This is a genomic window from Novosphingobium sp. PhB57, assembly GCF_004342985.1.
Classification (GTDB): Bacteria; Pseudomonadota; Alphaproteobacteria; order Sphingomonadales; family Sphingomonadaceae; genus Novosphingobium.
Genome location: NZ_SMBO01000001.1, coordinates 287289 through 342506 on the forward strand (window position 1 = coordinate 287289; position 55218 = coordinate 342506).

The 55218-nt window shown below is 65.3% G+C and carries 55 protein-coding genes, 3 tRNA genes and 1 pseudogene (2 of these 59 running past the window's edge); 31 read left to right on the forward strand and 28 right to left on the reverse strand.

Annotated elements, in window-relative coordinates; all coding sequences use genetic code 11:
- On the reverse strand, positions 1-904 hold the 5' portion of the coding sequence (locus EDF58_RS01210) for a fatty acyl-AMP ligase (protein ID WP_132261984.1). It extends 857 nt beyond the left edge of the window; only the first 904 of its 1761 coding nucleotides appear in the window; it begins with the start codon at positions 902-904; the stop codon falls past the left edge of the window.
- Positions 905-1055: 151 nt separating this feature from the next.
- Here EDF58_RS01210 and EDF58_RS01215 point away from each other — a divergent pair, with 151 nt between their 5' ends.
- The 4 genes and pseudogenes from EDF58_RS01215 to EDF58_RS26275 all read left to right on the forward strand — a co-directional run.
- Entirely contained in the window at positions 1056-1601 is a 546-nt protein-coding gene (locus tag EDF58_RS01215) for a RecX family transcriptional regulator (protein WP_132261986.1), read from the forward strand.
- A 39-nt stretch (positions 1602-1640) separates the two neighbouring features.
- Positions 1641-2120: a DUF192 domain-containing protein gene (locus EDF58_RS01220; protein WP_132264019.1), complete on the forward strand. Its 480-nt coding sequence runs from the start codon at positions 1641-1643 to the stop codon at positions 2118-2120.
- A 52-nt stretch (positions 2121-2172) separates the two neighbouring features.
- Positions 2173-2580 (forward strand): NADH:ubiquinone oxidoreductase subunit NDUFA12, encoded by a 408-nt coding sequence (locus EDF58_RS01225; RefSeq protein WP_132261988.1) that lies wholly within the window; start codon positions 2173-2175, stop codon positions 2578-2580.
- Positions 2581-2840: 260 nt separating this feature from the next.
- Positions 2841-3023, forward strand: a pseudogene (locus EDF58_RS26275) (DUF2155 domain-containing protein); the annotation flags it as partial.
- A 35-nt stretch (positions 3024-3058) separates the two neighbouring features.
- Here EDF58_RS26275 and aat read toward each other — a convergent pair.
- Positions 3059-3895 (reverse strand): leucyl/phenylalanyl-tRNA--protein transferase, encoded by an 837-nt coding sequence (gene aat / locus EDF58_RS01235; protein WP_207912786.1) that lies wholly within the window; start codon positions 3893-3895, stop codon positions 3059-3061.
- Between the two features lie 223 nt (positions 3896-4118).
- On the opposite strand from aat, the gene EDF58_RS01240 reads away from it, so the two are divergent.
- The 4 genes from EDF58_RS01240 to nusG all read left to right on the forward strand — a co-directional run bounded on the left by EDF58_RS01240 (position 4119) and on the right by nusG (position 6923).
- A tRNA-Trp gene (locus EDF58_RS01240) sits at positions 4119-4194 on the forward strand.
- A 253-nt stretch (positions 4195-4447) separates the two neighbouring features.
- On the forward strand, positions 4448-5977 hold the full coding sequence (locus EDF58_RS01245) for a hypothetical protein (protein WP_243654023.1): 1530 nt from the start codon (positions 4448-4450) through the stop codon (positions 5975-5977).
- Positions 5978-6161: 184 nt separating this feature from the next.
- Positions 6162-6356, forward strand: coding sequence for a preprotein translocase subunit SecE (gene secE, locus EDF58_RS01250; protein WP_086493495.1), 195 nt, complete (start codon positions 6162-6164; stop codon positions 6354-6356).
- Positions 6357-6386: 30 nt separating this feature from the next.
- Positions 6387-6923 (forward strand): transcription termination/antitermination protein NusG, encoded by a 537-nt coding sequence (gene nusG / locus EDF58_RS01255; protein ID WP_132261990.1) that lies wholly within the window; start codon positions 6387-6389, stop codon positions 6921-6923.
- A 90-nt stretch (positions 6924-7013) separates the two neighbouring features.
- On the opposite strand, the gene EDF58_RS01260 is transcribed toward nusG, so the two are convergent.
- Positions 7014-7727 (reverse strand): GNAT family N-acetyltransferase, encoded by a 714-nt coding sequence (locus EDF58_RS01260; protein WP_132261992.1) that lies wholly within the window; start codon positions 7725-7727, stop codon positions 7014-7016.
- Positions 7728-7977: 250 nt separating this feature from the next.
- Between EDF58_RS01260 and rplK the strand changes: the two genes are divergently transcribed.
- The 3 genes from rplK (at position 7978) to EDF58_RS01275 (ending at position 10140) form a co-directional block, all read left to right on the forward strand.
- Entirely contained in the window at positions 7978-8409 is a 432-nt protein-coding gene (gene rplK / locus EDF58_RS01265) for a 50S ribosomal protein L11 (RefSeq protein WP_021232774.1), read from the forward strand.
- A gap of 4 nt (positions 8410-8413) precedes the next feature.
- Positions 8414-9115 (forward strand): 50S ribosomal protein L1, encoded by a 702-nt coding sequence (rplA, locus tag EDF58_RS01270; RefSeq protein WP_132261994.1) that lies wholly within the window; start codon positions 8414-8416, stop codon positions 9113-9115.
- Between the two features lie 176 nt (positions 9116-9291).
- Positions 9292-10140, forward strand: coding sequence for a TauD/TfdA family dioxygenase (locus EDF58_RS01275; protein ID WP_132261996.1), 849 nt, complete (start codon positions 9292-9294; stop codon positions 10138-10140).
- A 46-nt stretch (positions 10141-10186) separates the two neighbouring features.
- Here EDF58_RS01275 and EDF58_RS01280 read toward each other — a convergent pair whose 3' ends face one another.
- The 3 genes from EDF58_RS01280 to rimO all read right to left on the reverse strand — a co-directional run bounded on the left by EDF58_RS01280 (position 10187) and on the right by rimO (position 13533).
- Positions 10187-10744, reverse strand: coding sequence for a hypothetical protein (locus EDF58_RS01280; RefSeq protein ID WP_132261998.1), 558 nt, complete (start codon positions 10742-10744; stop codon positions 10187-10189).
- 3 nt (positions 10745-10747) lie between these two features.
- Positions 10748-11509, reverse strand: coding sequence for a molybdopterin-binding protein (locus EDF58_RS01285; protein ID WP_132262000.1), 762 nt, complete (start codon positions 11507-11509; stop codon positions 10748-10750).
- Positions 11510-12150: 641 nt separating this feature from the next.
- Positions 12151-13533 (reverse strand): 30S ribosomal protein S12 methylthiotransferase RimO, encoded by a 1383-nt coding sequence (gene rimO / locus EDF58_RS01290; RefSeq protein ID WP_132262002.1) that lies wholly within the window; start codon positions 13531-13533, stop codon positions 12151-12153.
- Positions 13534-13691: 158 nt separating this feature from the next.
- Between rimO and EDF58_RS01295 the strand changes: the two genes are divergently transcribed.
- The gene (locus tag EDF58_RS01295) at positions 13692-14084 is read left to right on the forward strand and encodes a DUF1761 domain-containing protein (RefSeq protein ID WP_132262004.1); all 393 of its coding nucleotides are present in this window, start codon (positions 13692-13694) and stop codon (positions 14082-14084) included.
- On the opposite strand, the gene EDF58_RS01300 is transcribed toward EDF58_RS01295, so the two are convergent.
- From EDF58_RS01300 to EDF58_RS01320, 5 genes are all read right to left on the reverse strand, one after another.
- Complete coding sequence (locus tag EDF58_RS01300) at positions 14076-15143, reverse strand: potassium channel family protein (protein ID WP_132262006.1); 1068 nt, start codon at positions 15141-15143, stop codon at positions 14076-14078. The two genes, EDF58_RS01295 and EDF58_RS01300, sit on opposite strands and share 9 nt — an antisense overlap.
- Before the next feature lie 11 nt (positions 15144-15154).
- Positions 15155-16309 (reverse strand): LysM peptidoglycan-binding domain-containing M23 family metallopeptidase, encoded by a 1155-nt coding sequence (locus tag EDF58_RS01305; protein ID WP_132262007.1) that lies wholly within the window; start codon positions 16307-16309, stop codon positions 15155-15157.
- Complete coding sequence (surE, locus tag EDF58_RS01310) at positions 16306-17070, reverse strand: 5'/3'-nucleotidase SurE (protein WP_132262009.1); 765 nt, start codon at positions 17068-17070, stop codon at positions 16306-16308. The genes EDF58_RS01305 and surE overlap by 4 nt, the downstream gene beginning before the upstream one ends.
- A 56-nt stretch (positions 17071-17126) precedes the next feature.
- Positions 17127-18434 carry a serine--tRNA ligase gene (gene serS / locus EDF58_RS01315; protein ID WP_132262011.1) on the reverse strand — a complete coding sequence of 436 codons (1308 nt, stop codon included), beginning with the start codon at positions 18432-18434 and terminating at the stop codon, positions 17127-17129.
- 120 nt (positions 18435-18554) lie between these two features.
- Positions 18555-18629 (reverse strand) — tRNA-Val (locus EDF58_RS01320).
- Positions 18630-18717: 88 nt separating this feature from the next.
- On the opposite strand from EDF58_RS01320, the gene EDF58_RS01325 reads away from it, so the two are divergent.
- The gene (locus tag EDF58_RS01325; protein ID WP_132262013.1) at positions 18718-19005 is read left to right on the forward strand and encodes a DUF3297 family protein; all 288 of its coding nucleotides are present in this window, start codon (positions 18718-18720) and stop codon (positions 19003-19005) included.
- Between the two features lie 118 nt (positions 19006-19123).
- Here EDF58_RS01325 and EDF58_RS01330 read toward each other — a convergent pair whose 3' ends face one another.
- Entirely contained in the window at positions 19124-19780 is a 657-nt protein-coding gene (locus EDF58_RS01330; RefSeq protein WP_132262014.1) for a CHAP domain-containing protein, read from the reverse strand.
- Between the two features lie 178 nt (positions 19781-19958).
- Between EDF58_RS01330 and der the strand changes: the two genes are divergently transcribed.
- The gene (gene der / locus EDF58_RS01335) at positions 19959-21335 is read left to right on the forward strand and encodes a ribosome biogenesis GTPase Der (protein WP_132262016.1); all 1377 of its coding nucleotides are present in this window, start codon (positions 19959-19961) and stop codon (positions 21333-21335) included.
- Between the two features lie 56 nt (positions 21336-21391).
- On the opposite strand, the gene EDF58_RS01340 is transcribed toward der, so the two are convergent.
- Entirely contained in the window at positions 21392-22546 is a 1155-nt protein-coding gene (locus EDF58_RS01340) for an AI-2E family transporter (protein ID WP_132262018.1), read from the reverse strand.
- A gap of 117 nt (positions 22547-22663) precedes the next feature.
- Between EDF58_RS01340 and EDF58_RS01345 the strand changes: the two genes are divergently transcribed.
- Positions 22664-24814 (forward strand): S9 family peptidase, encoded by a 2151-nt coding sequence (locus EDF58_RS01345; protein ID WP_243654024.1) that lies wholly within the window; start codon positions 22664-22666, stop codon positions 24812-24814.
- On the opposite strand, the gene EDF58_RS01350 is transcribed toward EDF58_RS01345, so the two are convergent.
- The 5 genes from EDF58_RS01350 to EDF58_RS01370 form a co-directional block, all read right to left on the reverse strand.
- Positions 24801-25859 (reverse strand): nitronate monooxygenase, encoded by a 1059-nt coding sequence (locus tag EDF58_RS01350; RefSeq protein ID WP_132262019.1) that lies wholly within the window; start codon positions 25857-25859, stop codon positions 24801-24803. The two genes, EDF58_RS01345 and EDF58_RS01350, sit on opposite strands and share 14 nt — an antisense overlap.
- 23 nt (positions 25860-25882) lie before the next feature.
- The gene (gene bfr, locus EDF58_RS01355; RefSeq protein WP_132262021.1) at positions 25883-26368 is read right to left on the reverse strand and encodes a bacterioferritin; all 486 of its coding nucleotides are present in this window, start codon (positions 26366-26368) and stop codon (positions 25883-25885) included.
- 114 nt (positions 26369-26482) lie between these two features.
- Complete coding sequence (locus tag EDF58_RS01360; RefSeq protein WP_132264026.1) at positions 26483-26677, reverse strand: ferredoxin; 195 nt, start codon at positions 26675-26677, stop codon at positions 26483-26485.
- Positions 26678-26747: 70 nt separating this feature from the next.
- Positions 26748-27965, reverse strand: coding sequence for a DUF418 domain-containing protein (locus EDF58_RS01365; RefSeq protein ID WP_243654025.1), 1218 nt, complete (start codon positions 27963-27965; stop codon positions 26748-26750).
- Between the two features lie 159 nt (positions 27966-28124).
- Positions 28125-29270, reverse strand: a complete 1146-nt coding sequence (locus EDF58_RS01370; RefSeq protein WP_243654026.1) for an SPOR domain-containing protein — start codon at positions 29268-29270, stop codon at positions 28125-28127.
- A 287-nt stretch (positions 29271-29557) separates the two neighbouring features.
- Here EDF58_RS01370 and EDF58_RS01375 point away from each other — a divergent pair, with 287 nt between their 5' ends.
- Genes EDF58_RS01375 through EDF58_RS01385 form a run of 3 tightly spaced genes read left to right on the forward strand, consistent with a single transcriptional unit; the run spans position 29558 to position 32061 of the window.
- A complete protein-coding gene (locus EDF58_RS01375) occupies positions 29558-30283 on the forward strand; it encodes a ParA family protein (RefSeq protein WP_132262023.1) in 726 nt (241 codons plus the stop codon).
- Between the two features lie 2 nt (positions 30284-30285).
- Positions 30286-30792: a hypothetical protein gene (locus tag EDF58_RS01380; protein WP_243654027.1), complete on the forward strand. Its 507-nt coding sequence runs from the start codon at positions 30286-30288 to the stop codon at positions 30790-30792.
- A 15-nt stretch (positions 30793-30807) separates the two neighbouring features.
- On the forward strand, positions 30808-32061 hold the full coding sequence (locus EDF58_RS01385; RefSeq protein ID WP_243654028.1) for an SPOR domain-containing protein: 1254 nt from the start codon (positions 30808-30810) through the stop codon (positions 32059-32061).
- A gap of 254 nt (positions 32062-32315) precedes the next feature.
- On the opposite strand, the gene EDF58_RS01390 is transcribed toward EDF58_RS01385, so the two are convergent.
- Together EDF58_RS01390 and EDF58_RS01395 are read right to left on the reverse strand one after the other, a co-directional pair.
- Complete coding sequence (locus EDF58_RS01390) at positions 32316-33557, reverse strand: dihydroorotase (RefSeq protein WP_132262025.1); 1242 nt, start codon at positions 33555-33557, stop codon at positions 32316-32318.
- Entirely contained in the window at positions 33554-34549 is a 996-nt protein-coding gene (locus EDF58_RS01395) for an aspartate carbamoyltransferase catalytic subunit (RefSeq protein WP_132262027.1), read from the reverse strand. Before EDF58_RS01395 ends, EDF58_RS01390 begins: the two co-directional genes overlap by 4 nt.
- A gap of 180 nt (positions 34550-34729) precedes the next feature.
- Here EDF58_RS01395 and sppA point away from each other — a divergent pair, with 180 nt between their 5' ends.
- The 6 genes from sppA (at position 34730) to EDF58_RS01425 (ending at position 41431) form a co-directional block, all read left to right on the forward strand.
- Positions 34730-36613, forward strand: coding sequence for a signal peptide peptidase SppA (sppA, locus tag EDF58_RS01400; RefSeq protein WP_132262028.1), 1884 nt, complete (start codon positions 34730-34732; stop codon positions 36611-36613).
- Between the two features lie 457 nt (positions 36614-37070).
- A tRNA-Leu gene (locus EDF58_RS01405) sits at positions 37071-37154 on the forward strand.
- Between the two features lie 77 nt (positions 37155-37231).
- Positions 37232-38809, forward strand: coding sequence for a trigger factor (gene tig / locus EDF58_RS01410; RefSeq protein WP_132262030.1), 1578 nt, complete (start codon positions 37232-37234; stop codon positions 38807-38809).
- A 173-nt stretch (positions 38810-38982) separates the two neighbouring features.
- Positions 38983-39651 carry an ATP-dependent Clp endopeptidase proteolytic subunit ClpP gene (clpP, locus tag EDF58_RS01415; RefSeq protein ID WP_132262031.1) on the forward strand — a complete coding sequence of 223 codons (669 nt, stop codon included), beginning with the start codon at positions 38983-38985 and terminating at the stop codon, positions 39649-39651.
- A gap of 151 nt (positions 39652-39802) precedes the next feature.
- Entirely contained in the window at positions 39803-41065 is a 1263-nt protein-coding gene (gene clpX / locus EDF58_RS01420) for an ATP-dependent Clp protease ATP-binding subunit ClpX (RefSeq protein ID WP_132262033.1), read from the forward strand.
- Between the two features lie 72 nt (positions 41066-41137).
- Positions 41138-41431: a hypothetical protein gene (locus EDF58_RS01425; protein ID WP_243654029.1), complete on the forward strand. Its 294-nt coding sequence runs from the start codon at positions 41138-41140 to the stop codon at positions 41429-41431.
- 37 nt (positions 41432-41468) lie between these two features.
- Here the strand turns inward: EDF58_RS01425 and EDF58_RS01430 are convergent, their stop codons facing one another.
- Entirely contained in the window at positions 41469-42056 is a 588-nt protein-coding gene (locus EDF58_RS01430) for a nuclear transport factor 2 family protein (protein ID WP_165921312.1), read from the reverse strand.
- A 181-nt stretch (positions 42057-42237) separates the two neighbouring features.
- Between EDF58_RS01430 and EDF58_RS01435 the strand changes: the two genes are divergently transcribed.
- Positions 42238-43095, forward strand: a complete 858-nt coding sequence (locus EDF58_RS01435; protein ID WP_132262037.1) for a VOC family protein — start codon at positions 42238-42240, stop codon at positions 43093-43095.
- Here EDF58_RS01435 and EDF58_RS01440 read toward each other — a convergent pair.
- Positions 43092-43958, reverse strand: a complete 867-nt coding sequence (locus tag EDF58_RS01440) for a cation diffusion facilitator family transporter (RefSeq protein ID WP_243654030.1) — start codon at positions 43956-43958, stop codon at positions 43092-43094. The genes EDF58_RS01435 and EDF58_RS01440 overlap by 4 nt on opposite strands.
- 21 nt (positions 43959-43979) lie before the next feature.
- Between EDF58_RS01440 and EDF58_RS26605 the strand changes: the two genes are divergently transcribed.
- The 4 genes from EDF58_RS26605 (at position 43980) to EDF58_RS01455 (ending at position 47503) form a co-directional block, all read left to right on the forward strand.
- The gene (locus tag EDF58_RS26605) at positions 43980-44114 is read left to right on the forward strand and encodes a hypothetical protein (protein WP_279388296.1); all 135 of its coding nucleotides are present in this window, start codon (positions 43980-43982) and stop codon (positions 44112-44114) included.
- Positions 44115-44166: 52 nt separating this feature from the next.
- Positions 44167-44352 (forward strand): hypothetical protein, encoded by a 186-nt coding sequence (locus EDF58_RS01445; protein ID WP_132262041.1) that lies wholly within the window; start codon positions 44167-44169, stop codon positions 44350-44352.
- A 77-nt stretch (positions 44353-44429) separates the two neighbouring features.
- Complete coding sequence (locus EDF58_RS01450; RefSeq protein ID WP_132262045.1) at positions 44430-46982, forward strand: TonB-dependent receptor; 2553 nt, start codon at positions 44430-44432, stop codon at positions 46980-46982.
- Positions 46983-47092: 110 nt separating this feature from the next.
- Complete coding sequence (locus EDF58_RS01455; RefSeq protein WP_132262047.1) at positions 47093-47503, forward strand: DUF1801 domain-containing protein; 411 nt, start codon at positions 47093-47095, stop codon at positions 47501-47503.
- Positions 47504-47515: 12 nt separating this feature from the next.
- On the opposite strand, the gene mtgA is transcribed toward EDF58_RS01455, so the two are convergent.
- Both mtgA and EDF58_RS01465 read right to left on the reverse strand, forming a co-directional pair.
- The gene (gene mtgA / locus EDF58_RS01460) at positions 47516-48181 is read right to left on the reverse strand and encodes a monofunctional biosynthetic peptidoglycan transglycosylase (RefSeq protein WP_132264034.1); all 666 of its coding nucleotides are present in this window, start codon (positions 48179-48181) and stop codon (positions 47516-47518) included.
- Positions 48182-48314: 133 nt separating this feature from the next.
- Positions 48315-48695 (reverse strand): helix-turn-helix domain-containing protein, encoded by a 381-nt coding sequence (locus EDF58_RS01465; protein WP_132262049.1) that lies wholly within the window; start codon positions 48693-48695, stop codon positions 48315-48317.
- 101 nt (positions 48696-48796) lie between these two features.
- Between EDF58_RS01465 and EDF58_RS01470 the strand changes: the two genes are divergently transcribed.
- Positions 48797-49546, forward strand: coding sequence for an SDR family NAD(P)-dependent oxidoreductase (locus tag EDF58_RS01470; RefSeq protein ID WP_132262050.1), 750 nt, complete (start codon positions 48797-48799; stop codon positions 49544-49546).
- A 113-nt stretch (positions 49547-49659) separates the two neighbouring features.
- Positions 49660-50703, forward strand: a complete 1044-nt coding sequence (locus EDF58_RS01475) for a patatin-like phospholipase family protein (RefSeq protein ID WP_165921313.1) — start codon at positions 49660-49662, stop codon at positions 50701-50703.
- A gap of 25 nt (positions 50704-50728) precedes the next feature.
- On the opposite strand, the gene hutU is transcribed toward EDF58_RS01475, so the two are convergent.
- From hutU to hutI, 4 genes are all read right to left on the reverse strand, one after another.
- Positions 50729-52393, reverse strand: coding sequence for a urocanate hydratase (gene hutU / locus EDF58_RS01480; RefSeq protein WP_132262054.1), 1665 nt, complete (start codon positions 52391-52393; stop codon positions 50729-50731).
- Positions 52394-52407: 14 nt separating this feature from the next.
- The gene (gene hutG, locus EDF58_RS01485) at positions 52408-53214 is read right to left on the reverse strand and encodes an N-formylglutamate deformylase (RefSeq protein WP_132262056.1); all 807 of its coding nucleotides are present in this window, start codon (positions 53212-53214) and stop codon (positions 52408-52410) included.
- Between the two features lie 145 nt (positions 53215-53359).
- Entirely contained in the window at positions 53360-54958 is a 1599-nt protein-coding gene (gene hutH / locus EDF58_RS01490) for a histidine ammonia-lyase (RefSeq protein ID WP_132262058.1), read from the reverse strand.
- Positions 54955-55218 carry the 3' portion of an imidazolonepropionase gene (hutI, locus tag EDF58_RS01495; RefSeq protein WP_132262059.1) on the reverse strand. Its footprint extends 951 nt past the window's final position, so the window shows 264 of its 1215 coding nt (coding positions 952-1215); its start codon lies beyond the right edge, outside the window — the gene reads right to left on this strand; the stop codon is at positions 54955-54957. The genes hutH and hutI overlap by 4 nt, the downstream gene beginning before the upstream one ends.

Below are 55218 nucleotides of genomic sequence, written 5' to 3' on the forward strand. Positions count from 1 at the left end.
TCTGGCTGGAGATGCGGCGGGCGCAGATGTCGTAGCCGAAGGTGGGCGAATACGAGATCGACGTGCCCTCGTTGCGGGTGATCATGTCCAGCCATGCCAGCGGGCGGCGGGCGAAATCTTCCGTCTTGAGGTAGTCGCCCGAGACCTGGTTGGCGATCAGCGAGAGGAAGCAGCCGACCAGGCCCATGTCATGGTACCAGGGCAGCCACGAAATGCAGCGGTCGCCTTCGGCCAGTTCCATGCCGTGGCTATGCGCGGCCAGGTTCGACATGAGCGAACGGTGCGTGACCGCCACGCCGTGGGGGAAGCGGGTCGAGCCGCTGGAGTACTGCAGATAGCAGATGTCGTCCGGGCTGGCCTTGGGAAGCGCCACGACCGGCGCGTCCTTTGCCGCGAAGTCGGCCCAGGTGGCATGGTCGCAGCCCTGGCGCTCGGCGGCCTTGGCGGTCATTTCGGCGATTTCGTCCGGACCGACCAGGAGCATCGGGTCCGAGCTGGAAAGCTGGACCGAGAGCTGCTCGATATAGTTGTCCTTGCCGCCGAAGCTGGTGGGCAGCGGCAGGGGAACGGGCCAGGCGCCCGCATAGACCACGCCGCAGAAAAGCGATGCGAAATCGGCGCCGGTTTCCGCGATCAGGGCCACGCGATCGTTCGGCTTCACGCCGCGCGCGATCAGCGCATGGGCCACCTTGATCGAATCCGTGCGCAGTTCGCTGAACGGATAGACGTGTTTCAGCGTGCCGCGTGGATCGTGGAAATTGAAGCCGCGCTGACCCTGCGCCGCATAGTCCAGCGCATCGCCGAAGGTGTCGAAATCGGCAAAGCGGCGGGCAAGCGCATCCTGGTTCGGGGTGGCGACAAGTGCTTCGCTCGCTCGCGGCACCACGTTGATGGTGTCGTTCATTTCGTTCTAACCCGTTGTTGTTATACCGTTTATTCTCACCGGAACCCCGCGCTATTATCCGGTCTTACCTGAACCGGACATAGCAATTCCGCACGACGTGGTTCCGTGCGCTCTCCCCAATCCGAGCCGACTGTGGCACGAATAGGGCAAGATGTCCGAGAACCGTCGCAATCCGCAACCCCTGACCGAGGCCCGCCTGGAAGAATTGGCGCTGGCCTATGTCGCGCGTTTCGCCACGACGCAAGGGAAGCTGCGCGATTATCTGCAGCGCAAGCTCCGCGAACGGGGCTGGGATGGGGAAGGGCGGCCCGATCTGGAGGCGATGATCGGCCGCTTCGTAGAGAAGGGCTATGTCGACGACGCGGTCTGGGCGCGGATGAAGGCCGGCAGCCTGTTGCGACGCGGTTATGGCGCGCGCCGGGTGGGCGAGGCGCTGGGCCATGCCGGGCTGGACGAGGACTTGCGCGCGGAAGTGCGGCCCGATGCCGCGGCGGAGCGACGTGCGGCGCTGGTGCTGGCGCGGCGTCGGCGCTTCGGCCCATTCGCCGCGGAAGTGCCGGACCGGCCGCTGCGCGAAAAGCATCTGGCGGCGATGCTGCGGGCAGGGCACCGGCTCGACATTGCCCGGCGTATCGTCGATGCCTCCGATGCCGAGGATGCGGAGCAATGGGCCGAGTCCGACACGGGAGACTATTGAGTGCGTCCGATCCGCCAACTGCCTGCCTTGTTCGCCTGCATGCTGGTTTCCGGCGCGGTCCTGTCAGCGACGGGGTGCTCCCGGAGCGCGGGCGAGGCTGCCGGCGCCGTTCAGGCCAAGACGGCGATCCATCCGGTTTCCGGCCTGCCGGTGATTCCCCTGGTCGTTCGCGCCTCGGGCAAGGCGCATGGTTTCGAAGTCGAAGTGGCCCGCAGCGAAGCCGAGCAGGCCAAGGGGCTGATGTTCCGCACCGAAATGGGCGCGGACGAGGGCATGATCTTCCCCCGCAAGGCACCGGCTCCGGCCGCCTTCTGGATGCGTAACACGGTGATTCCGCTCGACCTGCTCTTTATCGGGCCGGATCGCCGCATCCTCAACATAGCCGCGAATGCCAGGCCTTACGACGAAACGCCGCTGCCTTCCGCGGGTCCGGTGATCGCCGTGCTCGAGCTGAACGGGGGGCGTGCGGCGCAGCTGGGGATCGCGCCGGGCGACGAGGTCTCGTGGAAAGCGCCTTAAGTTGACGGCAAGGCCCTTGGCATCGGCTGCGAACAGCGCTAACGCGCGGCTCATGGGAATCCTGTCCAAGATCTTCACCTGGTGGGACGGCGCCACCATTGGCACCTCGCTCTGGAGCTCGCGCAATGGCGAGCACGTCGGCACCGACGCGCAGGGCAACAAGTACTTCCGTTCGAAGTCCGACAAAGTGCGGACTACCGAAGGGTACGAGCGCCGCTGGGTGATCTATGCGGGCGCCAACGACGCCAGCAACGTGCCGTCCGAATGGCACGGCTGGCTGCATCACTCCTATGACGGCGTGCCGGAAAGCCACCTGGCTCCCGCGCGCATCTGGGAAGTGGACTACACCCCCAACGCCACCGGCACCGCAACCGCCTATCGCCCGCAGGGCGCGCTGGAGCGGGGCGGCAAGCGTGCCCCCGCCACCGGCGACTACGAGGCCTGGTCTCCGGAAGCCTGAGGGGCGCTGCGGTGATGCGGGCTCCTCTCGGCCGGACCGTCGCTTTTGCGCCGGCGCTTGTCCTGTCGCTCCTTGCAGGATGCGGCAAGGGGGAGCCGGCGCCTGAAGTGCAGGACACCAGCGTTCCCGATGCGATCGCCGGGATGCAGGCGGGGCCGGCGCAGGCTGCCAAGGGGCAGCAGATCGGTACACCGAACAAGGACCGCGTCGTCACGCTCGGCGTGCTCAACAAGCGCAACAACCTCACGCAGGACCTGGTGATGAAGCCGGGCGAGGCACGCCGGATCGGCAACCTCGTCGTCAAGGTCGCCACTTGCGAGAAGTCGCTTCCCTGGGAGCAGCCGCAGGAGGAGGGCGCCTTCGTCCAGGCTTTCGTCGAAGAGCGCCGCGGCGCGGCCGAGAAGCTGGGATGGCACAAGGTCTTCTCGGGCTGGCTGTTCAAGAATTCGCCGGCGCTCAACGTCGTCGAGCATCCGGTCTACGACGTCTGGGTCAAGAGCTGCGCGATGAACTTCCCCGGCGAGGAAGCGCTGCCGTCTTCGGCGCCTTCCGCCAGGAGCGCTGCAAAGGCCACGGGCAGCGCCAGCGCCCCGGCCTCTTCGTCTGCAGCGGCCCCTTCGCCCGGCGCGACATCTTCCGCCGCGCCGGCGCCCGCGACCATCCCCGAAGCCGCGCCCGAGGACTGAGCTTCCTGGAGAAGCGTCAGGTAGCGCTTCTGCGGCATTTCCACGGCACCTAACGAGGCCAGGTGCGGCGTCATGAACTGGCAGTCGAGCAGGCTGACACGGCCCCGGCGCAGCGAAGCGACCAGATAGGCCAGCGCGACTTTCGACGAATCGGTCGCGCGCGAGAACATGCTTTCTCCGCAGAACACCCGGTCGAATCCCACGCCGTAGAGTCCCCCGACCAGTTGGCGGCGATCGTCCGCATCGTGCTGCCATACCTCCACCGAGTGGGCGTGCCCCAGGAAGTGCAGGTTCTCGTAGCTGGCCTGGATACGGTGGCTGATCCAGCTGCCGCTTTCGTCTTCACCATCCTCGCCGGCCTTTTCAGCGACCTGGCGCGGTGCGGCGCAGGCTTCCATGACTTCGGAGAAGGCCGCATTGCAGGTTACGGAAAACCGCTCCCGGCGCAGCGTCCTCGCCAGCGAGTGGGACAAGTGGAATCCACCGAGCGGCAGGATCGCGCGGAGACGCGGCTCGATCCAGAAGATCTCCGGGTCGTCCCGGCTGTCCGCCATGGGGAAGATCCCGCTGCGGTAGGCGAGCATGAGGAGTTCCGGCTCGATCATCGAGGGTGAGCGGGGCGCGTGCATGGTCCTGCCGTGAATTCCTGATCTGAAAGGCCGATCCCAAATCCGGGGCCAACCGGAAAAACGCGTGTTCGGAGCGCTTTGCCCCCATCCCGAAATCCCGGGAATCCTCGTGTAACCTGGGGTCCCAGCCCCGTAAAATGCAAGGGCGGGAAATAACTTGTCATCATGCCCTGTAACCCTCTTGTAATCCTCTCCTTCTCCTTCTAGAGGCTCCTTCGCCCGCAGGAGTGTAGCTCAGTTGGTAGAGCATCGGTCTCCAAAACCGAGGGCCCACGGTTCGAGTCCGTGCACTCCTGCCAGCTTTTTTCGAAAAGCGTTGAGGCACTTGCCAAGCGCCCGCTCCGGATATTTTCGGAGGCGGGCGTTTCGCGTATTATGCTGCAATTGCGATAAACGGAAAAGCACGATAGCGTGCTGCCCCATACGCGGTCTTGTCATTCGCGTCGCTGCGACTAGACAGCCGCGTTTGGCGAATCGAGCCCATGCACGATTTCGATCGGCGGCTCCGGCCAAGTACGTTCGGGGGCTTTCTCGAGAAAGAAACAGGCGCTGATGCACGGAACTGCGCGACCGCAGGCGGAACAGATCGGACTGAACAACGGCAGGTGGCGTGCCCTTTGGCAGCGCCTTGCCGAGTTGCTGGGCCAGGACAGGGCGCTTGTCCTGGGCGTTGTCCTGTCGGCTGTTGCGGCCCTGCCGGCGCTGGTCGCCTGGGCGCCGCAGATGACGGATTATCCCTCGCACCTGGCCGGTTACAAGGTTGCGCTGGACCACGGCGCAGACCCTTATCTGACGCGCTATTTCGTGTTCAACTGGGAATGGACCGGCAATCTCGGCGTCGAGCTGCTGATGGTGCCGATGGCGCCGATCTTCGGGCTGGAACAGGCCGGGCGAATCATCGTGGCGATGATTCCCTTCCTTTCGGGCCTGTCGATCGTGGCGGCCTGCCGTTCGCTGGGCCGCAAACTCGGGGTCGGACCGATCCTGGCTTTCGCGATGATCTGGTCGCCCTCGCTGCTGATGGGCTTTCTCAACTATTCGCTGTCGCTGGCGCTGGGGCTGTTCACGTTCGCCCTCTGGGTGAAGCTTGAGGACCGCCCCTGGCGCTGGGCCGTCATGGTGCCGATCGGTTTCGTGGTCTGGCTTTGCCACGTTTCGGGCTGGGCAGTGATGGGCGTGCTCCTGTTCGGCTACGAATGGAGCCGCCGGAGCAGCTGGCTGGACTGGCGCCCGTTCCTCAAGCCCTGGCCGCTGATCTTCCCGCTGCTGCCGATGCTGATCGGCATGGGCGCGAATTCAAAGGTGTCCTACGGGCGCTACGTGCTCGATTACAAGTGGGGCATCCTCTACAAGTCGATGCGCAGCTTCGATTTCTACTTTGATATCATCAGCCTGGATCTCGTGCTGGTGGCGCTGGGCTATGCGCTGCTGCGCAAGCGCATCGATGGACGCTTCGGCTGGGCGGCGCTGATTCTGTTGATGCTGACGCTCGTGGTGCCGCGCCAGATCTTCGGCGGCGACTATGCCGACTACCGTTTGAGCACCACGGCGCTGCTGGTGGCCTGCCTTGCGATCGATCTGCCGATCCGGCGCTGGATGGTCGTGGCTGCGGCCTCGCTGTTCCTTTCCCGCACGGCCGTGACGACCGTGGTCTGGTACGAGGACGCGCAGACCGCCCGCCAGCTGATCGCTGCGCTCGACCAGGTGCCCGAAGGCGCCCGCGTGGCCACGGCCGTGGCGATTCCACGTATCCAGTGGCGGTTCGGCCCGTTCGAGCACTTCGGCTCCTATGCCGTGGTGCGTCGCAGCGCGATGGAGAATTCCAACTTCGCCCTGCCGAACGTGCACATGCTCTCCATGCGCGACTTGTCCTACCGCTTTGCCGATCCGAGCCAGCGCATCCTCTATTCGCCGCGCCAGCACATCGACTTGCGCAAGTTCGGCCCTGCGCGCCATGCCGAGTATCTCTGGTATATCGGGCGGATCAAGCCGGTGGCGCTGCCCGACGGGGCGCGCATTCTCTACTCCAGCCCGAACTCGTTCCTGGCCCGGCTGGCCGATCCCGCGGACCCTTCGTCCTAGGTTTACGGAGCGGTTCGCCAGACCTTGCAAATCGAGCGGGCCGGGGCTAAGTCGGCGTTTCCTTCCGACATGAGGATCGCATCTGCCCCTCCCGGCCACGGCCGGGGCGGCGATGGCCCCTAGCCGGAAGCCGAGACTTATTTTTCTGCTCAGGCAGCAGGCAAGAGACGCGAGAACGACAGTCATGGCCAAGACCAGTCCCGGCGAATTCATCCGCCAGGTGCGTACGGAAACCTCCAAGATCTACTGGCCTTCGCGCCAGGAGACGGTGACGACGGCAATCTTCGTCGGCATCATGACGGTCTTTCTCGCGGTGTTCTTCCTGGGGATCGACGCACTGTTCGGCTGGGTCGTCAGCTCGATCCTGTCGCTGCTGTGATCGCCTGAACTAGCTTACGAAGAGAGATCCATGGCCCGCTGGTACATCATCCACGCTTATTCCGGCTTCGAGAACAAGGTAAAGGAATCCATCCTCTCGGAAGCCGAGCGGATGGGACTTTCGCAGCTCGTCGAGGACGTTCAGGTTCCGCACGAGACCATCACTGAGGTCAAGCGCGGCAAGAAGGTTCAGACCGAACGCAAGACCATGCCGGGCTATGTGCTCGCCAAGCTCGCGCTGAACGACGACGTCTACCACCTCGTCAAGAACACCCCGAAGGTCACCGGCTTCCTGGGTTCCAGCGGCAAGCCGCAGGCAATCAGCGAGACCGAGGCTGCCCGTTACTTCGGCGCCGCCGAAGCCGCCGCTGCCGCGCCGCGCAAGACCGTCAGCATCGATTACGAGATCGGCGATTCGGTGAAGGTCCTCGATGGCCCCTTCGCCAGCTTCAACGGCATCGTCGAGGAACTCGATTTCGACAAGAACAAGGTCAAGGTGTCGGTGTCGATCTTCGGCCGCGCCACGCCGGTCGAGCTGGACTTCGAACACGTCGAACTCAGCAAGTAATCGTCGGCAAGAAAACGAAAAAGGCCGGGCATCTCGCCCGGCCTTTTTCGTTTCTCCGCCTGGTTTCGATCTGGCCTACGCGCCGCCGTTTCAGCCTGGCGGCGCATAAACGGTGAAGCGAACCCGTGCGCGTTCGGCGAAGCCCAGCCTGCCGTAGAGCGCCAGGGCCGTCTCGTTATCGGCATAGCTGTGGAGCAGGGGCCGCTGTCCCGAAGCCCGAATCGCGCCGGCCACGCGGCGTGAGAGCAAGGCGGCGTAGCCCTTGCCGCGACCGTCGGGATGGGTGCAGACCCCGCTGACTTCCACATGCTCTGCCGTGCGTACGCGCTGACCGGCCATGGCCAGCAGGCGGCCGTTCTCGCGAATGCCCCAGAAGCGACCGAGGTCGCCCGTGCGCTCGGCAAAGGGTCCGGGTTCGGTCAGCAGCGCGAGTTCCAGCATGTCCGGGTAGTCGCTCTGGCCGAGCGGAACGGTGCGCGGATCGCTCTCGGCGCGGGCGATCTCCTCCACGGCGGCGGCGTTGCTTTCGTCGAACAGCAGTTGCACGCCCTCTGCGCTGCGAAGGATCTCGGTGCCCGGAACCGGGAGGTCCTCGACCATGCCGACAAGGCCGAGTGCGGCGAGGCCGGTGGTGCGGACCAGTTCGCCAAAGGCTTCGAGGCTTTCCGGCGAAAGATCGCGAAGTGCGGCAAGCGGGCCGATCGAGGGATGGAAGCGCTTTGCCCGGTCGTTGCCGATGGAGAAACGGGCCTGTTCACCGGACAGTGCCGCCCAGATGAGATTGTCGAGTTCGTTGTCTGCCATGATGCCGCAGCCTATGGGAGCAAGATCGGCCATCATCAAGGTCAGGCGTCAGCAGGATCAGGCGCCAGCAAGATCGGGCGGCGAATTGCCGAAACCGGCGCTTTCCTTTTCGAACGATATGGTTTAGGGGCGCGCCCTTCGGATTGGCCTCGTGCCGCCCGATTCCCTGCGGGAGGATGCTCCGGCACCCGTAAAACCGCTAAACATGAGCATCTGCCCGGCAGGTGCGAAAGTGTGAAGGAGTGGCCACATGGCCAAGAAGATCGAAGGTTACATCAAGCTGCAGGTCAAGGCCGGCAGCGCCACGCCGTCCCCGCCGATCGGCCCTGCGCTGGGTCAGCGCGGCGTGAACATCATGGAATTCTGCAAGGCGTTCAATGCCGCCACGCAGGAGCTCGAAAAGGGCATGCCGATCCCCACCATCATCACGGTGTATGCGGATCGCAGCTTCACGTTCGTCACCAAGACCCCCCCGGCGACCTTCCTCATCAAGAAGGCCGTGAACCTGAAGTCGGGCTCCAAGGAGCCGGGCAAGATCAGCGCCGGTACCGTCAAGCGCTCGCAGCTTGCCGAAATCGCCCAGGTCAAGATGGCCGACCTCAATGCCAACGACATTGATGCCGCCACCAAGATCATCGAAGGTTCGGCCCGCGCGATGGGCCTCGAAGTGGTGGAGGGCTGATTCCATGGCCAAGGTGACCAAGAAGCAGAAGTCGCTGACCGAAAAGCTCGGCGACAACCTCAAGCACTACCCCGTCGCTGACGCGCTGCAGACCCTGCGCGACCTGAAGACGACCAAGTTCGACGAAACCGTCGAAGTCGCGATGAACCTGGGCGTTGACCCGCGTCACGCCGACCAGATGGTTCGCGGCATGGTTTCGCTTCCGGCCGGTACCGGCAAGACCGTTCGCGTCGCCGTGTTCGCCAAGGGCGACAAGGCTGCGGAAGCTCTCGCCGCCGGCGCCGACAAGGTCGGTGCGGAAGACCTCATGGACGACATGCAGGCCGGCAATCTCGACTACGACCGCGTCATTGCCACCCCGGACATGATGGGCGTCGTCGGCCGTCTCGGTAAGCTGCTGGGTCCGAAGGGCCTGATGCCGAACCCGAAGCTCGGCACGGTTACCCCGAACGTCACGCAGGCCGTGAAGGACGCCAAGGGCGGCCAGATCGAGTTCCGCGTCGAAAAGCAGGGCATCATCCACGCCGGCATCGGCAAGATGTCGTTCTCGGACGCCGACCTGCTGACCAACTTCAGCGCGTTCGTCGATGCGATCGTCAAGGCCAAGCCCTCGGGCTCCAAGGGCAAGTACGTTCGCAAGATCTCGCTTTCGTCGTCGATGGGCCCCGGCCTGAAGATCGACACGACCGAGATCGCCGGCGCCTGATAGGCACCTGATCCTTCGGGATCATGCGAAACGGATAGAAGGGCCGGAGGGAAACCTCCGGCCCTTTTTCGTTGTGGCGATCCCGCAGCCTCGCGCCCCCGCTTGCGCGGAGAGGCGCGCCGGTGTATTTCGTGCTGAACAACTGTTCAAAACGATAAGCTGGAGAGTGTGCCGCCATGGCCATCCGATTCGAGGACATCAAGGAACACATCGGTTCGCGTGTCGTGTGGGACGACCGGGAAGACATCTTCACGCCCGAAGCGGCCGCCGCGATCCGTGCGAAAGTGGAAGAGCGCACCGTCGTCGTCTTTCCCGAGATCAACCTTACCGATGCCGAGCAGCTTGCCATCACCGATGCGATGGGCGGGACCGTCAAGCTGACGGCGCGGAACAACGTCCAGCAGAACGACGACAACGTCTACCAGGTCACACTGGACGAGAAGATCAATCCGCAGCCTGAATACGTGCTGGGGACGTTCTTCTGGCACATGGACGGGATCACGGTGGATATGCCTCCGCCATTCGCCACGCTGCTGTCGTGCCGGATTGCCCCGGCCATCGGCGGAGAGACGGAGTTCGCCAGCACTTACGCCGCCTACGAAGGGCTGCCGGAGGAAGAGAAGCAGGCGTTGGAAGGGTTGCGGGCCGTACACTCGGTGCGCGCCAGCCTCTCCCCGATCGCCGACGCCATTCCCGAGAAGCACCGCGAGCGCGTTCTGGGCATCGGCCTGATCAAGGAACATCCGCTGGTCTGGACTCACGAGTCCGGCCGCAAGTCGATGGTGATCGGTACTACGGCCGACCATATCGTAGGCATGGAAGTGCCGGCGGGCCGCGCCATGCTGATCCGCCTGCAGGAATGGGCGGCGCAGCCGGCGTTCTCACTGCGCCACAAGTGGACCAAGGGCGACTTCGTCATCTGGGACAATACCGGCGCGATGCACCGGGCGATCCCTTATGACAAGTCGACCGGGCGCATGATGCACCGAACCTCGATCGCCGGGACGGAGGCGGTCGCGGCCTGATCCGGGAAAATATCGGGCGTCGCTCTGGACATGGTTCGGGGCGACGTCAGGATTGGAGATTGGCCGCGGTGTAACACTCCACCAGATAGGCCAGCGGCCGTTCGTCCGGCAGCACCAGCATGGCCCGATGGGTGGAGATCGTGCCTGCCGGGCAATTCGCGGCGGCGCCGGCAATCGTCGAGAGCGGCAGGCGCCGGAAATGCAGGTCGGCCACGGCCTTGCCGAAAGGCATGTCGCTGGAGCGCAGCACCTCGTTCATGTCCGCAGTCAGGCGCTCTGGCACGTACCAATTCCATGCGACCGACAGGATCCGGGAACCGCAGCTCAGCCGGACGTTGCGAAGAGCGGCCGTCTCGCCGGGCTGCAGCGCCAGCTTCTTTTCGATGTCGGCGGGTGGGGGGATGTCGCTGCCGGTCACGAGCTGCGCCGTTACCCGCGCAGAGGCGGAAAAGCCGCGCAGGGTGCACCATTCCTCCAGCGCCAGCGTGGCGCTGTCATGGCGGCCCAGGACGGCTTCGAAGGCTTCGAGCGTCGTTGGGGCCTGGACGGCGACTGGCGCGGAGGACGCCATCAGGGCAAGCGCGACGGCCGTCTCGAATGCCATGGCTCAAATGCCACCGGGCACCGCGGGACGTCCCATCGCTTCCAGGCCCTGCACCAGAGCGCGCGTGCAGGCGGCAAGATCCTGGGCGTTGACGGAGCGGATCACGAAATTGGCGCCGGTGCGGCCCTCGGCCCAGAACGGGTAGGAGCCGATCTGGCAGCCATCGTGGGTTCGTTCGGTTTCGCGCAGGAGTTCGGCGACTTCGCTCTCCCCCACCCAGCAGCCGACCGTCTCTGAAAGCAGCGGAGCCCCGCCTTCGAGCTGGCCGGAAAGAGCGTCGAGCATGCCGGCGGTGATGCTGGGGACGCCAGCCATGATAAAGACGTTTCCGGCGCGGATGCCGGGGGCGCCGGTGTAGCGATTCGGAATGAGGCTGGCGCCGTCCGGCGTGCGCGCCATGCGCAGGCGGGCATCCGTCAGCCCCCCGCGCGTGGCATAGTAGCTTTCCAGGATCGCACGGGCTTCCGGATGGACGATCACCGGCACGCCCAGCGCTTCGGCGATGGCGTCGACGGTGATGTCGTCATGGGTCGGGCCGATGCCGCCGGTGGTGAAGAGATAATCGTTGCGTGCGCGCAGCGTGTTCACGGCCTCGACGATGGCGGCCGTGTCGTCGGCGACCACGCGCACTTCCTTGAGGCGGATCCCCTGCACCTGCAGCCAGGCGGCGACTTGCGCGATGTTCTTGTCGTGCGTGCGACCGGAAAGGATTTCGTCACCGATGACGACGAGGGCGGCGGTATAGATTCGCAACGATTCGGCCATGCAGCATGGCTAGGACAAAGCGGCTCCGACTGCCAGCACATGGGGGCACTGGACGGCGTTTCGCCTGGAATAGGCGCAAAAAAAAAGGGCCGATCCGATGGACCAGCCCTACGAAAGTTTTTGGGAGAGGATGCCTGAAAGGCCCGATCCTTATGATCCGCGAAAGGTTTTGCTGCAAATGCGAAAAAATTGGGCGTAATTGCATAACGTGCATGTGATCGCTCGGGCGTTGAATTTCTGGCCGTCCTGAGGGGCAATGCGCTTGTTAGAAATGCATGCGCCTGCCGGTTTGCGCGCTACGGATGCCGCGACGTGCCGCAACTCAGCCTATCGAGCGACGTTGGAGCGTCTTCGGGCGCCGTGGCTGCGCCTGCAATGAAGCGGCGCGGCCAGTGCCTTAAAACCAGAAACGGATGAAGGCGAGGTGCGCGGAGCTGCGAGACTTGACCGGGAGCATTGATGCAAACGTCAATTCGCGCGGATGCAGCGCAAAAAAAAGGCCGGTCCGAAGACCAGCCCTTGGAAAGTTTTTGGGAGAGGATGCCTGAAAGGCCTGTTCCATATGCTCCCGACACTGATTCGCTGCAAATGCGAAAAGATTGAGCAACGTTGCAAGGCGTGCAACTGCCGCCCGATCCCGCTCAGACTTCGGTAATGGCGCCGTAGAGGTCGTGCTCGTCGGCGTCCTCGATAAGAACGTCAACGATATCACCGACTTCCAGGTTCTTTCCGGCATTGCGGAGGAAGACATTGCCGTCGATTTCGGGGGCGTCGGCCTGAGAGCGGCCGGTTGCACCGATGTCGCCGTCCTCGTCCACTTCGCCGACTTCATCGATGATGACCGGGAGAATACGTCCAACTTTGCCCTGAAGCTTGGCAGCGCTGATCGCGGCGGTCTTCTCCATGATGCGGGCGTAGCGTTCTTCCTTGACCTCTTCGGGCACGGCGTTCGGCAGGTCGTTGGCGCTTGCGCCTTCGACGGGTTCGAAACGGAACGCACCCACGCGGTCGAGCTGGGCCTCGTCCAGCCAGTCCAGCAGGTACTGGAAGTCCGCCTCGGTCTCACCGGGGAATCCGACCACAAAGCTGGAGCGAATCGCGATATCCGGGCAGATCTCGCGCCACTTGCGCAGACGGTCGAGCACCTTGGCCTCGTTGGCCGGACGCTTCATCGACTTGAGCACCGAAGGCGCAGCGTGCTGGAAGGGAATGTCGAGGTAAGGCGTCAACAGTCCTTCCGCCATGAGCGGAATCACCGCGTCGACATGGGGATAGGGATAGACGTAGTGCAGGCGGACCCAGGGCTTGCGGCCCTGCGAATCGCTGAGCTGACCGAGTTCGCGGGCAAGGTCCGTCATGTGCGTGCGGACCTCGTGGTCCTTCCACATGCGCGTCTCATGCCGCACGTCAACGCCATAGGCCGAAGTGTCCTGGCTGATGACCAGCAGTTCGCGCGTTCCGGCCTGGACCAGCTTTTCCGCCTCGCGCAGCACCGCGTCGATGCGGCGGCTCGCCAGCTTCCCGCGCAGCGAGGGAATGATGCAGAACGAGCAAGCGTGGTTGCAGCCTTCCGAGATCTTCAGATAGCTGTAGTGCCGCGGCGTGAGCTTGACGCCGGCTTCGTCGTAGATCTGGGGAATCAGATCGACGTAAGGCGAAAGTTCGGGCGGCGCGGCTTCGTGCACGGCCTCGACCACGGCTTCGTACTGATGCGCGCCGGTGACGGCCAGCACGTCCGGGAAGCGGGCGCGGATCACGTCGGCCTCATTGCCCATGCAGCCGGTGACGATCACGCGGCCGTTTTCGGCAATGGCCTCGCCGATCGCGGAGAGGCTCTCTTCCTTCGCGGAATCGAGGAATCCGCAAGTGTTGACGAGCACGACGTCGGCCCCGGCGTAGTCCGGGCTCATCGTATAGCCGTCGGCGCGCAGGCGGGTGAGGATGCGTTCGGAGTCGACAAGCGCCTTGGGGCAGCCGAGGCTGACCATGCCGACCTTGGGCGGAGAGGGGATTTCAATAGCCATAGGGATGGCGCGCCCGATACGCCTATTGCGCCCGAGAGTCACGAAAAACGAATCGTACCGGCCGAGTGGCAGGCGAATCCCTTCCTTCGATGCGCACTTGTCTTGCGCCTTCGGCACGGGCCTGCAAGAGAGAAGCTATTGGAAAACAGGGGATGTCGATGGGTCCGGTTAACTGGTTGGCGGTCTTCCTGGCTGCGGCGCTTGCGGTGGCGGTGGGCCTTGTCTGGCACGGTCCGTTGTTCCGAACCGGGCGGCAGCTGATTCCCGGACGCGCGCAGCGCGGGGCCAATTATGCCGTGGTCGTCTTCGTCATGCTGGTGTCTTCGGCCATGCTCGGCCACAATTTCGCGCGGATCGGGGCGGAAACGCTGGCTGCTAAGCCCTGGCTCTATTTCATGCAGACGGGCGGCGTCTCGGTGGCCTTCGTGATGCCCGCTGTGTGGCTGACCCACCTTCGCCAGCGCACCGAGCCGATGCGCCGCGTGGTGGACTGCCTGTTCTGGCTGGTGGCCTATCTGGCGATGGGCCTGGTGTTCTGGGTGCTAGGCTGAACCGGCTTCGTCGGTAGCCTTGGTGGGGGCGATTTCCACCACGATGTCGCCGGGCTGCAGGATGCTGGCGTCGTCTTCCCAGAAGCCGATGGTGTGCTCTCCCCGGTAGATGCGAAGCCCCTTGCCGCCCGTGGCGAGCTGGTCGAGCGGCCGGCCGATCTCCTCAGGCGCCACCGGCCGTTCGACCAGCTGCACCCGGCCCGCCACGGAGGCGAGGTCGGAGAAATAGTCCGCGACGTGCTGGCCCTCGGCCGAGCCTGCCAGGAGCAGGCCGGTGAAGCGCACCGGGTTGATGACGTTGTTGGCGCCGGCCTGCCGCGCGAGGAGTTCGTTGTCATCGGCCCGAATGACCACCGTGATGGGCACCGTGGGTGCAAGGTGGCGGGTGGTGAGCACGATCAGCACCGAAGTATCGTCGCGCCCGGCGGAGACCAGCACCGTTCGCGCCGTCGTCACGCGGACCGCGTTCTGGATATCGTCACGCGTGGCGTCGCCCTGGAGCACGTTGCAGCCCAGTTTCTCGGCGTGAGCCAGACGGGCCTCCACCGGGTCGACCACGACGATGCAGGCCGGTTCCATCCCGCGCTCGACCAGTTCCTTGACCGCTTCCGAGCCACTGACGCCGAAGCCGAGCACGACGATGTGGTCCTCCAGCCTTTCCTGGATTCGCTTCATGCGCCAACTCTCCCAGCTGCGTTTGATGATGAAATTGTAGGCCGTGCCGACGAAGATGGTGATGACGGCGAGCCGGATCGGCGTGACCAGGATCGCCTCGATCAGCCGCGCCCGGTCGCTGACGGGGGCGATGTCGCCAAAGCCCGTGGTCGTGATCGAGATCATCGTGAAATAGACGACGTCGAGGAAGCTGACCTGCCCGTCGTGGACATCGTGGAGGCCGGCCCGGTCGCTCCAGTGGACCATGATGACCACGAAGATCAGGAAGAACGCACCGCCCAGGCGCAAGGCCACGTCGGCCCAGACCGGGACCGCCAGCGACCGACGCAATGGTTTGAACGAAGGCGGCCTGAATACGGCGCGAGCAGAGTGTCGCTTCGACATGCCCGCCAAGCTTAGGGGGCCTTGGGCAACTCGTCCAGCGGATCGACGGGCTTGCCGTTCTGCCGCACCTCGAAGTGAAGCTCGTTGCCCTTGGCAAGGCCCGTGCTGCCGACCAGCCCGACGCGCTCTCCGGCCGCCACCCTGGCGCCTTCCTTGACGGTCACCCGGCTGAGGAAGGCGTAGGCGGTGAACCAGCCGTCGCCGTGGTCGAGCACGACGAGATTGCCGAACTGCTCCTTTTCCATGCCCGCGAAACGCACGGTGCCGGCCGCGGCGGCCCGGACCATTGTGGCTTCCGGGGCCTTGATGTCGATGCCGTCGTGATGGTTGGCGCCGGTCGCGAAGCCGCGGCGGATGGGGCCGCTGACAGGCCAGGCGAATCGCGCGCTACGCGTGGTCGGCGTGCTCTGCGGAGCGGGGATCGCCAGCAGCGGTGCGGCGGTGGGCGCAGACGTGGGCGCAGCGACAGGCACGGAAGCGCCGCTTGCGGGCGGCGGATCGAGCAAAGTGGGGATCAGCAGCGTCTGGCCCGGCTTGACCGGCGCGGCCGGATCGAGACCATTGGCCAGGGCGACCTGCTCCCAGGGCACCGCGTACTTGTACGAGATCGAAAAGCCGGTGTCGCCTGCCTTGACCGTATGCCGGCGCGTGCGGGGGATCTGCAGTTTCTGGCCGGAGCGCACCGCATAGGGCGGCTGCAGACCATTGGCTTCCGCGATCAGGACGCGGGGAACTTTCGCTGCGGCGGCGATGCCGCCCAGCGTCTCGCCGGGCTGGACGACGTGCACGGATTCCTGCTCCGGCGGACCCGCTGCGGCGATGGCGGCTTTCGCCGTCGAACTGGCTGCGGCTGCTGCCTTGGCCGTCGCACTGGCGCCGGAGGCGCGCGCTGGCGCCGCGGCATTGTCCGGTTTCGGTGCCGCCGTTTTCACCGGCGCAGGCCGGGAGCGCGGAATGGCAAGCTTCTGGCCCAGCCGGACGACGTAGGGCGCTTTCAGGCCGTTCGCTTTCGCCAGAGCCTCGGAAGAAACGCCGGCGCGGTTGGCGATGCCGTTCAGCGTCTCGCCCGGTTCGACGACGTGCACGGTCTCGTCCCGCGGTGCCGCGACGGCAGGCGCGATCGGCAGCGCCAGCGCCGCAAGCAGGAACAGGGACTTGGGAATCATGCTTCGAAGCGGCTCGCGATCTGCGCTATCGCGGCGTCATGCGTGAGGTCGATCTGGAGCGGGGTCACAGAGATATAGCCTTCGGAGATCGCTTCGAGATCGGTGTTGTGGCCGGGCGTGTGCTCGATGCCGTGCAGGCCGAACCAGAAGTACGGGAAGCCACGCGGGTCCATGCCCTCGACGACCGAGCCGCGCGCATAGTCGTGGAAGCCCTGGCGGACCACGCGAATGCCCTTCACGTCAGCTCCGGCCAGGGGCGGGAAGTTGACGTTGATGAGGGTGCGCGGCGCGAACGGCATGTCCAGCAGGGGGCGCAGCACTTTGGCGCCCCATTCCTCGGCCGCCGAGAAGCTGACATTGTTGCCGAGGCCTTCGCCCGCATAGACCTGGCTGAGCGCGATCGAGGGGATGCCTGCCATGGCCCCTTCCATCGCCGCGGAGACGGTGCCCGAATACGTCACGTCGTCACCGAGGTTAGCGCCGCGGTTGACGCCGGATAGGATCAGGTCCGGCGGGCCGGGCAAGGCTTTCTTGAGGCCCAGGGTCACCGAATCGGTCGGCGTGCCCGTGACCGAGAAGCGCTTGGGCGCATGCTCGCGCATGCGCACCGGGCGGCCCAGCGTCAGCGAATGGCCCGCGCCCGACTGTTCCTCGCTCGGCGCGCAGATCCAGATATCGTCCGAAAGCTGTGCGGCGATCTTCTCCAGGACATAGAGGCCGGGGGCGTTGATGCCGTCGTCATTGGTGAGCAGGATACGCATGATTTTTCTGCTGCTTTCATTCGTCGTCCCGTAACAGGTTCAGGGCGACGAGGAGTTCAGGTGTGCTTCGAGTCGAGAGCGGCTTCGTGGCCGGCCGTCAGCTTGTCGATCCCGCCCATCCAGGGCTTGAGCGCTTCGGGAACGCGCACCGAGCCGTCTTCCTGCTGGTAGTTCTCCAGAACCGCCACCAGCGTACGGCCGACCGCGAGGCCCGAGCCGTTGAGCGTGTGCAGGAACTCCGTCTTCTTCGAACCTTCCGGCTTGAAGCGCGCGTTCATCCGGCGGGCCTGGTAGTCGCCGCAGTTCGAGATCGAGCTGATCTCGCGGTAGGCCGCCTGGCCGGGCAGCCAGACCTCGAGGTCGAAGGTCTTGCGCGCCGTCGCGCCCATGTCGCCGGTGCAGAGCAGCACTTTGCGATAGGGCAGTTCCAGCGCCTGGAGGATCGTTTCGGCGGCCGCGACCATGCGCTCGTGCTCGGCTTCCGACTGCTCGGGCGCGCAGATCGTGACGAGTTCCACTTTCTCGAACTGGTGCTGGCGGATGAAGCCGCGCGTATCGCGGCCCGCAGCGCCCGCTTCCGAGCGGAAGCAAGGGGTGAGGGCGGTCATGCGCAGGGGCAGGGCGGCCGTATCGACGATCTCGTCCTGGACCGCATTGGTCAGCGAGACTTCGGCGGTGGGGATGAGCCAGCGACCGTCCGTGGTCCGGAACAGGTCCTCGGAGAACTTCGGAAGCTGGCCGGTGCCGAACACGGCCTCGTCCTTGACCAGCAGCGGCACGATGCATTCCATATAGCCGTTGGTGGCGGTCTGGGTGTCCAGCATGAACTGCGCCAGCGCCCGGTGCAGGCGCGCCATCTGGCCCTTCAGGAACGTGAAGCGCGCGCCGGAAATCTTGGCGCCGGTCTCGAAATCGAGGCCGAGTGCCGGGCCGAGATCGGCATGTTCTTTGGGCTCGAAGGCGTAAGTGCCCGGCGTGCCCCATTTCGAGACTTCGACATTCTCGCTCTCGTCCGCGCCGTCCGGCACTTCGGCGACGGGGATGTTGGGCAAGGCGGCCAGGGCATTGTGAAGCTGGGCGGAGAGGTCCTTCTCCTCGGCTTCGAGCGCCGGGAGGGTGTCCTTGAGCTGGGCGACTTCGGCCTTCAGCGCTTCGGCCGTGGCGCTGTCGCCCTGGCTCATGGCCTTGCCGATCGCCTTCGATGCCTCGTTGCGGCGGTTCTGCCCTTCCTGCATGCGCGTCGCCACCGAGCGGCGCTGCTCGTCGAGGGCGAGGATGTCGGCAGCCACGGGGAGAGCCCCACGGCGGGCGAGGCCGGCGTCGAATCCTTCGGGATTCTCGCGGATCAGGCGGATATCGTGCATGGCGCGCGCTATGCCGCCTCATGCGCGCAGGCGCAAGATTCCAGAGGCTCGTTTCGGCCTGCGAGAAATGGTGATCTTGGGGAAAATGTCCGCCTTGCAAACGCCATCCCGTAGAAGGGATGGTGGGCGCGGCAGGGATTGAACCTGCGACCCCACCCGTGTGAAGGGTGTGCTCTACCACTGAGCTACGCGCCCGCAGAAGGACTGTGTCCGTTGCGGAAGCGCGCCTCTAGATGAGTCGGATCGAATTGACAAGCGCCCATCTGGAATTAAATCGCGGGGCATGACTGAAGAGACCCAGAACGGCCCTGACGTGCCGCCCGATCACCTCGCCATCAACCCGAAGAGCCCGTTCTTCGATGAGGCAAAGCTTCAGCGCGGCGTCGGTATCCGCTTCAAGGGTACCGTGCGCACCAATGTGGAAGAATACAGCATTTCCGAAGGCTGGGTGCGCGTCCAGGCCGGCAAGACGCTGGATCGCAAGGGCAATCCCCTGACGGTCAAGCTCTCCGGTCCGGTGGAAGCCTGGTACGAAGACCTCGGCGAAGACGCGCCGGTCGCCAAAGTCTGAGGTAAGGGGCCTGAGGTCCGCAAGGCCCTGAGGTCAGCAAGGCCCTGAGGTCAGCAAGGCCCGATAGGGCCATACCCGGACGGTCGGCCTGTTTCGGCAGGCCGCCGGGCCGGGCGCCTCAGTAGAGGCCGGCGATGATTTCGCCGATGGGGTCGCTGCGGCGGCCCTTTTTCCTTTTCTTCGGTGCCTCTGGCGTGGCCGAGACGTCGTCCAGCCGTTGCAGGGTCGGATCCTGGCCCCCTGCGGGACCGGAATTGGGCCGCGCGTTGTAGATGAAGCCGGACACCGGCCAGTGCGTGTTGCCGAGGTTGTGAATCGGCGCATACCACACGCGCACTTCGCTCCAGTCGTTTCTGGCCGAGACGTCGAGGACGGTGACGTTCTTCTCGATCCGGCCGCGGCTTCCCTCGATCGGGGACCAGTTGGCATGGCTCACCAGGATTGTGCGCGAATCGATGACCTTGCTGACCGTGGCGACATGGCCGAGCTGGGAATTGGCGTAAGGCTCCATCGCCATGACGGCGCCGATGCGCGGGGTATGGCCGATGGCATAGCGGCCCTGGGCCTGGCTCCACCAGGTATGGGCATCGCCGAAGATCTGGATGCCGGAAAGCTGGCGTGCATAAGGCACGCACTCCAGGTAATCGGGCTTTGCCACCGCGCCCACGGTGTCATCTGCGCCCGCCAAAGCGTCGTCTATGGCGGAACGGGCACTGGCCGGCGCGATCGTCGCGGCGGCCAGACCCAGTATGATTGCGATCCGGTAACCCTGCATGTGTTCCAATTCTGCCCGGTACGGTTATGGGATTCCTTCAGGGCATGGTTAACGACGAATTAGGAAATTGTTCCCGGACGTCCGGCTTATTTTATTCAATACCGCGCCGCGAGAACGCAGGCGTTTCCATTCCGAAGGAATTCCCCTACGGGCCGGAATCCTTTATCGAGTTATCAACATGCTTCCTCAGGTGATCATCATCGGCCGACCCAACGTCGGCAAGTCCACGCTGTTCAATCGGCTCGTCGGCAAGAAGCTCGCGCTCGTCGACGATCAGCCGGGGGTCACGCGTGACCGTCGCTTCGGCGATGCCGAGTTGCTCGGCCTGAAATTCCAGATCGTCGACACGGCGGGTTGGGAAGACGAAGAAGACCAGACTCTGCCCGGCCGCATGCGCAAGCAGACCGAGGCTGCACTGGAAACGGCCGACGTGGCGCTCTTCGTGGTCGACGCGCGCGCAGGGCTGACACCTCTGGACGAGGAAATCGGCCAATGGCTGCGCGCTTCGCCGGTGCCGGTGGTCCTTCTGGCCAACAAGGCCGAGGGCCGCGCGGGCGAGGGCGGCGTGCTTGAAGCCTATTCGCTGGGCCTTGGCGATCCGATCACGTTCTCGGCCGAGCACGGAGTGGGCATGGCGGATCTGTTCGAGTCGCTGCTGCCGCATCTCGATCCGCTCCAGCCCGAAGAGCCGGAATTCGAAGAGGAAGTGGACGAGGAAGCGCTGCTGCGCCGGCCTCTCAAGCTAGCCATCGTCGGCCGGCCGAATGCCGGCAAGTCCACCCTGATCAATCGAATCCTGGGCGAGGATCGCCTGCTCACCGGGCCGGAAGCGGGCATCACGCGCGATTCGATCACGGTCGACTGGGAGTGGACCGATCCCAAGACGCAGGAAGTCCGCCAGGTCAGCCTGATCGACACGGCCGGCATGCGCAAGCGTGCCAACGTGACGGAAAAGCTGGAGCGCATGGCCGTGGCCGATGCGCGCCATGCCATCGATTTCGCCGAAGTGGTGGTGCTGCTGCTCGATGCCACGCGCGGGCTGGAACACCAGGATCTCACCATCGCCTCCAAGGTGCTGGAAGAAGGCCGCGCGCTGATCATCGCGATCAACAAGTGGGACGTGGCCGAAGGCGCCTCGGCCCTGTTCAACGGCATTCGCGGGGCGCTCGACGACGGCCTGGCGCAAGTTCGCGGCGTGCCGCTGCTGGCCGTTTCGGCACGGACCGGCAAGGGCCTGGACGAGCTGATCGCCGCCGGCTTCTCGATTCGCGAGGCCTGGAGCAAGCGCGTGCCGACCGCCGCGCTCAACCGCTGGTTCGACGATGCGCTCTCCGCCAACCCGCCGCCGGCGCCGGGCGGCAAGCGCATCAAGCTGCGCTACATCACCCAGGCCAAGACCCGCCCGCCGGGCTTCGTGCTGTTCGGTACGCGTCTGGACCTGCTGCCGGAAAGCTATCGCCGCTACCTGATCAACGGCATTCGCCGGGAACTCGGGTTCGATGCGGTGCCGATCCGTCTCAATCTGCGCATGCCGAAGAACCCCTTCGCCAAATAACGAAAAGGCCGCTGGAGACTGCTCCAGCGGCCTTTTTCAAAACCGTCGTTCGCGTGTCAGGACGGGTGCGCGGCTACCTCGGCGTCGGAAACCGGCGCCTCCGCCCGCTCTTCCTGCTGTTCGATGGCATCGGGCTCCAGCATGCCGTCGCTGTTCTTGATCTCGCGCATGAGCGTCCAGACGGCGATGAACAGGGCGGCGATCACCGGGCCGACGATGAAGCCGTTGAGGCCGAAGATCTGCAGGCCGGCCAAAGTGGCGATCAGCACCACGAAGTCGGGCATGCGTGTGTCGCGGCCGACCAGGATCGGACGCAGGATATTGTCGATCATGCCGATGACGAACAGGCCGCAGAAGGCCAGCACCGCACCTTGCCACATGTGGCCAGTCGCCAGCAGATAGCCCGCCATGGGTACCCAGACGAGGCCGGTGCCGACGGCGGGCAGTAACGAGAAGAAGCCCATCATCACGCCCCAGAGCAGCGAGCCGTCGATCCCCAGCAGCGAGAAGATCACGCCGCCGACCAGGCCCTGCGCCACGGCGACCACGACCGTGCCCTTCATCGTCGCGCGCACCACGATCACGAAATTGCTCACCAGCCGGTCGCGCAAGTGTGGGCGCAAGGGCATGGCGTCCCGGATCAGCCGTCCATAGCGGTCGCCGTCGCGCAGCAGGAAGAACGTGAGGTAGAGCATCACGCCCAAGGCCGCGAGGAAGCTCAGCGCGCCCTGTCCCACTGAGAGGAGCCGGGCGGCAAGGCCCTGGAGCCCGTTGGCGATCCCGGCGCCGAACTGGCGGCGCAAGTTCTCGAAATCGGTGAGGCCGTAGCGGTCGATCAGGCGCTCCAGCGATTCGGGCAGGGCGGCGCGGACTTGCTCCAGCATGTGCGGGATGTCGATCTGGCCGCCGCGGACCTTTTCGTAGATCGTCGTGACTTCCTGGACGAGGCTGACCCCGAGCAGGATGGTGGGAATGATGAAGAGCGCGAGCAGCAGCAGCAGCATGAGCCCCGCCGCCAGGCTCTTGCGCCCGCCGAACCGGGTGGCCAGCTTCGCCGTGAGCGGCTGAAACAGGATCGCGGCCACTACGCCCCAGAGCACGGCGCCGAAGTAAGGCAGCAGCAGCCAGACGAAGGCCGCGGTAACGAGGATGACGAGAACGCCGAAGCCGTAGTCCTCGATGGTATAGGGGGGGCGTTCCGGTTGCTCCATGCCTGCCTCTTAGCATGATTCCCGCCGCGGCAAGGTCGCCGGCCGAGGTGACTGGATTTTTCACGAAGTCTGGGCAAGACAGGGTTCATCCTCCCATTCGAGAAGGAGCATTCCATCTTGCCGCATACCCTTTCGCGCGCCTTTGCCCTGCGCGCCGCCGTTCTCGCGCTCTCCTGCGCCGTCGTTCCGCTCTCCTCGGCCTTCGCCGCGGACGAAGCCGGGGCCGGACAGGCCGCCAAGACCTCCATCAAGGGTCCGGAGCGCGGCTTCACGCCTGACGACCTGTTCAAGCTTTCGGGCGTCACTGACCCGCAAATCTCGCCCGACGGCAGCCGGATCGCCTACGTTCGGGCCGCGGCCGATGTGATGACCGACAAGGTCGTACCCTCGATCTGGCTGGTCGATGCGGCAAGCGGCGTGCAGCGGCCGCTCGTGACCGGGGCGGGTGCCCATTTCTCGCCGCGCTGGTCGCCGGACGGCAAGCGCCTGGCCTTCGTTTCCAGCGACGGGACGGGCGCGCCGCAGCTTTACGTGCTCTGGCTGGATGGCGGCGCCAAAGTGAAAGTGACGGGGCTGCCTGACAGTCCCGGCGCGCTGGCCTGGTCGCCGGACGGGCGCCAGATCGCCTATACCATGCGGGTTCCCGGAGAGGGGCCCAAGATGGGCGCGCAGCCCTCGCAGCGCCCCGAAGGCGCGCAATGGGCCGAGCCGCTGCAGGTGATCGACCGCGTGACATACCGTGCGGACGGCGGCGGCTATGCCCAGCCCGGCTACGACCACCTGTTTCTCGTTTCGGCCGACGGCGGCGCGCCGCGCCAGCTGACTTTCGGAGACTTCGACGACGGCGGCCCGCTGTCGTGGACGCCGGACGGCAAGCGCGTGGTTTTCAGCGCCAACCGCCACGAGAACTGGCAGCGCGACATCAACAATTCCGAAGTCTACGCGCTCGACATCGCGAGCGGCGCGGTGACGGCGCTCACCAGCCGCAACGGCCCCGATGCCGGCGCGATGGTCTCGCCAGACGGCAAGCATATCGCCTACCTCGGCTATGACGACGTCAACCGGTCCTACGAGAATTCCGACCTCTACCTGATGAACAGCGACGGTTCGGGATCGCGGCTGCTGACCAAGGGGTTCGACCATTCGATCGACGCGGTGAACTGGTCCGGCAATTCCGCGATCATGGTCCAGTATGACGATCATGCGAGGACCTATGTGGCCCGCGTCGGGCTGGACGGTTCGATGAAGACCGTGGTCGAGGGGCTCAGCCCCGGAGACCATTTCGACCGGCCCTATACGGGCGGTGCGTTCAGCGTCTCCGCCAATGGCCGCGTGGCCTATACCTCCGGCACAACCCAGCGCCCGGCCGACCTTTGGGTCAGCAATGGCGGGACCGGCCGCAAGCTGACCGACCTCAACGGCACCTGGATGGACGCCAAGGCCCTGGCGCCCGTGCGCAAGCTGGCGGTGACCGCGCCTGACGGCCGCGCGATCGACGCCTGGCTGGTGACGCCGCCGGGCCTGTCGGCGGGGCAGAAGGCGCCGCTGATCCTGGAAATCCATGGCGGCCCCAACACCGCTTATGCGCCGGGCTTCTCCACCGACTACCAGCTCTACGCCGCGCACGGCTACGCGGTGCTCTATACGAATCCGCGCGGCAGCACGTCCTACGGCGAGGCCTTCGCCAACCTGATCGACCGGGCCTATCCCGGAACCGATTATGACGACCTCATGGCCTCGGTCGACGCGGCAATTGCCGACGGGGTGGCCGATCCGGACAACCTCTTCGTCACCGGCGGATCGGGCGGCGGCGTGCTGACGGCCTGGATCGTCGGCAAGACGGACCGGTTCAAGGCGGCGGTGACGCAGAAGCCGGTCATCAACTGGATCAGCGAGGCGCTGACGATGGACGCCACGCCATTCACCTCGCGCTACTGGTTCGACAAGAAGCCCTGGGAAGACCCCATGGAGTACTGGCGCCGCTCGCCGCTGAGCCTGGTGGGCAACGTCAAGACGCCGACGATGGTGGTGGTGGGCTCGGAAGATTTCCGGACCCCGGTGAGCGAGGCGGAGCAGTATTACGCTGCCTTGCAGATCCGGGGGGTGCCGACCGCGCTCGTCAAGGTGCCGGGCGCCAGCCATGGCGGCATTGCCGCGCGGCCTTCGCAATCGGCAGCCAAGGCGTCGGCGATCCTGGCCTGGTTCGACAAGTATCGGACCGACGGGCAGTCGGCCGCGCCGGAAGCCGGCGCGGCTAAGGGCGAGTAGCGGAAAGTTCGGCGGCGAGCTGGGCGACCAGCTCCGCCGCCGGCATCGAGCGGGATAGCGGCGCGCCCTGTCCCGCCCATTGCGCGCCGAACAGGGGTTCTCCCTGGGCCTTGGCGGCAGCGTTGAGCGCTTTACCGGCGTGATAGGTGCGCGGATAGGCAGGGACGGGCGGCAGGTCCGCGCGCTCCCCGAGTTCCGTGAAGCGGTTGGCAAGGCACCGGGCCGGACGGCCGGAGATCGCCCGCGTCATCACCGTATGCCGGGCCGCGTCGGAAGCAAGCAGGGCGCGATAACCGGCATCGGCGTTGCTCTCCGGACAGCCGACGAAGGCCGTGCCGAGCTGCGCGGCAACCGCGCCGAGATCGAGCGCGGCACGCATGCCCGCTCCGTCCATGATGCCGCCAGCCGCGACCACGGGCAGCCTGCCCCAAGCCGCCAGCAGGCGGACCAGCGCGAAAGTGCCGAGCCGATCGTCGGGCGCGGCGGGGTCGAACATGCCGCGATGGCCACCGGCCTCCCAGCCTTGCGCCACGAGTACGTCGATCCCCGCGCTGCGCGACAGTTCGGCTTCCGCCAGACTGGTGACGCTGCCGACGAGCAGGCAGCCAGCCTGCTTGAGCTTTTGGATCGTTGCGGCGTCCGGCAGGCCGAAATGGAAGCTGACCACGGCGGGCTTCGCTTCCAGCACGACTTCGAGTATCGCGGCATTACCGGCGAAGCTCTCGTAGATGGTCTCCAGTCCGGCGGGCGGCGCTGCGCCAAAGGCGGCAAAGCTGGGCGCGAGCGCCTCCAGCCATGCCGCTTCCACCGCCGGTTCGGCGGCGGGCGTTTCGTGAACGAAGAGATTGAGATTGAAAGGCCGCTGCGTGCGGCTGCGCAAGTCCGCAATCTGCCGTCGTGCCTCATCCGGGCCGATGGCGCCTAGCGCGAGCGAGCCGAGTGCCCCGGCGTTGCAGACGTCGGCGGCGAGAGCGGGCGTGGAAGTGCCCGCCATCGGCGCCTGTATCAGGGGAAGGGAGAGACCGAGGCGCGCGAGAAAATCCATGTCTGCTCGCGCGCCGTCCGGGCTTACTCTTCTTCGCCCGCCGGCTTGCTCTGCAGCTGGCAGTAGTTCTGGATGCCCATGCGGGCGATCATGTCGAACTGCTTTTCGAGGAAATCGACGTGCTCTTCCTCGCTTTCGAGGATGCGGGCGAAGATTTCGCGGCTGACGAAGTCACGCACGGTCTCGCAATGGGCGATGGCGTCCTTGAGCAGCGGAATCGCGTCGTATTCCAGGGCGAGGTCGGCCTTGAGCACTTCCTCGACGCTTTCGCCGATGCGCAGCTTGCCCAGCGCCTGGAAGTTCGGGAGACCTTCGAGATAGAGGATACGATCGGCCAGCACGTCGGCGTGCTTCATTTCGTCGATCGATTCGTGGCGTTCGTATTCGGCGAGCTTCTTGATGCCCCAGTTGTCCAGCATGCGGTAATGCAGCCAGTACTGGTTGATCGCGGTCAGCTCGTTGAAGAGCGCCTTGTTGAGAAAATCGATGACCTGCTGGTCGCCCTTCATGGGAGATGCTCCTGAATCTGTTCGGGCGGGTTTATGGCCCTTTCAGACCTGTAAGGCAAGCAGGCACGCGAAAACACCCGGCCGAGGCCAGGTGTAACCCGCCTTGTTGCAGGGTCAGGCTGCCGCGCTCAGGGGCGCGTCGGCGCTTGCCGATTCCTCGGCGATAATGTCTTCGGCTTCGTCCAGGCACTGTCCGCACTGCGGCGCATGTCCGAGAGCACCGTAAAGCGCGGTGGCATCGCCGCGGCAGCAGCGGGCTACGGTGCGCAGGTCGGTCTCACGAATGGCATTGCAGATGCAAACGTACATGGTGCGAATCCTCTTGAGGACCATCATATGCAACTGCAAATGGATCGCAATAGCGTTCTTCAACTTCCTATCAAGCCATTGCCTTACGGCGATTTTTAAGACGTTTTTGCTCTACCAGGGACCGCCAGAGCAGTTCCAGAGGGCCTCTGCGATAGCGACTCAGCCAAGGTTCGCTCCACGCCAGCATCACCATCCAGCCGATCAGAACCAGCGCCCACTGGTCCGCCGGGCCGAGCTTTCCGAACAGGCCCAGGCCCCATCCGTAGAACAGTGCGCACATGAGCAGGCTGGTGCCGATGTAATTGGTGAAGGCCACTTGCCCGGCCGCGATGATCCGCAGGCCCGCGCGGGTTTCGAGCAGGCGCGGCGTCGCCCATACGATCGCCGCGGCGTAACCAAGGGCCGTCAGCAGGTGGGCGGGCCAGAGTCCCTCGCCCAGCAGCATGGCCATCGCGATCGGCGGAAAATGGCGCGGCCAGGCCCAGGCGAGCACCAGCACGGTAAGCGCCAGGCCCGCCGCCGTCGCGCCGATCCGAAGCCGCCGCATCCACGCCTCCGGCCAATCGCCGCTGAAGAAACCGCTGCGCATCAAAACGACGCCGACCAGCATCAGCGGCAGGACTTCGCTCCAGGCGTGGGCCGTCATGGTGAAAAGCCAGAACGGGTCGCCGCGCAGCTTGCCGAGTGCGATGTCCAGGAAACCGCCGTGGTAAAGCTGCGCCTGGGCGAAGTCGTTGGCATTGTAGAGGTCCAGGCGCGCCAGCACCTCGCGGTGCTGGCCGGCCGTAGCCGTGCCGATTCGCAAGGCTTCTTCCGCGCGCACCAGCGGAAGCATGGACCATAAGTCGATCACGGTGGCCGTGACGATCACGCCCGCCGCCAGGCCCAGCAACAAAGGGCAGGGCAAGCGGCGCACGAACAGCACGGCTATGCCGCAGCAGCCGTAGACGAACAGGATGTCTCCCCACCACAGCAGCCAGTAATGCAATGTGCCGAACACCATGAGCCAGGCCAGGCGGCGGACCTGCAGCACGTCACCCTCGCGCCCGGCTGCGTCCATGCGTTCGCACTGGAGGGCGATGCCCGCGCCGAACAGCATGGCGAAGAGCGCGCGCATCTTGCCCTCGAAAAACAGGAAGCCGACGGCCCATGCGGCTTCGTCGGCCATGCTGGCGTGGCCGGGAAAATCGGGCGTCAGCGCGCCGAGGCTGGGTCCGGCGAAACCGGATATGTTGATGGTGAGGATCCCCATGACGGCAATGCCGCGTACCAGGTCGAGCGAAGCCAATCGTCCGCCTGTCCCGGACGGCGGCCGTGGCATCGACGCGCGTGCACCTGCCCGGGCACTCCGGCCCGCGATGGCTTTCAGCATTCCTGGTCTCCCTGAGAGGAAGACTAGGCGATCAGCCGTGGCGCGTCCACGACGACCTGCAAGGTAGGGGTATGACTACGAGGTGACGATGCATTCGTGACCGGAGGCTTTGAGCGCGCCGCAGGCGCGGTCGGCCTGCGCCTTGCTGGCGAAGCCGGCGGCATAGAGCTTGGTGAGCTTTCCGGCCGGTACGAGCTGGCGCTTGCTTCCCGTCATTTCCGGGCGCTTCGACAAGGAGGCCCAGAGCTTTTCCGCATTCCCGGGAACGCCGAAAGCGCCGAGCTGGAGGCGCCAGATGCCGCCGCTCGCCGCGGCCGGAGCAGGGCGCGGCGCGGCTTTCGGTTCGACAGGTTTCGGCGCGGGCGGGGGAGCGGGGCGGGCGACCGGCTGGGCGGCCGCGACTTTTGGCGGCGCCTTCGCGGGAGGCAAGAGCGCGCGGTCGGCCGGGCGCGCGATGGCGGGCAGGGTATAGTCGGCACCGGCGCGGGCAGGGCTGTCCGGCGCGTTGGCGATTCTCGTCGGGGAGGGCGCGCGCGGACCTGTTCCCAGCTCGGCCCCTGCGGTTTCGCGGGTGCGGGTCGCATCGGCCTGCGCCGTAAGCTGGGCGGCGAGCCCTACGCTTTTCTGACGGTCTGCCAGCGGAATATGCTCGTCCATCTGGGCAAGGGCATTGGCGGCCTGGGGTAGCCCCGCGCGCTGGGCCATGCTCACCAGGGCATAGGCCCGTACCCAGTCCTTTTCCACGATGTCGCCGTTGAAGTGTGCGACCCCCAAGATATATTCGGCCCGCGCGTCTCCGCGTGCGGCGGAACTGCGCAGATAGGGCATGGCTTTCTGACGCTCTCCACGCTGGAACAGCATGAGGCCATAAGTGTCGGAAGCCTGGACATGGCCTTGCGCGGCGGCCTTGCCGTAAAGTTCTTCCGCCTTGCCGAGGTCTTCGGGAACGCCGCGCCCCATCTTGTAGGCCTGAGCCAGGTTGAACTGGGCGTCGGCATCGCCCTTGTCGGCCAGCGGGCGCCATTGCTGGACGGCGGCGGCGTAGTTTCCGGCGGACCAGGCCTCGACTCCTGCCTTCACGCCGCCGGCCTTCACGCCCCCGGCCTTGACGTCTCCGGCCTTCACCTCGGCCAGGGCAGGGGCAGCGGCAAGACTCGCAAGCGCGGCGGCCAGCCCGAGGTGCAGGGGGAGACATGATAGGGCGCTTCGATTTTTCCGCACGTCTGCTGGCCTCGATTTCCTGACTAAGGTCCGGACATGGTAAGCGAAGGCACTCACCGGATCATCCGGATATCCCGAAAGATGCCCATGGAAGGGCGAAATTCGCGTTAACTCCGATGGTAAACGAAAAATCCCGGACCTGGCCGAGGCGGCCAAGCGGCAAGTGCCTGAAACGGCGGCGGGGTTAACTCTAAATTAGGAACGATCTGCGATCCAGCCCTCTGTGAGAAACTGAATTTTCCGAGCCGCCGATCTTTCGGCGCGGGGTTCCTCAGGGGGTAACGGCTTTGCGCGTACTGGCATTGGCATCGCAGAAGGGTGGTTCGGGCAAGACCACGCTTTCCGGGCACCTCGCCGTGCAGGCGCAGCGCGCCGGCGCCGGGCCGGTCGTCCTGATCGACATCGATCCGCAAGGCTCGCTCGCCGATTGGTGGAACGAGCGCGAGGCCGACTATCCTGCTTTCGCCCAGACCACCGTGGCCCGCCTCTCCAGCGACCTTCAGGTCCTGCGCCAGCAAGGCTTCAAGCTGGCCGTGATCGATACGCCGCCCGCCATCACCATGGCGATCCAGAGCGTCATCTCGGTCTCGGAACTGATCGTGGTGCCGACGCGCCCCAGCCCGCACGACTTGCGCGCGGTGGGCGCCACCGTCGACCTTTGCGAACGCTCGGGCAAGCCGCTGATCTTCGTGGTCAACGCCGCCACCCCGAAAGCGCGCATCACGGCCGAGGCCGCCGTCGCGCTTTCCCAGCACGGCACCGTCGCTCCCGTCACGCTGCACCAGCGTACCGACTTCGCGGCGTCGATGATCGACGGCCGCACCGTCATGGAAGTCGATCCCAACGGCCGTTCCGCGCAGGAAGTGACCGCGCTGTGGAACTACGTTTCGGACCGTCTCGAACGCAATTTCCGCCGCACCGTCTTCTCCGCTCCGCAGTTGACCGGCCAGCCGATCATGCCCGGCGCGGCACGACCGATCGGTGGCTTCGGCCGCCGCGTGGCAGGATCCTGATCGTGACCGGCTTGAGCGAACACGGCTTTGCCTCGCTGACGCCCGGGCTGCTGGCCCGCAAGGGGCGCGCCCGCCCGGCGATGCGGCGCCAGGATGCCGTCAACCTCGGCGCCACGAGCCTTTCCGTCGCCGGTGCGCGGATGGAAGACCTTGGCTGGAACGACTGGGGCCAGAACGACGCGGTTCAAAACGATGCGGTCCAGACCGATGTGGTCGAGCTGGTCGGACCGAGTGCCGAACTGCCCACTTCGGCGCCGGCGCCCGACGTGCTGCGCCAGATCGACGAGCTTGCCCAGCGCCTCGGCCGCATGACCGTCCAGAGCCGCTCGGCTGCTGTCGAGGGTCGACGCGCCGCCTTTACCCTGCGCCTCGATGCAGATCGTCACTTCCGGCTGAAGATGGCCGGCGTGCTGCTGAACCGCAGCGCGCAAGTGCTGGTTACCGAGGCGCTCGACAAATTCCTTTCCGAAATGCCGGAAATCGCCATGCCCGTCGGCGGGCGCAGCTGAGCCAGGGCCCGATCGATGCAACCCCTCAACTTCCGTGCCCGCAGCGCCGCTCTCGCGATCTGCACCGCGATGGCCGCGACGCTCCTGGTGAGCTGCGCAGGACAAGCGCCTTTCGCCCGCGCCGGTGCTTCGGCCGCCCCGGGTGAGCCGGGGGACAAGGACCTTGCCCGCGCGGAGCAGCGTGTCACCCGCTCGCCGCGCGATGCTTCGGCGCGCGCTGCGCTGGCCCAGACCTACCTCTCTGCCGGACGCTTCGATTCGGCCGCCACCACTTTCGAGGATGCCATTGCGCTGGGCGACCAGAGCCCGCGCACCGGCCTTGGCGCCGTCCTGGCCTATGTCGGCGCAGGTCGCGGGGCTGAGGCCATGGCCGTGCTCCAGCGCTTCCAGAACAAGCTGCCGGCCAGCGACTACGGTCTTGCCGTCGCTCTTGCCGGTCGTCCCGCCACTGGCGTGGATATCCTGACCGGGGTCGTTCGCGGCGGTGGCAATACGCCCAAGGCGCGCCAGAACCTGGCCTATGCCTATGCCCTTGACGGCCGCTGGCGCGAGGCCCGCCTGATCGCCTCGCAGGACGTTCCGGCCGACCAGCTCGACGCCCGTCTTGGTGAATGGGCGCGTGCAGCCCGCCCGGACCAGTCGCAGGCGCGGATCGCCGGCCTGATCGGTGCGCCGCTGCGCGCCGATCCGGGGCAGCCTGCGATGCTCGCGCTCAACGCTCCTGCCGCTGCGCCGCGGATGGCCATGGCCGAAGCGCCCGCAGCGGCTTCGCCCGAAGCGGAACTTCCGCCCGTTCAAACCGGCGAAACTTTCTGGGGTGCAAACCAGCCCGAAGAGATCCAGCCGGTTTCTCCGGCGCCAGCGCCCATGCCGGCTGCCCGAGTCGCCGCGCCGGTGCGTGTGGCCACTGCGCGTCCGGTTCGTCCGGTGGCGGCGGCCAAGCCGCAGGTCGCTCCGGCCAAGGCCTTGATTTCGGCTACGCATCTCGTCCAGCTCGGCTCGTTCCGAACAATGGACGGCGCCAAGCGGGCCTGGGGAATTTTTCAGTCGCGCAACCCGGCCCTTCGGGGGCATGATTTGCGGATTACCGAGGCGAAAGTGAACGGCCAAACTTACTACCGCGTCGCGGCGGGCGGTTTCGACCAGCGTGCGGCCCAGTCCGTCTGCGCCAGCGTTCGGCAGGGCGGCAATCCTTGCCTTGCCTATGCGCAGCAACGGCCGCTACCCGGCGGCGTCGGTGCGAATCAGATGCGCCGCGCCGAGCTTTAGAGTTTCCGCGGGGGCTCTGCCCCTCGCACTTGAGTTCCATGTGAACCTAAACGGCTCCTGTCTTCGGACAGGGGCCGTCTTTTTTGGTTTCAGGGAAGTTAAAAAAGTGAAAGCGGCGGCCGGTCAGGCGCTCTTCCCGATGCCACCAGAACGCCTGCCGGGGCCACAAAGGGGCGGCAGACGGAATATTCCGCGAGAAATGGAGGGTCGGCGGAGGGGGCAGGGGTCATCTGCCCCTGCCATCACGCGACTGCTTACTTGGCCTTTACAGCGACCCCGCCCTTGAACAGCGCCAGCACGCGGCCTTGGACGGGCTGCTTGTCGAACGGCGTGTTGCCGGCGGCAGCGGCCATCTTGTCCGAATCGACGATCCACGGCCGGTCGGCGTCGATCACGGCAATGTCCGCCTCGGCGCCCACTTCGAGCTTGCCCGCATTGACGCCGAGCAGTTTCGCAGGGTTGGTCGCGATCAGTTCGAAGGCGCGGGAGAGTGATATCACGCCGTCGCGCACGAGGTTCATCGTCAGCGGCAGCAAGGTCTCGGCGCCGGCCATGCCCGGCGCGGAATCCGCGAAAGGCAGGCGCTTGTCCTCAGGGCCGCGCGGATCGTGACCCGAGGCGACGACGTCGATCGTGCCGTCCCCGATCGCCGCGATCACGGCCTTACGGTCGTCTTCCGAGCGCAGCGGAGGCGAAAGATGCGCGAAAGTGCGGAAGCCCGCCAGCGCGATGTCGGAGAGCATGAAGTAGGCAGGCGTGACACCGGCCGTGACCTTGAGCCCTCGGTCCTTGGCGCGGCGCACGAGGTCCAGCCCTCTTGCGGTCGTCACCTTACGGAAGTGGATGGCCGCGCCGGCCAGTTCGGCCAGGGCGATATCGCGGGAGATGGCGAGAGCTTCGGCTTCGGCAGGCGCGGACGGCAGGCCGAGACGGGTGGCCATTTCGCCGGAAGTGGCGACGGCCTTGCCGGTGATTCCCGCATCTTCCGGATGGGCCAGCACCACCATGCCGAGCATCCCGGTATATTGGAGCAGGCGCAGCATGGTGCCCGAATCGGCGATCCACTGGCGCCCGGTGGTCACGGCCTTGGCGCCCGCGTCGCGCATGAGCGCGATCTCGGCGAGTGCCTTGCCTTCGAGGTTCTGGGTTGCCGCGGCGAGCGGATGGACCCAGAGGTCCGGCTTGCCCGATTGCGCCGCGAAGCGGACGCGCGCCGGCACGTCGAGCGGCGGGTTCTGGTCGGGCATGAGCGCCGCGCGGGTGATGCCGCCGAAGTGGAAGGCGGGCTTGTCGATGGCGAAGACGCCGATGTCGACGAGGCCGGGGGCGATCAGCCGGCCGCGGGCGTCGTGAACTTCGTCGCCCGGCTGGGGCGTGACGTCAGCGCCGACGGCGGTGATGAAGCCGCCTTCGCTGCGCAGCGCGCCCGGGGCGATGGTGCCATCGGGCAGTACCAGCTGGCCGCCGGTCACGGTGAGGGGGGTATTGTTGCTCATGCCCGGGCCTCCCCAGCCCATCCGGGCATTCCGCGCCCTCGTCGGGTCAGGACATCGAGGCAGGCCATGCGCATGGCCACGCCCATTTCGACCTGGGTGGTGATCTGCGAGCGGCCGACGAGATCGGCGACATTGCTGTCGATCTCGATGCCGCGGTTCATCGGGCCGGGGTGCATGACGAGGGCATTGCCTTCCGCCTTGGCAAGACGGTCCAGCGAGAGGCCGTAGAGATGGCGATATTCGCGCGGCGAGGGGATGAACTGGCCTTCCATGCGTTCGAGCTGGAGGCGCAGCATCATCACCACGTCGGCGCCCTTCAGCGCGGCATCGAAATCGTGGAAGACCTTGACGCTCATGCGCTCGATATCGGCGGGCAGCAGGGCCGGCGGTGCGCAGACGCGGACTTCGGCACCCAGCGAATTGAGCGCCAGGATGTTGGAGCGGGCGACGCGGCTGTGCAGGATGTCGCCGCAGATCGTCACGCGCAGGCCGTTGAAGGCACGCTTGGCCTGGCGGATGGTGAGCGCGTCAAGCAGGGCCTGGGTCGGGTGCTCGTGCTGGCCGTCACCGGCATTGAGCACCGGGCAGTCGACGAGGTTCGAGATCAGGTGCACGGCGCCCGAGCTGGCGTGGCGAATGACGATGGCGTCCGCGCGCATGGCGTTCAGCGTCATCGCCGTGTCGATCAGGGTTTCGCCCTTCTTCACGCTCGAATTCGCCACCGCCATGTTGACGACGTCGGCGCCGAGGCGCTTGCCCGCGATCTCGAAGCTCAGCAGCGTGCGCGTCGAATTCTCGAAGAAGGCGTTGATGATCGTCAGGCCGGAGAGCAGGTCGCGCCGCTTCTGCGTGCCGCGGTTGAGGTCGACCCATTGCTGGGCCTCGTCGAGCAGGAACATGATCTCGTGCGGGGCCAGGCCGCCGATGCCCACGAGGCTGCGGTGCGGGAAGGCTGCGGAGCCTTCCGGATATGTGAATTCTGGAGCTGTCATCGAAGACAAGGCCTTAGGCTCGGCTCGGAGTCGGCTCAAGGTGTTTTTAGCGCCAAGGCGGATCTTATGGGCACGCACCCTATTCGCATGGGCGGGAGACCGGATTGGCCGATGGCGCCCTCGCTATGGCCGCGCCCGGATAAGGGCGTTATGGCAGGGGATCGAAAGGCTGGTGAATTCATGACGTTCGCGCGCAAGATCTGGAAGCTGCTGGTGGGCGTGAAAGATGCCCTGGCCTTGATTTTCCTGCTGTTGTTCTTCGCGCTGCTCTATGCCGCGCTTTCATCGCGCCCTTCGCCGGGCAAGATCGTGGACGGGGCCTTGCTGCTCGAACTCGATGGCAACATCGTCGAGGAGAAGAGCAACGTCGATCCGCTCAGCCTGCTGATGAGCACGGAATCCACTTCGAGCGAGTTCCAGGCCCGCGATCTCGAACGCGCCCTGCGCCTGGCCGCCAGGGATTCGCGGATCAAGGCCGTGGTGCTGGACATGTCGCGCTTCCTGGGCGGCGGCATGGTGCATATCGAGGAAATCGGTAAGGCGCTCGACGAAGTGCGCAAGGCGGGCAAGCCGGTGCTGACGTTCGCGAACGCCTACGCCGATGACGGCGTGCAGCTGGCTTCCCACGCCAGCGAGGTCTGGGTCGATCCGATGGGCGGCGCCTTCGTGGCGGGCCCGGGCGGCAACCAGGTCTATTTCAAGGGATTGCTCGACCGCTTCAAGGTCAATGCCCACGTCTATCGCGCCGGCACCTACAAGAGCTTCGTCGAACCCTATCTCCGCAACGACATGTCGCCGGCCGCGCGCGAAGCCTATCAGGACATCTACGGCGCGCTGTGGAGCGGCTACAAGGCCGACATCCAGCGGGCGCGACCCAAGGCCCGGCTCGACCAGATGACCGGCGATCCGATGGCCTGGTCGCAGGCGTCGGGAGGCGACTTCGCGCAGGGCGCCAAGGCCGCCGGCCTGGTGGATCGCATCGGCGACATCACCGAATTCCGCAATCGCGTGGCCGAGGTCGCCGGGAAGGACGAGAACGGAGACCTGCCCTTCAAGGCGAATCGTCTGGCCGCATGGCTTGCCGCCAATCCCGAGAAGGGTGAGGGCGCGAAGATCGGCGTCATCACCGTGGCCGGGGAGATCGTCGACGGCGATGCCGGTCCCGGACAGGCGGGGGGCGATCGGATTGCCGACCTGCTGGACGACAATATCGACGAAGGCTTCAAGGCCCTGGTCGTCCGCGTCGATTCGCCGGGCGGCTCGGCCATGGCCGCCGAACGCATCCGCCGCGCCATAGACCGCTACAAGGCGCGCAAGATCCCCATCGTCGTATCGATGGGCAACATGGCGGCAAGCGGCGGCTACTGGGTATCCACCCCCGGCCAGCAGGTCTTCGCGCAGCCCGAGACGATCACCGGTTCGATCGGCGTCTTTGCGGTTGTCCCCAGTTTTGAGAAGACACTGGCCGACTACGGCGTCACCAGCGACGGGGTGAAGACCACGGCGCTTTCCGGCCAGCCCGACATTCTCGGCGGCTTCACGCCTGAAGTGGAAGGCATGCTCCAGGCCTCTGTCGAGAATACCTACCGCAAGTTCGTGGGCATTTCCGCCGCGGCGCGAAAGATGACGCCCGAGAAGCTCGATTCGATCGCTCAGGGCCGGGTATGGCCAGGGCAGGAAGCGCTGCGCATCGGTCTGGTGGACAAGATCGGCAATCTCGACGCGGCACTGGCAGAAGCGGCCCGTCTCGGCGGCGTCGGGAACGGCAAGTATCAGGCGGTCTACCTGAAGGACGAGACGGATTCGTTCTCGAAATTCCTGGGCGGGCTGACATCGGATTCCGAAGGACAATCCGCCGCCGCCCTCGATTTCGCCAGCTTTACGGCGCTGCGCCGCCAGCAGCAGTTCGCTCGCGTGACGGAACAGGTCAGCGCGATGTTCACGGCGCGCGGAACCCAGGCCTATTGCATGGAATGCCCGATCGTTCCGGGCCGGACAAGGCCGAACGACTTGCGTGAACTCTCGGCTCTGGAAAGCCTGGGGCACTGGCTGGGCAAGGACTGAGCAGCAAAAAAAAGGCGCCGTGTTCCTTCCCGGGGATGGAACACGGCGCCTGAATTTCCTGAATTAAATCAATCAGGTGGTGGAAGTTCGACCGGGCCTCTCTCAGGGCGGTCGAAATCGGGTCCGGTCTCGGGAATTTCCGTGGGGGCCGTGGGTTCGTTCGGGTCGCTCGGGGGTACCGGAGTCTCGGGGGGAGTGTCGCCGGGATTGTCGGCAGGCTGGGTTGCCATGTTCGCCTCTCTCTTGCTGATGCTGTTGCAACCCGTGGCGGAGAGGCTTGGTTGCATGGCCGGTGCAGGCCGACGAACGCATCGGTTCTTCGCATGCGATGCCGTCGCGGCGGGCCGGAACGCCGCAGCGGATCCGTGACCGACTTGCTCCGGTGCGACTCGCGGCGCTTGCCCTTTTCCGCGTGTCCTTATAAGGGCACGTCCCTTGAGTTTCAGGCTTGATCTTTGCGGGCGTGGCGGAATGGTAGACGCGCTGGTTTTAGGTACCAGTATCGAAAGATGTGGGGGTTCGAGTCCCTTCGCCCGCACCATTACGCCGCCCTGGGGGAGATGAGTCGCGAGAATTGGCCCCGTAAGGCCCGTTGAATTGCACAGGAAGGCATTTGAAATGCAGATCGTCGAAACCACCAACGAAGGCCTGAAGCGCGCCTACACGGTGACCATTCCCGCCAAGACCATCACGGCCCGCGTCGAAGGCGAAATCAAGAAGATCGCGCCGCAGGTGAAGATGCCCGGCTTCCGCGCCGGCAAGGTTCCCGCCAATCTCGTCAAGAAGATGCACGGCGAAGCGATCCACCAGGACGCGCTGAACGCGACCATCCGCGAAGCCATGGACAAGCTGGTCGCCGACCACGCCCTGCGCCCCGCGATGAACCCCGACGTCGCTCTCGGCGAAGGTTACGAGCAGGGCAAGGACGCCGAGCTGACCGTCAGCCTGGAAGTGCTGCCGACGATCGCTGCGCCCTCGCTGGACGGCCTCAAGCTTGAGAAGCTGGTCGTGCCCGTCGCCGAAGACGCCGTGACCGAAGCGGTCGAGCGCATTGCCTCGCAGCAGCAGCGTTTCGAGACCAAGGACGGTGCGGCCGAAGACGGCGACCAGGTGATCATCGACTTCACCGGCAAGCTCGACGGCGTCGAGTTCGAAGGCGGCAAGGCCGAGAAGGCTCCGCTGGTGATCGGTGCCGGTCGCTTCATTCCCGGTTTCGAAGAGCAGCTCGGCGGCATCAAGGCCGGTGAAGAGCGCACCATCACCGTGACCTTCCCCGAGGACTACCAGGCCGCGAACCTCGCCGGCAAGGAAACCACCTTCGACATCGTCGCGCACGAAGTGAAGGCGCCTGCCGAATCGAAGATCGACGACGATTTCGCCAAGGAACTGGGCCTCGAGAGCCTCGAACAGCTCCAGGGCCTGCTCAAGGGCCAGCTCGAGCAGGAAACTGCCGGCCTGACCCGCACCGCGATGAAGCGCCAGCTGCTCGACCAGCTTGCCGCCGGTCATGACTTCGACGTGCCGCCGACCATGGTGGAAGCCGAATTCTCGCAGATCTGGCAGCAGCTCACGCACGAAGCCAGCCACGAGGAAGACCCCGCGGCCGCTCTCGCCGAGATCGAAGCCGAGAAGGACGACTACCGCAAGATCGCCGAGCGCCGCGTGCGCCTGGGCCTGCTCCTGTCGGAAATCGGCCAGGCCAACAGCGTCGAAGTGACCGCCCAGGAAATGCAGATGCTGGTCTCGCAGGCCGCTCAGCAGTACCGTCCGGAAGATCGCCAGCGCTTCTTCGAATATGTCCAGCAGGACCCGATGATGGCCGCCCAGCTGCGCGCCCCGCTGTACGAAGACAAGGTCGTCGACTTCCTGATCGAGAAGGCTGACGTCACCGAGCGTGAAGTGACCCGCGACGAACTGCAGGCTGCTATCGAAGCCGACACCGACGGCGACAAGCCGGCGGAAGCCAAGAAGGCTCCGGCCAAGAAGGCCCCGGCCAAGAAGGCTGCTGCCAAGAAGGAAGACGCTGCGGAAGACGCCGCTGCCGAAGCCGACGAAGCCGCTGCCGAGGAAAAGCCGAAGAAGGCTCCCGCCAAGAAGGCTGCCGCCAAGAAGACCGAGGAAGCCGCTGAAGGCGAGGCGGAAGCCAAGCCTGCCAAGAAGGCTCCCGCCAAGAAGGCAGCTGCCAAGAAGGACTGATCCTTCTTTCAGGCTGATGCGCGAAGCGGCCCGGTGCAGAGATTGCGCCGGGCCGTTTTCTTATCGAGGATGGAGAATGTTATCCCACATCCCATCCGCGTTAGATCGTTAAAGCCCTTGAACATCGGCGAAGGGCACGCGACATAGGCGGTCCAAACCAGAAGAGGACTCCCATGCTCGACCTGTTTGGCGCCGCGGGCGCCCAAGGAAAGTTCACTACCGATCCCGTGACCGGCGCGCTGGTGCCGATGGTCGTCGAGCAGACCAGCCGCGGTGAGCGCAGCTTCGACATCTACTCGCGCCTCCTGCGCGAGCGCATCGTATTCATCACCGGCCAGGTCGAAGACCACATGGCCTCGCTGATCGTTGCGCAGCTTCTGTTCCTCGAGTCGGAAAATCCCTCGAAGGACATCTCGATGTACATCAACTCGCCGGGCGGCGTGGTGACGGCCGGCATGGCCATCCACGACACCATGCAGTACATCAAACCGCGCGTCTCCACGGTCTGCATCGGCCAGGCCGCCTCGATGGGCAGCTTCCTGCTCGCCGCCGGTGAGCCGGGCATGCGCATCGCGCTGCCGAACGCCCGCATCATGGTGCACCAGCCTTCGGGCGGCGCGCAGGGCATGGCGTCCGACATCGAGATCCAGGCGCGCGAGATCCTGCGGATGCGCAAGCGCCTCAACGATCTCTACGTGAAGTACACCGGCAAGTCGCTCGACGAGATCGAGAAGGCGATGGACCGCGACACCTTCCTCGAGGCCGAGGAAGCGCTGGCGTTCGGCCTCGTCGACAAGGTCTTCGAAACGCGGCCCGACGGCGACAAGCCGACCGAAGCCTGAGCATGACCGCAAGGTCGGGGCTCCAACGGAGTCCCGGCCTTCAGTCCTTTGCAACGGTTGCGGGGATACCCATATCGGTCTCAGGATTGCAAAACCGGCCCCGTCCAAGGTAGACTCGACGAGTCGCCTCGAATGGGCCTAAAGACGGAAAATGACGAAATTGAGCGGATCTGACGCGAAAAGCACCCTCTACTGCAGCTTCTGCGGCAAGTCGCAGCACGAAGTGCGCAAGCTGATCGCGGGACCCACGGTCTTCATCTGCGACGAATGCGTCGAGCTTTGCAACGACATCATTCGCGAAGAGACCAAGGCCGGGATCGCGGGCAAAAAGGACGGCGGCGTGCCGTCTCCCCGCGAAATCTGCGAGACGCTGAACGACTACGTGATCGGGCAGGAACGCGCGAAGCGTGTTCTGTCAGTGGCGGTGCACAACCACTACAAGCGGCTGAAGCACAGCGGCAAGCAGGGCGACGTGGAACTGTCCAAGTCGAACATCCTGCTCGTGGGTCCCACGGGTTCGGGCAAGACGCTGCTCGCGCAGACGCTCGCCAAGACCTTCGACGTGCCGTTCACCATGGCCGACGCCACCACGCTGACCGAAGCCGGTTATGTGGGCGAGGACGTGGAGAACATCATCCTAAAGCTGCTCCAGGCTTCCGACTACAATGTCGAGAAGGCGCAGCACGGCATCGTCTACATCGACGAAATCGACAAGATCAGCCGCAAGGCCGAGAACCCGTCGATCACGCGCGATGTTTCGGGCGAGGGCGTGCAGCAGGCGCTGCTCAAGCTGATGGAAGGCACGACCGCTTCGGTTCCGCCGCAGGGCGGCCGCAAGCACCCGCAGCAGGAATTCCTGCAGGTGGACACGACCAACATCCTGTTCATCTGCGGCGGTGCCTTTGCAGGTCTTGAGAAGATCATTGCCGACCGCCTTCAGAAGCGCTCGATCGGCTTCGGCGCGCATGTCGCCGATCCGGACAAGCGCCGCGTGGGCGAACTGCTCCAGAAGGCGGAGCCGGAAGATCTGCTCAAGTTCGGCCTGATCCCCGAGTTCGTCGGCCGTCTGCCGGTGATCGCGACCCTGAACGACCTCGACATCGAGGCGCTGGTCAAGATCCTGAAGGAGCCGCGCAACGCGCTGATCAAGCAGTATGCGAAGCTGTTCGACCTCGAAGACGTGGAACTGACGTTCACCGACGAGGCGCTCGAAGCGATTGCCCAGAAGGCCATCGACCGCAAGACCGGTGCACGCGGCCTGCGCTCGATCGTGGAAGGGCTGCTGCTCGACACCATGTTCGACCTGCCGACCGAAGGCGATATCGCCGAAGTCGTCGTCGACAAGGACGTGGTCGAAGGCCGCAAGGAACCGGTTCGCGTGCTCAAGGGCGACAAGGCCGAGGCCGCAGCCTGATCCCTGCGAAGCAGGTGCAGACGAAAAAGGCCCGTCCGGTTCTTCCGGGCGGGCCTTTTCGTTGCCCGGAACGTGCCGGTCTGGTCTGACCATGCTCCGGTGTGGGGCGATGACTCGCTACCTCTTCGTCTGCAGCCGCAACAAGTTGCAAGGGAACTCGCCCATAGGGCCGATGTGATCGTGGTCATGGAAAAGGTTCATTGGCGTAAAGTGCAGCAGACCTTCCGGTGCCATCTCAATCGGCAGCGCACGATCTGCCTCGACATTCCCGACCATTATGCCTTCATGGATCCCGACCTGGTCCTCTTGCTGGAAGCCAGGATGGCGCGCCATCTTTCTCACCTGTCGATGCATCACGACAAGTGAGGCTCGTAAGGACCGGGGCCGAAAGGCGGACCTGGGCTCAGTCCTCGCCCACGGGACGCGGCGGCCCCATCGTACCGCGGGCGCCTGGACCCATCCGTCCGCGCCGACCTTGCGGAACCGGATCGCCCTTCTTGATCGTGCGCAAGGCAACGCCGTCGCGGGTAATCGTCGTCGATTGGGCATCCGTGACCTTGAGCAGCCAGCCCTTGTCGCTCTGCACCCAGGTGTCGCGTGAGAGCGACGTGGTGCCGAACGTATGCATTTCTCCGTCGCGCCCCTGGCGCTTGTCGCTGGCGACTTGCTGCTGGACCACCTCAACGGTCTTGCCGTTGACGGTCACCGACTGGATGATCGTTTTCGACGTGCGATCCGGATCGACGGGGATTTTCGCGAGCCCTGCGATCAGTTCGTCCGCGCTCATCTTGTTCTCGCCCAGGTCCGTGCGCACGAAATCGCCGGCGAGCAGGGGCTTGATGCGGTCTGCCTCGCGGCTGTCCATCGCGGCGCGAAGCTGCTCGTAGCGAGCCTCGATATCGCTCCTGGTGTCGGCCTGGGCCAGTCCCGGGACGAAGGCCCAGCCGAGGGCCAGGGAGAGCAGGAGGCGGGTAGAGGGTTTGCGGGTCATGTCGATCGTGTCCCCATGTCGCGGGTGGAGCAGTGGCTGGTGCAAAGTCCTAGCGGCAGGCTGCGATGCCGCAATCACGATATTGTACCCGATTGTCGCGCTCATGCTTGGCAGTTCGGCGCGCCTTGCCCACGCTGCGGCCCGACGGGCAGTCGGATCGACGCCGGGCAGGGGAGAGCACATGGGCGGACCTATCGCCGTTTCGCGGATCATCCACACGATCCATGCCACCACCGATATTCATCGCAGCCGCGCGCTCTATCAGGATGCGCTGGGCGGGCTGGTTTTCGCCGAGAACTTCTTCCCCGCCGAAGATCGCGATGCGGCGCTGCTCTATGTGACCGATCATATGGTCGAGCCGATGGCGGCCCGTCATCCTGAGGACCTGACGAAGCCTTTTGCACGCCAGGCCGCGCGGATCGGCCAGGGCTTTCACTCGTTCGAGATCAAGGTGGCGGACGGAAAGGCGGCCAGCGCGGCCTTCCGCGAGGCGGGCTGCACGGTCGCCAGCGACTATGGGGTGTTCTTCTTCGTCCGGCCCGAATCGACCGGCGGCGTCCTGCTGGAAGTCTGCGAGCTGCCGATGCCCAACGATCCGTGGGAGCGGGGCAACTGGGATCCCAGGGTCGGAGCCGGGCACCCCTGCCGGGTCACGGGCCTCGATCATATCGCCTGTGTCACGCGCGACATGGCTGGGGCTCTGCGGTTCTTTACCGAAGTGGTGGACGGCGAAGTCCTCAGCGACGAACGCATCGTATCGCCGCAAACGGCGCGCCGCGTGCTCTTGCGGCTGGGCGATACGCAAGTGGCGTTCCTGGAACCTGAGGAACCCGAGGCCGGGGCATTCGGGGCTTTTCTCGCGAAGGCGCGGAACGGCATTTATGCGCTCGTCTGGAAAGTGGACGATCTTGCGCAGGCCCAGGCGCACTTCGCCGGAAAGCTGAAATTCCGCGTGGGCCAGGCCCATTGCGTGCCCGCAGGCCTGGCAATCGAGCCGGACGACTTCCAGGGCGCCCGGCACGAGTTCTCCGAGGCCTAGACGACGGTTTCGCTTTCCAGGGCGCAGGGCGATTCGGCATCCGTTTCGATCTGCACGGTCGGGTGGCCGATGCCGAAGCGATGCTCGAGGTCGTGGGCCAGGGTGTGAAGGAAGGCATCGCCGCGTTCGGCGCCGGGCATGACGAGATGGGCGGTGAGCGCCGTTTCGGTGGTGCTCATCGGCCAGATGTGAAGGTCGTGCACGCGGGTGACGCCCGGCAGCGCGGCCAGGAACTGGCGGACGGCGGCGATGTCGATGCTCTCGGGCACGCCCATCATGCCCATGCGCAGCGATTCGCGCAGCAGGCCCCAGCTGGACCAGGCGATGACGGCGGTAATCACCAGCGAGGCGATCGGATCGACCACTTGCCAGCCCGTGAACATGATGACGATGCCCGCGATCACCACCCCGGCCGAGACTGCCGCGTCGGCCATGAGATGCACGAAGGCCGCGCGCAAGTTGAGGTCGGACTTGCTCCCCTTGGCGAAGAGCAGCGCCGACAGCGCGTTCACCGCGATGCCGAGGGCCGCGACGACGATCATGGTGGTTCCGGCCACCGGCGCCGGTTCCGTGAAGCGCCGGATCGTCTCCACCAGGATCGCCCCGATCGCCACCCATAGCAAAGCGGCATTGGCGATGGCGGCGAGGATCGAGGAACTCTTGAGGCCGTAACTGAAGCGCTCCGAGGGAGGACGCGCCGCGAGCACGCTGGCAGCCCAGGCGAGGAGCAGCGAAAGCACGTCGGAAAGGTTGTGTCCGGCATCCGCCAGAAGCGCCATCGAGCCACTGAAGAAGCCCGCCGCGCCCTCGGCAATGACGAAGGCGACGTTCAGTCCTACCGCAACTGCGAATGCCTTGCCCACGTCGCCAGGAGCGGGCGGACCATGGTGATGATGCCCGTGACCGTGTGCATGTCCGTGACCATGCGAATGGCCATGACCATGCCCCTTATCGGCCTGATCGTGATGATGCTGATGTGCGACGCCCATGACAATTTCATCGCATGCGCCGGACCTTAACAGCAAGCTATGACGTATCATCACATGCCGAAACGCAATTGGGGCGCCGAACATGGATGCCGCGCCGCGTGACATTTATGCCGCACCAAAGATTGTCATATTGGCGCATAAAACACGGAATTATCAGGAAAAACAGGTGATCTCTGCAATCGAACGCAATTTGAGTCAGAAAATTGCGCAACAAAGATCGGAAATGAATCCCGTGCGTCAGAAGATTGTCATATTGCGCTGCTCTTAGCAGCCGCAGCAAATTTTGCGGCAGGGCAACTCTTCCGCATTTGGCGAAAACACTCTGAAGGTTTCCAGGGGGCTAAGATGAAGTTTCAATCCATTCTCTCCACCGCGACCAGCTCGCTCGCCGTCGGCGCAGCGTTCCTCGCCGTTCCCGCTTTCGCACAGTCGACCGGTTCGGTAGACTTCGAAGAAGGCACCATTGTCGTTACCGGCCAGACCCAGAACGGCGTCGCCGGCGTCAAGCTGCCGAACACTTCGAAGGCCAAGCAGGTCCTGACGCAGGAAGTGATCCAGGCGCAGGTTCCCGGTCAGACGATCAACGACACCATCAATCTGATGCCGGGTGTCAGCTTCCAGAACAACGACGCCTTCGGTTCGTCGGGCGGTACGCTGACCATTCGCGGCTTCGACGATTCGCGCATCTCGCAGACCGTCGACGGTATCCCGCTGAACGACACGGGCGGCTACGCGCTCTATTCGAACCAGCAGATCGATCCGGAAATCATCGAGCAGGTCAACGTCAACCTCGGCACCACCGATGTCGACTCGCCGACCGCCGCTGCTTCGGGTTCGACCGTCAACATCCGTACGCGTAATCCGTTCGACGACTTCGGCGTGCGCTTCCTGGGTTCGGCTGGTGACTTCGGCTTCTTCCGCATGTTCGGCGAAATCGATACCGGCGTTCTGAACTCGAGCGGAACCAAGGCGTTCTTCTCGGCCTCGAAGGCGGTCAACAACACCGTGTACGGTGGCATCGGCCAGATCGACAAGATGCAGCTCAACGGCAAGATCTATCAGCCGCTGGGCGATAACGGCGACTTCATCTCGGTTGCAGGTCATTGGAACCGCAACCGCAACAACTTCTTCGGTTCGACCCCTCTGCGCCTCGATCCCACACGGACGGTGGGTCCGGACTCGGCTACGAACCGCTTCCCGCTGACCAAGGAAGAGCGCTTCTACAAGATCGCCGAATGCCAGATCCCGGCAGGCGTCACCGGTGTGGCGGATGCCGCCAGCAGCTGCGGTTCGCTCTACGACTATCGCTTTAACCCGTCGAACACGGGCAACATCCGCATCAACTCGCGCTTCACGCTCACCGACAAGCTGACGCTGAACGTCGATCCGAGCATCCAGTATACGAAGGCCAACGGTGGCGGCACTGTCGTCGCCAACGAAGGTGGCTACACGCAGTCCGCTACGGCTGCCCAGATCGCCGCAGGAACCAAGTTCCCCATCACGACCCCCATTTCGGGTTACATCGGTGGCGCTCCGTACTTCGGCGGCGTCGACCTGAACGGCGACGGCGACACCCGCGACAAGGTTCGCATCCTTGCACCGAGCAACACCGAGACCTGGCGCATCGGCGTCATCGCGTCGCTGCGCTATGACATCAACGACTTCAACCGTGTCCGCGTCGCCTACTCGTACGACCGCGGCCGTCACCGTCAGACCGGCGAAACCAGCCTCCTGAAGTCGAACGGTTTCGGTTCGGACGTGTTCTCGAACAATGCCCTGGTCGATGCGGACGGCAACGTGCTTCAGAAGCGCGATCGCCTTTCCTACGCGATCCTGCATCAGGTTTCGGGTGAGTACTCGGGCGACTACATGAACGATCGTGTTCACTTGAACGTCGGCATCCGTGCGCCCTTCTTCAAGCGTAACCTGACCAACTACTGCCTTGCCACCAGCTCGGGCGGCTTCGTCGACTGCTTCACTTCGAACAGTGCCGACCAGGCCACTTATGCTGCAGCCAACCCCACCTACAAGCTGCCGCAGCAGCGTATCCTGAACTACAGCAAGGTTCTGCCGACTGCCGGTGTCGTGTTCGATGCCACCGACAACGCCAGCCTGTTCTTCAACTACTCGAAGGGCCTGCAGGTCCCGGGTACGGATAACCTGTATCAGTCGTTCTGGTACGCTCGTGACCAGGACGCGGCAAACCCCGTCCCGGAAACCACCGACAACTTCGACCTTGGCGTCCGCTACACCTCGGGCATCATCCAGGCATCGCTGACCGGCTGGTACACGCGCTACACCAACCGTCTGGCTTCGGCTTATGACCGTGACCTCGACGTCACGATCTACCGTAACCTTGGTCGCGTCGATAAGTACGGTATCGACGGTAGCTTCGCCGTTCGCCCGATCCCCGAGTTCTCGCTCTACGTCTTCGGTTCGTACCTGAAGTCGAAGATCAAGGAAGACGTCGAAACAGGCGTGAACGCTGCTGGCGATCCGATCTTTGCTGCCACCAAGGGCAAGCGCGAAGCCGGCGCACCGGTCTACACCCTTGGTACCCGCGCCAGCGGCAACCTCGGTCCGGTCGAGTTGGGCGTGCAGGTCAAGCGTACCGGTCCGCGCTACGTGAACGACCAGAACCTGCCGATCGTGATCAGCGGCGCGCAGGTCTATGCCAAGAAGACCCCGGCCTACACCCTCGTCGACCTCGACGCGAAGGTGAAGCTGGACTTCATCGGTCTGGGCGATCGCACCTTCCTGCAGCTCAACGTCGTCAACCTGTTCGACAAGCTTTATGTCGGTGGTTTCGACGGTGCAGGTACCTCGCAGACCAACGTGCCGAACGCCTTCATCGGCACCCCGCGCACGTTCATCGGTTCGGTCAGCTTCGGCTTCTAAGACCGCTTCCGAATTCGGAACAAGGAAGGGAGGAAGCGTCAGCTTCCTCCCTTTTCTTTTGTCCGCTCGACACGCGATGGTATTCTTCGTTCGCTTCACGGAGAGGATACATGAGCGAGGAAAAGGCGGAGCAATCCGCGTCGCAGCAGATCGATGCCCGCATCGCGGAGCTGGGCGATTGGCGGGGGGCTCTGTTGGCTCGGCTGCGTGAGGTTGTCCTGGCGGCCGATGCCGGTGTTGCCGAAGACTGGAAATGGCGGGGGGTGCCGGTCTGGTATTGCGGCGGCATGATCTGCACCGGGGAAACCTACAAGGCAGCGGTGAAGATGACGTTCGCCAAGGGCGCCGCGCTCGACGATCCGGCGGGGCTCTTCAATGCCAGCCTCGACGGCAACCAGCGCCGGGCCATCGATTTCCATGAAGGCGACACGGTAGACGAGCCTGCGCTGACGGCGCTGGTCCGCAGCGCCATAGCGCTCAATCTGGCGAAGAAGCCTACGCGGTCGAAGACACCCCGCTAGGAGCGAGGGGCCTCAGTCGTAGACGCAGGCATCGAGGCCCTGGGTCTTCACCGTGCCGATGCGGGCGGCGATGGTGTTGCCATAGCGCCGGGTGAAGCCGGAGGGGCTCTTCACGCTTCGGGTCTTGGGGCTGGGCAGGGCAGCGGCCATGCGGCCGGCCTCCGTGGTCGTGAGGTTCGAGGCAGACTTGCCCCAGTAGCGCTGTGCCCCGGCTTCGACGCCGTAAGTGCCGATGCCCGTTTCCGCGACGTTGAGATAGATCTCCATGATCCGCCGCTTGTCCCACAGGTTCTCGATCAGGAACGTGAACCAGACTTCCAGACCCTTGCGCAGATAGCGCGTCCAGCCATCGCCCTGCCAGAGGAAGACGTTCTTGGCCGTCTGCTGGCTGATCGTCGATCCGCCGCGCAGGCGGCCGCCGGCGGCATTGCGCTCGAAGGCCTTTTCGATGGCGTTGGTATCGAAGCCGTTGTGCGTGCAGAACTTGCCATCCTCGGCGGCGATGGCGCCGGCGACCATGTTGCGGTCGATCCGGCTGAGCGGCTGCCAGTCCTTGGTGATGCCGTTGCCGTCCACCAGCATCGTCACCGTCACGGGCGGCGGAACGAAGCGGTAGAGCAGGGTCAGCCCCACGCTGATCGCAACGAACCAGAACACGATCTTGGCAAGGATGCGCAGCAAAGGAAGGGAGCCCCATATGACCGGCGCGCGGGAATGCCGCCGTCCGGGGCCATGCCTAGCGATATCGCGCGCGGCGGAAAAGGTGCCTGCGCTCGGGTTCCCCCGGCGAGATGCGGATCGTGATCGGGATTCAGTCGCGCGCGTCGAAATCGGCGCGGGCGTCGGCCACCGTTTGCAGATTGGCTTCGGCCCAGAGCCAGACGCTGCAGAACGCCTCTCCCAGGCCATGACCCAGCGGGGTCAGCCGGTAATCGACGTGAGGGGGGATGACGGGATGAACCGTGCGATGGACGAAACCGTCCCGCTCCATTTGCCGCAGTGTCTGCGTGAGCATCTTCTGGCTGATGCCCGGCACGGCGCGGGCAAGGGCGCTGAAGCGGGTTTTGCCGTTTTCTTCCAGCGCTTCCAGCACCAGGAGCGTCCACTTGTCTGCCACGCGGCCGATCAGCTCATTGACGAGCGCATCGACGCCCGGCACGGTCGAATAGCTGGTGATCGGCGGATTTTCCATTTCTTACCCTTGGGTGGCTACAGCACTTTCAGGTGCCTACTTTCCAAAAGAGAGTATAGATCTACATTCCGCTTCGCAATCTTTCTCACAGGAGCGTTCCCATGAAGACCAGCGGCAACATTATCCTTCTGACAGGCGGCGGCACCGGCATCGGGCGCGAACTGGCGCAGCGGTGGCACGATGCCGGCAATCAGGTGATTGTCACCGGGCGGACGCTCGCCAGCCTGGAAGAGACCGCGCAGGGGCGGCCGGGCATTCATCCCGTGGCGCTCGACGTTACCGATGCGGGCGCGATCGCGGCTTTCGCGAAGGACATTCTCGCGCGGTTTCCGGCACTCAACGTGCTGGTCAACAATGCCGGCGTCATGCCGCTGGAGGACATTTCCGTGCCCCGCGACCTTGCGCGCGCGGAAACTTGCGTGGTGACCAACCTGCTTGGCCCGATCCGCATGACCGATGCCCTGGTGGCGCATTTGCGCGAGCGGGAGGGCGCGGCGATCGTCAATGTCAGCTCCGGTCTCGCTTTCGTTCCGCTGGTCGGCGCGGCGGTCTACTCGGCCACCAAGGCGGCGATCCATTCGTGGACCGATTCGCTGCGCTTTGCCCTGAAGGGTTCGGTCGAGGTGATCGAGCTGGCGCCGCCGGCCGTGCAGACCGAATTGACGCCAGGCCAGTCGACTCGCGAAGGCTACATGCCGCTGGACGCGTTCATCGACGAGGTCATGGGGCTCATCGGGCAGCAGCCGACGCCGGAGCTGATTGGCGTCGAACGCCTCGGTTTCCTGCGCAATGCCGAAGCCGAAGGGCGCTATGCGCAGACATTCGCCGCGCTGAACGCGGCGCCGCACTGATCGTCGCTCCGCCCGGGGCCCTGGAGGTCTCGGGCGGAGCGCCGCCGCTGGTCAGGGCGCGGCGCGACTGCTATGGATTTTGATGTTGCATTGCAGCATGAGTGAGCAGTGACATGGCCCGCAAGGACAATTCACCCCACAGGCTGGACCTCGCGCTTCAGGGCGGAGGCGCGCATGGCGCCTTCACCTGGGGCGTGCTGGACGGTTTGCTGCAGGATCCCCGAATCTCGATAGGCGCGCTCAGCGGTGCCAGCGCGGGGGCCATGAATGCGGCGGTTCTCGTCTCGGGCCTGGTGGTCGGCGGCCGGGAAGGGGCGCGGGAACGCCTGCGCTCGTTCTGGAAGGCGTTGAACCGTTCGGGGCGCGAGGCCGGGCCCTTGATCCCGATGATCGAGGCCTTCCCGGAGACCACCCGCGCGATGAGTTCATGGTGGAGCACCGTGTTCGGCGATCTAGGCATGGCGCATGCGTCGCCGGAAATGGGCCGGGACATGCAGGAGATCCTGCGCAAGGTCATCGAGGACCACGTCGATTTCGCCGCCATCGCCAGCGAGGATGCGCCGCCGCTGTTCATCTCTGCCACCAATGCGCAGAGCGGCGCGGTGCGCATCTTCCGCAAGCATGACCTGACGGCCGACGCCTTGCTCGCCTCGGCCTGTCTGCCGCTTTATTTTCCGCCGGTCACGATCGACGGGAAGGACTATTGGGACGGCGGCTACAGCGCCAATCCCCCGCTCGTGCCCCTGGTGCTGGAAAGTCCGAACGACGATCTGCTGCTCATCACGGTCAATCCGCAGTTGCGGAGCGAAACGCCGCGCAATGCTGCCGGTATTGCGGACCGGATCACCGAGATCGGCTTCAACCAGTCGATGCGCAAGGAAATGCAGGGTCTGTTCCTGCTGCAATCGTCGATCGGGCGGCACCGCGAAACGGACGGACTGATCGCCCGGGTCGACCGGCTGCGTTTCCACGAGATCCACGACGAGGCTGCGCTTTCCGCCATGCCTGCGCAAAGCAAACTCCTGCCGGTGCGACAGATCCTGCTGACCTTGCGCGACGTGGGAGAGGCGGCGGCGAAGCGCTGGTGCGAAGTTTCGATCGAGAGCCTCGGCCAGGAGAGCACTGTCGACCTGGCGAGCCGGTTCGGACCGGGTTAGGGCTCGAGGTCTCTCGATCGGATCGTCAGAGAATACCCGGCAGGTCCAACCCCTTCTCCCGCGCACAATCCAGCGCGATCTCATAGCCGGCATCGGCATGGCGCATCACGCCCGTCGCCGGATCGTTCCACAGCACGCGCTCCAGCCGCCTGGCCGCCGCGTCGCTGCCGTCGGCGACGATCACCATGCCCGAATGCTGCGAATAGCCCATGCCGACGCCGCCGCCGTGGTGGAGCGAAACCCAGGTGGCGCCGCTGGCGGTGTTGAGCAGGGCATTGAGCAGCGGCCAGTCCGAAACCGCATCCGAACCGTCGCGCATGGCCTCGGTTTCGCGGTTGGGCGAGGCGACCGAGCCGCTGTCGAGGTGATCGCGGCCGATCACGACCGGTGCCTTCAGTTCGCCCTTCGCCACCATCTCGTTGAAGGCCAGGCCAAGCCGGTGGCGGTCGCCCAGGCCCACCCAGCAGATACGCGCGGGCAGGCCCTGGAACTGGATCTTCTCGCGCGCCATGTCGAGCCAGTTGTGCAGGTGCGCGTGGTCGGGCAGCAGTTCCTTCACCTTGGCGTCGGTCTTGTAGATATCCTCGGGATCGCCCGAGAGCGCGGCCCAGCGGAATGGACCCACGCCCCGGCAGAACAGCGGACGGATATAGGCGGGCACGAAGCCGGGGAAGTCGAACGCGTTTGCGACGCCCTCGTTCTTCGCCATCTGGCGGATGTTGTTGCCGTAGTCGGTGGTGGGCACGCCCGCCGCCTGGAAGTCCAGCATGGCCTGGACGTGGACCGCCATCGAGGCCTTGGCCGCCTTGGCGACCGCCTCCGGTTCCCGCTCGCGCTTTTCGATCCATTCGGCGACGGTCCAGCCAGCCGGGAGGTAGCCGTTGACGGGATCGTGGGCGGAAGTCTGGTCGGTCAGCAGGTCCGGCCGGATGCCGCGCGCGAACATCTCGGGCAGCAGTTCCGCTGCGTTGCCGAGCAGGCCGACCGAGACCGGCTTCTTCTCGGCATTGGCCTTCTCGATGATCGCCATGGCTTCTTCGATGGTGCTGGCGGCAACGTCGAGGTAGCCAGTGCGCAGGCGCATTTCGATGCGGCTGGGCTGGCACTCGATGGCAAGGCACGAGGCGCCCGCCATCACCGCCGCCAGCGGCTGCGCGCCGCCCATGCCGCCAAGGCCGGCGGTCAGCAGCCACTTGCCCGAAAGGTCGCCATCGTAGTGCTGGCGGCCCATCTCGACGAACGTCTCGTAAGTGCCCTGAACGATGCCCTGCGTGCCGATGTAGATCCATGAACCGGCCGTCATCTGGCCGTACATGGCAAGGCCGCGCTTATCGAGTTCGTTGAAATGCTCCCAGTTCGCCCATTCCGGCACGAGGTTGGAATTGGCGATCAGCACGCGCGGCGCATCGGCATGGGTGCGGAACACGCCGACCGGCTTGCCGGACTGGACCAGCAGCGTCTCGTCGTCGTTCAGGCGGCGCAGGGTTTCGACGATCTTGTCGTAGCTTTCCCAATCGCGCGCGGCGCGGCCGATGCCGCCGTAGACCACCAGCTCTTCGGGGCGCTCGGCGACATCGGGATGGAGGTTGTTCATCAGCATGCGCAGCGGGGCTTCGGTGAGCCACGATTTCGCGGAAAGTTCGGTGCCGGTCGCAGGCTTGATGACGCGGCTGTTGTCGAGGCGGGTCATTGTGTTTCCTCAGGTCAGGATTGCGCGAAGGCGATTGCGGCCTTCAGCACGTCTTGCAGGATCGGGGTGAGGGCGGCGGCGCGCGCGGCCGAGAAGGGGACGGGCCAGTTGGCTTCGTCCGGCACTTCGGGCTCATCCATGTAGCCGCGAATGGCGAGTTCCATCTGGATCGCGTGAACGCCGTTTTCCGGGTGGCCGTAGTGGCGCGTGGTCCAGCCGCCCCGGAAGCGGCCGTCGAGGACGTGGCTGAGTCCGCTCGCGGCGCAGACTTCGATGACAGCAGCGGAAAGCGCCGGATCGCACGTCTGGCCGAGGTTGGTGCCGACGTTGAACTGCGGCAATTCCCCGTCGAACAGGCGCGGCACATGGCTGCGGATCGAGTGGGCGTCGTAGACCACGACTTTGCCGTGAATGGCGCGCAGCCGATCGATCTCGGCGGCGAGGGCGGCGTGGTAAGGATCGAACCAGAGCGCGCGGCGGCGGGCGATCTCGGCCGCATCCGGCGCGTCGCCTTGGTAGAGCGGTTCGCCGTCGAAAGTCGTCGTCGGGCAGAGTTCCGTCGTCGCCTGCCCCGGATAGAGCGAGGCGCCCGAAGGATCGCGGTTGAGGTCGATCACGCTGCGCGAGACGCGCCCGGCAATCGTCGTTGCGCCCATGTCGCGCGCAAAGGCGTAGAGTTCGTCCACCCACCAGTCCGCATCGCGCCGGGCGAGCCATCCGGAGCGGAACGCGGGCGCGACATCGGCCAGGTCAGTGCCGACATGCGGGAAAGCGACGATCAGCGGTGCTTCGCCGCGATGGAGAGTGAAGCTTGGGCTCATGTGCGTTGCTCCAAGTATCGGCCGTTGCCCATCACTTCGTCATTGCGAGCGTAGCGAAGCAATCCAGGGCGGTTCTGCGTCGCTCTGGATTGCCACGTCGGCTTCGCCTCCTCGCAATGACGAAAGTGAGGGAGAGTGGCCGCCCTCATGCGATACCCGGCAGCAGATCGGCGGCCACGTTCGCCAGCGCGCCGGAGCGGACCAGCAGGTTGGCCGCTTCCATGTCGGGGTGGAAATGGCGGTCGTCGTCCAGTGCGGGAACTTCGGCCCGCAGCACGGCGCGCGCGGCATCGAGCCAGGTGCTGGAGGCCAGCGGCGCGTGGAATTCGATCCCCTGCGCGGCGGCGAGCAGTTCGATGCCGATGACGGCAGTGGCGTTCTCGACCATCGACAGCAGGCGGCGCGCGCCGTGAGCGGCCATCGAAACGTGGTCTTCCTGATTGGCGGAGGTCGGGATCGAGTCCACCGAGGCGGGATAGGCCTTCTGCTTGTTCTCGGAGACCAGCGCGGCGGCAGTGACTTGCGGGATCATGAAGCCCGAATTGAGGCCCGGTCGCGGCGTCAGGAAGGCGGGGAGGCCGGACAGCGCCGGGTCCACCAGCATGGCGATACGGCGCTCGGAGATCGAGCCAATCTCGCAGACGGCGAGCGCGATCATGTCGGCGGCGAAGGCCACCGGCTCGGCGTGGAAGTTGCCGCCGGACAGCGCCTCGTCGGCCCCGTCCCCATCGGCATCGACGAAGATCAGGGGATTGTCGGAAACGCCGTTCGCCTCGATCTCCAGCGTCGTCGCGGCCTGGCGCAGCACGTCGAGCGCGGCGCCCATGACTTGCGGCTGGCAGCGCAGGCAATAAGGATCCTGCACGCGGGCGTCGTTCTCGACGTGGCTGGCGCGGATCGCAGAACCGGCCATCAGTCCGCGCAGGGCGTCGGCCACCTCGATCTGGCCGCGATGGCGGCGCAGGGCGTGGATGCGGTGGTCGAACGGTGTGTCGGAGCCCTTGGCAGCTTCGGTCGAGAGCGCGCCGGTCACCAGGGCGGAGCGGAACAGCAGTTCCGCCTCGAACAGTCCGGCAAGCGCATTGGCGGTGGAGAACTGGGTGCCGTTGAGGAGGGCGAGGCCTTCCTTCGGGCCGAGTTCGAGCGCCGAGAGGCCCGCGCGTGCCAGCGCATCGGCGGCAGGCATGCGCTGGCCGTCCAGGACGATCTCGCCAACGCCGATCATCGTTGCGGCCATGTGCGAAAGCGGTGCCAGATCGCCGCTGGCGCCGACCGAGCCTTGCGAGGGGACCACCGGCGTCAGGCCCTTGTCCAGCATCGCTTCGAGCAGGGCCACGGTTTCAGGGCGGACGCCGGAAGCGCCTTGCGCAAGGCTGGTGAGTTTGAGCGCCATCATCAGCCGGACGACCGGCACCGGCGAAGGCTCTCCTGTGCCCGCTGCGTGGCTGAGCACGATGTTGCGCTGGAGCGTGGCGAGATCCTCGTCGCCAATGCGGACGCTGGCGAGCTTACCGAAACCGGTGTTGATGCCGTAGACCGGCTCGCCCCTGGCCAGGATGCGCGCTACGGCAGCGGCACTTTCGGCCACGCGCGGGGCGCAGGCCGGGTCGAGCTTCACATCCGCGCCGCGGTAGATCGCGCGCCACTGGGCCAGGGTTACCTCGCCGGGCGTAAGCGTGTCGCTCACGGTGCCAGGTGTGAGCGTGTCGCTCACGGGTGTCGGCGTGAGCAGGTTGTCGGTCATTGTCCACTCCAGATGCGTGCATGGAGCGGGTTGAACCCCATGCGGTAAACGAGGTCGGCCGGGCGCTCGATGTCCCAGATCGCAAGGTCGCAAGCCTTGCCCTGTTCAAGCGTGCCGAGCCGATGAGAGAGGCCGAGCGCCTGTGCCGCGTTGCGCGTCACGCCGGCCAGGCATTCGGGCACGGTGAGGCGGAACAGCGTGGCGCCCATGTTCATCGTCAGCAGCAGCGAGGTCAGCGGCGATGTGCCGGGGTTGCAGTC

Excerpts from the sequence above, each read along its gene's own strand:
- EDF58_RS01215 (WP_132261986.1), top strand. The coding sequence starts at position 1,056 with ATGTCCGAGAACCGTCGCAATCCGCAACCCCTGACCGAGGCCCGCCTG.
- EDF58_RS01220 (WP_132264019.1), top strand. The coding sequence starts at position 1,641 with ATGCTGGTTTCCGGCGCGGTCCTGTCAGCGACGGGGTGCTCCCGGAGC.
- EDF58_RS01225 (WP_132261988.1), top strand. The coding sequence starts at position 2,173 with ATGGGAATCCTGTCCAAGATCTTCACCTGGTGGGACGGCGCCACCATT.
- aat (WP_207912786.1), bottom strand. The coding sequence starts at position 3,895 with ATGCACGCGCCCCGCTCACCCTCGATGATCGAGCCGGAACTCCTCATG.
- EDF58_RS01245 (WP_243654023.1), top strand. The coding sequence starts at position 4,448 with ATGCACGGAACTGCGCGACCGCAGGCGGAACAGATCGGACTGAACAAC.
- secE (WP_086493495.1), top strand. The coding sequence starts at position 6,162 with ATGGCCAAGACCAGTCCCGGCGAATTCATCCGCCAGGTGCGTACGGAA.
- nusG (WP_132261990.1), top strand. The coding sequence starts at position 6,387 with ATGGCCCGCTGGTACATCATCCACGCTTATTCCGGCTTCGAGAACAAG.
- EDF58_RS01260 (WP_132261992.1), bottom strand. The coding sequence starts at position 7,727 with ATGGCAGACAACGAACTCGACAATCTCATCTGGGCGGCACTGTCCGGT.
- rplK (WP_021232774.1), top strand. The coding sequence starts at position 7,978 with ATGGCCAAGAAGATCGAAGGTTACATCAAGCTGCAGGTCAAGGCCGGC.
- rplA (WP_132261994.1), top strand. The coding sequence starts at position 8,414 with ATGGCCAAGGTGACCAAGAAGCAGAAGTCGCTGACCGAAAAGCTCGGC.
- EDF58_RS01275 (WP_132261996.1), top strand. The coding sequence starts at position 9,292 with ATGGCCATCCGATTCGAGGACATCAAGGAACACATCGGTTCGCGTGTC.
- EDF58_RS01280 (WP_132261998.1), bottom strand. The coding sequence starts at position 10,744 with ATGGCATTCGAGACGGCCGTCGCGCTTGCCCTGATGGCGTCCTCCGCG.
- EDF58_RS01285 (WP_132262000.1), bottom strand. The coding sequence starts at position 11,509 with ATGGCCGAATCGTTGCGAATCTATACCGCCGCCCTCGTCGTCATCGGT.
- rimO (WP_132262002.1), bottom strand. The coding sequence starts at position 13,533 with ATGGCTATTGAAATCCCCTCTCCGCCCAAGGTCGGCATGGTCAGCCTC.
- EDF58_RS01295 (WP_132262004.1), top strand. The coding sequence starts at position 13,692 with ATGGGTCCGGTTAACTGGTTGGCGGTCTTCCTGGCTGCGGCGCTTGCG.
- EDF58_RS01300 (WP_132262006.1), bottom strand. The coding sequence starts at position 15,143 with ATGTCGAAGCGACACTCTGCTCGCGCCGTATTCAGGCCGCCTTCGTTC.
- EDF58_RS01305 (WP_132262007.1), bottom strand. The coding sequence starts at position 16,309 with ATGATTCCCAAGTCCCTGTTCCTGCTTGCGGCGCTGGCGCTGCCGATC.
- surE (WP_132262009.1), bottom strand. The coding sequence starts at position 17,070 with ATGCGTATCCTGCTCACCAATGACGACGGCATCAACGCCCCCGGCCTC.
- serS (WP_132262011.1), bottom strand. The coding sequence starts at position 18,434 with ATGCACGATATCCGCCTGATCCGCGAGAATCCCGAAGGATTCGACGCC.
- EDF58_RS01325 (WP_132262013.1), top strand. The coding sequence starts at position 18,718 with ATGACTGAAGAGACCCAGAACGGCCCTGACGTGCCGCCCGATCACCTC.
- EDF58_RS01330 (WP_132262014.1), bottom strand. The coding sequence starts at position 19,780 with ATGCAGGGTTACCGGATCGCAATCATACTGGGTCTGGCCGCCGCGACG.
- der (WP_132262016.1), top strand. The coding sequence starts at position 19,959 with ATGCTTCCTCAGGTGATCATCATCGGCCGACCCAACGTCGGCAAGTCC.
- EDF58_RS01340 (WP_132262018.1), bottom strand. The coding sequence starts at position 22,546 with ATGGAGCAACCGGAACGCCCCCCCTATACCATCGAGGACTACGGCTTC.
- EDF58_RS01350 (WP_132262019.1), bottom strand. The coding sequence starts at position 25,859 with ATGGATTTTCTCGCGCGCCTCGGTCTCTCCCTTCCCCTGATACAGGCG.
- bfr (WP_132262021.1), bottom strand. The coding sequence starts at position 26,368 with ATGAAGGGCGACCAGCAGGTCATCGATTTTCTCAACAAGGCGCTCTTC.
- EDF58_RS01360 (WP_132264026.1), bottom strand. The coding sequence starts at position 26,677 with ATGTACGTTTGCATCTGCAATGCCATTCGTGAGACCGACCTGCGCACC.
- EDF58_RS01385 (WP_243654028.1), top strand. The coding sequence starts at position 30,808 with ATGCAACCCCTCAACTTCCGTGCCCGCAGCGCCGCTCTCGCGATCTGC.
- EDF58_RS01390 (WP_132262025.1), bottom strand. The coding sequence starts at position 33,557 with ATGAGCAACAATACCCCCCTCACCGTGACCGGCGGCCAGCTGGTACTG.
- EDF58_RS01395 (WP_132262027.1), bottom strand. The coding sequence starts at position 34,549 with ATGACAGCTCCAGAATTCACATATCCGGAAGGCTCCGCAGCCTTCCCG.
- sppA (WP_132262028.1), top strand. The coding sequence starts at position 34,730 with ATGACGTTCGCGCGCAAGATCTGGAAGCTGCTGGTGGGCGTGAAAGAT.
- tig (WP_132262030.1), top strand. The coding sequence starts at position 37,232 with ATGCAGATCGTCGAAACCACCAACGAAGGCCTGAAGCGCGCCTACACG.
- clpP (WP_132262031.1), top strand. The coding sequence starts at position 38,983 with ATGCTCGACCTGTTTGGCGCCGCGGGCGCCCAAGGAAAGTTCACTACC.
- clpX (WP_132262033.1), top strand. The coding sequence starts at position 39,803 with ATGACGAAATTGAGCGGATCTGACGCGAAAAGCACCCTCTACTGCAGC.
- EDF58_RS01430 (WP_165921312.1), bottom strand. The coding sequence starts at position 42,056 with ATGACCCGCAAACCCTCTACCCGCCTCCTGCTCTCCCTGGCCCTCGGC.
- EDF58_RS01435 (WP_132262037.1), top strand. The coding sequence starts at position 42,238 with ATGGGCGGACCTATCGCCGTTTCGCGGATCATCCACACGATCCATGCC.
- EDF58_RS26605 (WP_279388296.1), top strand. The coding sequence starts at position 43,980 with ATGGTGATGATGCCCGTGACCGTGTGCATGTCCGTGACCATGCGAATG.
- EDF58_RS01445 (WP_132262041.1), top strand. The coding sequence starts at position 44,167 with ATGGATGCCGCGCCGCGTGACATTTATGCCGCACCAAAGATTGTCATA.
- EDF58_RS01450 (WP_132262045.1), top strand. The coding sequence starts at position 44,430 with ATGAAGTTTCAATCCATTCTCTCCACCGCGACCAGCTCGCTCGCCGTC.
- EDF58_RS01455 (WP_132262047.1), top strand. The coding sequence starts at position 47,093 with ATGAGCGAGGAAAAGGCGGAGCAATCCGCGTCGCAGCAGATCGATGCC.
- EDF58_RS01465 (WP_132262049.1), bottom strand. The coding sequence starts at position 48,695 with ATGGAAAATCCGCCGATCACCAGCTATTCGACCGTGCCGGGCGTCGAT.
- EDF58_RS01470 (WP_132262050.1), top strand. The coding sequence starts at position 48,797 with ATGAAGACCAGCGGCAACATTATCCTTCTGACAGGCGGCGGCACCGGC.
- EDF58_RS01475 (WP_165921313.1), top strand. The coding sequence starts at position 49,660 with ATGGCCCGCAAGGACAATTCACCCCACAGGCTGGACCTCGCGCTTCAG.
- hutU (WP_132262054.1), bottom strand. The coding sequence starts at position 52,393 with ATGACCCGCCTCGACAACAGCCGCGTCATCAAGCCTGCGACCGGCACC.
- hutG (WP_132262056.1), bottom strand. The coding sequence starts at position 53,214 with ATGAGCCCAAGCTTCACTCTCCATCGCGGCGAAGCACCGCTGATCGTC.
- hutH (WP_132262058.1), bottom strand. The coding sequence starts at position 54,958 with ATGACCGACAACCTGCTCACGCCGACACCCGTGAGCGACACGCTCACA.